The following is a 47,638-nucleotide window of genomic DNA, read 5'->3' on the forward strand; positions in this document are numbered from 1 at the left end:
AAGCTGAAGCACTTCCGGCGCATCGCCACCCGATACGACAAGCTTGCCAGGAACTTTCTTGCTGCCATCGCACTGGCGGCGTCACGCCTCTGGCTCAGGCATTATGAGTCCACTACCTAGGACCGGCGCGCGAGGAGCTCGCTTGAACCGCCCGGGCAAAAGCCCGTGCGGGAAGCGCGGCCCGGGGTTGGCGGATCGAAGGCCCAACGGGTCTCCGCCAGAACGCCGCGGTGGAGCGCCGCGCGGCGAGCGCGCTTTGCGTCACGGCGCGCGCCGCATCCTCGTGATGCGGACACGGATGGTGCGCCCCGCGGCGCTCCACCCCCCTCACCTTCGCGTGGGGGGCCTCCTGCCGCATCCCGGCCACACGGGCGCCGGGCAACGCGCCCCTGCGCGCTTTTCCCGCTCATCATCAAGGAGGCTTCAGTGACCAAGACCGGACCGAGCAAGACCGGACCGAGCAAGACCGGACCGAGCAAGACCGGACCGAGCAAGACCGGGCCGAGCAAGACAGAACGCAGCGCCGCCGGGCGTTATGCCCGGCACGACTGGCAGACACCCGAACAGCACGCCAAAGGGCTCGCGATCCGGAGGCAGCACGACGCCATGAGACTGCATCTGTGCCGTCTGTTCGAGACCTGGCGCAGTTGCGCCGTACCGCAATGCCGCCGCGAAGGCGATTGCACCGGCGACATGCATGCCTGCTTCCTGCGCGTCTGGTCCAACGTCGGGGAAGACGATCGGGCCTGGTTTCGCGCCTTCGTCACGGCGCGCTCCGGTCGTAACGACACGCAAGCCGCAGCAACAGCTGCCGAAGACGCCGTTGCCCGCGACCGGATGTTAAGCCCTCGCGCTGACGCGCCGGCGGCGCATGCGGAGACGCCCGCGCCGCCGCAGCCGGAAACTCAAACGCCCGTGGCCATGCCGCGGATCAGAGCGCTGTGAACGCAACGCCGCCGCGTGACGTCCGGTCACGCGGAATGGGCGCCATGTCCGTTGGCGGCGCGGGCGGCGCCGTCATAGGCCCAGGTCACATAGGCTGCGCCCCAGGTGAAGCCGCCGCCGAATGCGGCGAGGATCAGCCGGTCGCCGGTCTTCAGCTTGCTCTCGTAATCCCACAGGCAAAGCGGGATCGTCGCTGCGGTGGTGTTGCCGTATTTCTGGATCGTCATCATCACGCGATCCATCGGCATGCCCATGCGCTCGGCCGTGGATTCGATGATGCGCCGGTTGGCCTGATGCGGTACCAGCCACTGGATCATGTCGCCGCGCAGGTTGTTGCGGGACATGATCTCGCCGGCGACCTCCGCCATCTTGGCGATCGCGAATTTATAGACCGCGGCGCCTTCCTGATAGACATAATGCTGGCGCTTGGCGACGGTTTCGGCCGACGGCGGCAGACGGCTGCCGCCCGCCTTCTGATGCAGATGGATCATGCCCGATCCGTCGGAACAGATCAGCGTATCGAGGATGCCCTCGCCATTCGGACTCGGCTCGATCAGCACCGCGCCGGCGCCGTCTCCGAACAGCACGCAGGTCGCGCGGTCGGTATAGTCGATGATGGCCGACATCTTGTCGGCGCCGACCACGACCACTTTCTTGCACTGGCCGGTGGCGACAAATTGCGAGGCGATGGTGATGGCGTAGATGAAGCCCGAACAGGCGGCCTGCACGTCGAACGAGCCGACCGGTCCGATCCCGACCATGTCGGCAATCAGATTGGCGGTCGAGGGGAAAACGAAATCGGGCGTGGTGGTCGCGCAAATCAACAGATCGACGTCGGAGGGCTTGGTGCCGGTGCGCGCGAGCAGCCCCTTCACCGCCTCCGCACCCATATGGGAGGTGCCGAGCCCCTCGCCTTTCAGAATCCGCCGTTCCTGGATGCCGGTACGCTCGGTGATCCAGGCATCGGAGGTATCGACCAGCCGAGCCAGTTCGGCATTGCTCAGAACGTAGTCCGGAAGATACCCGCAAACGCCTGTTATCGCTGGTGTTTTTGGGTCGTGACCGTTTTTCATTGAGACTCGCCGATGACGGGGCGATAAAAATGAAGCGGCAAATTAGGCGGGAACGCGGCCGGATACCAGCGTTTATGGCGAGCCCTTCCGTTCAAGATTTGCCACGTTTGGCAACATCTTCCACGATTTCGGCCGCGCGCCGGGCGGGCTGCGCCACGCCGATTTCCATCACCTGGTCCAGCCGGGCAAAGGCTTCGACCTGCTTGCGCCGCGCGGGACTGTCGGTCAGCAGCGGCGTCAGCGCTGCCGCGAGCTTGTCCGGCGTGCAATCGTTCTGGATGAATTCGGGCACGACATTCTCGCCGAGCACGAGGTTGGTCAGGATGACCGACGGCACCCGGATCAGGCGGCGCGCAATCGCGACCTCCCAGGATGCCATCTTGTACGCGGTGACCATCGGAACGCCGGACACCCCGAGTTCGAGGGTCACCGTTCCGGATTTGGCGAGGGCGGCACGCGCCGCCCGAAACGCGGCCCGGCGATCCTCGCGCTTGACCACGATCTTCGGCCGCAAGGGCCAGCGCGCGGTTTCGCGGACCACGAGATCCTGCAGATGCGGCGTGGTCGGGATCACGATGTCGAGCGGCCAGACCGTCCTGGCGATGCGCTCGACCGTGCGGCCGAAGGGTTCGATCAGCCGCCGGATTTCGTTCTTGCGGCTGCCGGGCAGCACCAGGAGAAGCGGCGTGCCTTCGGTGCGCTGCGCCGCCTCCTGCGCATTCGGCCGCAATTCGTCGATCTGCTCGACCAGAGGATGGCCGACATATGTGCATGGCGGGCCTCCGAGTTTCTTGTGGACGTCGGGCTCGAACGGCAGCAGGGCCAGCACATGATCGATATAGCGGCTCATGGCGCGGGCGCGACCCGGCCGCCAGGCCCAGACCGAGGGCGAGACATAATTGACGATCGGAATCGTGCGGTTCTTCTTGCGCACGCGGCGCGCCACGCGATGGGTGAAGTCCGGCGAGTCGATGATCACCAGCACGTCCGGCTTTTCGTCGAGTGCGGCGCGCGCGGTCTGGCGGATGCGCGAAATTAGCTTCGGCAAGGCTTGGGTGATGCCGGCAAGGCCGACAATGGCGAGATCGTCGATGCGAAACAGCGACGGCAGACCTTGCGCCGCCATCTCGTAGCCGCCGACGCCGCGGAATGCGACCTGCGGGCCAAGTCTTGTTTTCAGCGCCTGCATCAGCGCTGCACCAAGACGGTCACCGGATTCTTCGGTCGCGACCAGAAAGACTTTCATGCGGCGCTGCCGGGTTCCGGAAAGCCGGCCACGAAGATTTTGGCCCGGTCGGCTTTCTGGACCACAATCTGCGGTTCGGCAACAATGGTGCCACCCGCAATGACGGCAAGCCCGGCGAGCCCGGCTGCTGCGACGCCGTCGACGGTGCGCGGTCCGATGGACGGCAGGTCGAAGCGGCGGTCCTGGCCGGGCTTCGGCGCTTTGACCAAGACGCCGGTCCCCAACGGAGCGCGGAACCGGTTGTTTTGCCGCAATTCGGCGACGCGCCGGAGCATTTCGTCGGTGCCTTCGGCGGCCTCGACCGCAATGACATGCCGGTTCGCCACCACCACGCCCTGCCCGATATCGAGCGGCCCGATGGTGCGCAGCACATCGAGGCCTTGGGCAATATCGGCGCGATCGGCAGCCGACGGCGCGACCCGGCCAAGCGGCCCCTCCGGCACCAGAATTTCCGGCGCCACCTCGTGCGCGCCGACCAGGCGGAAGCCATGGCCCTCGAGCAGACGCGCCATCCCGGTGAGCAGATGATTGTCGCCGCCGTAGAAATGCCGGATCGCGCCCGGCAGCGCCCGCAGCGTCGCGAGATCGAACTTCAGGAGCTGGCCGAAGCTGGGCCTGAGCACCGTGCCGATGAAAATCACGTCGCGGCAGCCCTCGCGTCGCGCCAGGCGCAGAAACCGGCCGAGCTGGGCGACATGCGCCCAATGATGCGGATAGTTCTTCACCCGTTCGGGGTCGGCCCAGCCGCGCAAGGCGAACAGCACGACCCCCCGTCCGCTGTTTACGAGCGCGTCGGCGACGGTGAACGGAAATGTGCCGCCGCCGCAGATGATGGCGACCGGACCTGCGTCCGCTGGCAGGCCCGGGGCAGTCATGACTCTCCGGCCGGGCTTCTTTCTCCGGACTGGCCGGACTTCCCGGCCTTCATCAGCGGGCGGGAGCCGCCGGCCTTGATGAAGGCGATGACCTTGGCGACCACGGGGTCGTGCGCGAAATTGCGCTCGACCGCTTCGACCCGCTCCTTGAAATGACCGCGCACCAGAAACAGCGCGCGATAGGCCTGACGCAGCCCGTGAATGTCGGCGCGCGAATAGCCACGCCGCCGCATGCCGACAACGTTGAGGCCGTCGAGCTCGCCGCGCTGGCCGATGGCGAAGCCGAACGGGATCACGTCGGCGCCAAGACCGGTCACCCCCGCGATCATCGCGCTTTCGCCGATCCGCACGAACTGATGGGCCGCCGAGTGTCCGCCCATGAACACATAATCCTCGACCACGACATGGCCGCCAAGCACCGCGTTGTTGGCGAGCGTGACGTGACTGCCGACCTTGCAGTCATGTCCGACATGCGAGCCGACCATGAAGGTGCAATGGTTGCCGACTTCGGTAACACCGCCGTCATCTTCGGTGCCGGTATTCATGGTCACGCTTTCGCGGATTTCGCAGTCCGAACCGATCACGAGACGAGTCGGTCCGCCGCGATACTTGACCGATTGCGGCGGTGTGCCGAGCGACGCGAACGGATAGATCACGGTTCGCTCGCCGACAGCCGTATGGCCGGAAAGCGACACATGACTGATCAGCCGGCATTGCTCGCCAACCACGACATTCGGCCCGATCACGCAATAGGGGCCGATCGAAGCGCCCTTTCCGATCACTGCACCGGGCGAGACATGCGCGGTCGGATGGATATTGGCGTCGTGCGTTTCAAGCATTGACGATCATGGCTCCGACTTCGGCTTCCGCCACCAGCGCGCCCTGGACTTTTGCCTCCGCACGGTACCACCACATCATGCGCTTTCTGGCAATTTTCGTGACATGATATTCGATGGTGTCGCCCGGAACGACCTGCTTGCGGAATTTCGCCTTGTCGATGGTGAGGAAGAACACGCTCTTTGTGGCGTTTCCGGCCTCCCCCGAACAAATGCAGAGCACGCCCGCGGTTTGCGCCATACCCTCGATCATCAACACGCCCGGAAAAACCGGGTTGTCCGGAAAGTGCCCCATAAACTGCGGTTCGTTGGCTGTCACGTTCTTGATGCCGATGGCGAACTCGTCGGCGCGCATGCCTGTGACCCGATCCACCATCAGAAACGGATAGCGATGCGGCAACGCTTTCAGAATGCGCGCGATGTCTGCGCTTCCCAGCGTACCCGTTTCCTCGTTCATGAACGTCCGCTCTCGCCTTCTGCTTTGTTCTTCTTGCCGTCGCGGCGCACCAGCCGCTCCAGCGCTGCGATTTCGCGCAGCCATTGCCGCGCTGGCCGCGCGGGGATGCCGCCGAAGCGCCCGCCCGGCGGGATATCGACATTCACCGCACTGAAGCCTGCAATCTGGGAACCTTCACCCACGGTGACATGGTTATTGATGGTCGTGCAACCGCCGATCGCGACGAAGTCCTCCAAGGTCACACTGCCGGCCAGGGCAACATGCGAGACGATGACGCAATGACGGCCGATGCTGACATTGTGACCAATCTGAACGAGGTTGTCGATTTTGGTTCCCTCACCGATCACGGTATCGCGGATTGCGCCGCGATCGATCGCCGTTCCTGCGCCGATTTCGACGTCGTTCTGAATAATCACACGGCCGACCTGCGGCACCTTCTGATGCCCGCGCGGGCTCATGAGATAACCGAACCCGTCCTGTCCGATGCGGCAGCCCGGATGCAGAATGACGCGATCTCCGATCAGCGTATGCATGATCGAGCAATGCGCTCCGATGCTGCAGTCCCGCCCGATCCGCACCTCTGCGCCGATCACCGCGCCTGCGCCGATGACGCTGCCTGCGCCGATCTCGGCGCGCGGGCCGATCAGGGCGCCGGGCTCCACGGTGACATCGTCCTCAAGCCGAGCCTTGGGATGGATCGAAGCGCCCGGAGTGATGCCGTCCGCCTCAAACAGCGACGAGGGACGCATCGCGTCCGGATAGAGCTTTCGCACGGCCGCGACGAAACCGCGATAGGGTTCCTTGGCGATCAGCAACAGCAGACCGGGAGGCGCGTCGGAGGCGAAGCGCTCGCTGATCAGGCAGGCCCCGGCGTGCGTTGACTTCAGACCTTCGGCATAGGTCAGGTTCTCGAAGAAGGTCAGATCGCGCGGGCCGGCGCGGTCGAGCGGAGCAACGTTGGTAATCCGGCGCTCAGCCAGTGCCGGGTCAGACAAGGTCGCGTCGGCGAGCGCGGCGATCTCTCCCACGGTCATGCCACCGCTTCGTCTGAAGAAGATCGGTTCAGTCATCCGCCGGCTCGTCACATCCTACTGGCGGCGTCCGGACGACCGGAGCTGTGCCGATCAGAACCTCGTCCCGCCGCCGAAGCGGAATTCCTGGACGATGTCGTAACTCTCTTTGGTGAGCGGGATCGCATAGTCGAAGCGCAGCGGTCCGAACGGAGACTCCCACACGATGCCGGCGCCGACAGAGGTCCGAATCAGTTTGGAATCCTCGAACCTCATCACCTCGCCGGAGGCGCTCGTCGGACCTCGGTAGTTCCAGACCGAACCAGCGTCGGCAAAGATCGAACCGCGGATACCGATATCCTTCGGGATGAAGTGCAGCGGAATGAACAGCTCAAGGCTGGCGGCCCAGAAATTGGCGCCCCCGATGGCGTCCTGCGTCGTCCAGGGCGTCACGTCGCGCGGACCGAAGCCGTTCTGCCGGAAGCCGCGCACCAGATTGGGGCCGCCCTGGAACAGGTCGTTGAAGCGCAAATCGTTACCGTTCCACGGCGTGACATTGCCGGCCTGCACACGAAGCAGCGCGACATAGTCCGGGAACACTTCATGGTAGAATCGCGCATCGCCCGAGGAACGCAAGAAGTTCACGTCGCCGCCGAGCCCGGCCAGTTCCTGCTTGAGCTCGGCCCGAATACCGCCCGTCGGGTTACGATTGTTGTCCAGCGTGTTGTAGATCAGGCTGTAACCCGCCATGGAGGTGAGCTGCGCGCCCTGATTGAAGCTCAGGCGTACCGGCAGCGACGGGACGACGGAGACGTCGCCGCACCCGGCTGGCTTGTTGCTCGGATCCCACGGCACGGTTGCGAAACAGGACGAATATCCGTCCTGGAGTTTGACCTCCTGCGAGAACAACGAATAGCGCAATTGCAGCGCCAGATCCTCGCGCAGCTCAAAGCCGAGCCGCACGGCGCCGCCGATCGTTTTGGTGTCGTAGGAGGTGTATTGCTGCTTGTCGGTTTCCTTGGCAAAGAAATCGAGGCCAAGGGCCATCCGATAGTCAAGGAAGTACGGCTCCATGAACGACAATTCGAAGCCGCGCGCACGCTGACCGTACTGGAGCGCGGCGCGCACCGCCTGACCGCGGCCGAGCAGGTTCCGTTCGCCGATCGACACTTCGCCGAGCCAGCCGTCCTGGGTCGAATAGCCGCCCGAGATCGAGAATTCGCCGGTCGACTGTTCTTCGACCTCGACATTGAGGACGACGCGATCTGGTGAAGTGCCAGGCTCGTTGGTGATCTTCACCGACTTGAAGTAGTTCAGATTCTTCAGGCGGCGCTCGGCGCGCTCGACCAGGGCGCGATTGTAGGCATCGCCTTCCGCCAGATCGAATTCGCGCCGGATCACCCAATCGCGCGTGCGGGTATTGCCGCGAATCTGGATGCGCTCGATATAGGCGCGCGGCCCTTCCTCGACCGTAAAGACCACGTTGATCAGCCGGTTTTCGAAGTCGCGATCGCCGCGCGGGCGGACCACGGCGAATGGATAGCCGCGGCGCGCGACGTCGATCGAAATCGCCTCGACCGATTTTTCGACCGCTTCGGCGTTATAGACGTTGCCCGAACGGGCCGTCAGCTTGTCCCTGACCGAAGCGGCATCGACCGCGCGGACATTCGACTGAATGTCCACCGCTCCGAATTTGTATTGATCGCCCTCCTCGATCGTGAAGGTAACGATGAACGCCGCCTGCTGCGGGTCGTACTCGCTCACCGCCGAAACGATGCGAACATCGGCAAAGCCGTGCTTCAGGTAAAAGCGGCGCAACAGGTCACGGTCCGCCTCGATCCGGTCCGGATCGTAGACATCGCTCGACTTCAAGAAGCTGAGAAGATTGGATTCGGTGGTCCGGATGACATCCTTGAGCCGGAAATCCGAATAATACCGGTTGCCGACGAAACGGATGGACTTGACCGCGGTCTTGCGGCCTTCGTTGATCTCGAAGACGAGATCGACCCGATTGTTCGGAAGCTCGATGACCTTCGGCACGACCCGGACGTCGTAGCGCCCATTGCGGCGATATTGCTCGATGATCCGCTGCGTATCCGACTGCACGATCGGACGCGACAGCGTTCCGCGTACCTTCGACTGGATTTCGGCCAGCAACTGTTCGTCCTTGGCCTTGACGTTGCCTTCAAAGGCGATGCGGTTGATGACCGGGTTCTCGACCACGGTCACGATCAACCGTCCGCCGGCCTGGCGGATGCGGATATCCTGAAACAGTCCGGTGGCGTAGAGGCCCTTTAGGCCTTCGTCGATGCTGGCGGCGTTCAGGCCGCCTTTGAAGTAGGACCGGATCGTGTCGGCCTCGACCCGCCGATTCCCTTCCACCACGATACTGCCTGCGGATTGGGCAAAAGCGGAACCCGCCGGCACCGCGATGACGGTGACGCCAAAAACCATTCCTGCAAGAAGAAAGGCAGCCAGCCTAACCCCCCGCGACACTCGGGTACCGATTCCCATTCCCACGCGCTTTAATCCCACCCCTTTGACGGCCAGAATCGTAAACAAGTGTCTAACACTGCTTCTGTTTTACAGCCTCAAGCCATCGGCGCAAACGAAACCGTCCCGATCCACCACGAACCTTCCGTACGTTGCCTCATCGCCACACGATTTCCCCATCAAGCGGTGTCAGGATGAGGCAAGGTGAATGATGTCGTTAAACGTTGCAAAAATCATCAACATTAGCACCAGTGCCAATCCGATCCGGAACCCCATTTCCTGGGCCCGTTCCGACAGCGGTTTGCCCCGGATCGCCTCGATCGCGTAGAACAAAAGGTGACCGCCATCAAGCAGCGGAACCGGAAACAGATTGAGGAGACCAATCGAGACCGACAGGATCGCCGAGAGGTTCATCAGTGCCACGAAGCCGACGGTCGCCACCTGACCCGAAACCTGCGCGATCCGGATCGGGCCCCCGAGCTGGTCGGCGGCCTCGCGACCGGAGACGACGCCGCCCAGGTACGACAGCGTGCGCTCGATGACGAACCAGGTCTCGCCGACGCCCATCCCCAGCGCCGGAAGGACCGAGACCGTCTCAAGCTGCGCATCGTTGGGCGCCATCGAGCGGCTGATCCCGAGGACTCCCACCCGGTGAGTATTGCCGAAATTGTCCTTGATCTCGCGCAGCGTCGGCGTTGCCTTCAGCTCCAGGCGGGTGCCGCCGCGGTCGACCGTGACCGAAAGTTCCTGGCCGGCATTGGTCGAGACCACCCGCTGCATCTCGGCGAAGGTCTGGATCGGGCGGCCGTTGATGGCCACAACCACATCGCCCGGCTGAAAACCGGCGGCGGCGGCGGCACTGTCGGGCTGGATGCCATCGACCCGCGCCGAGGTCGAGGGTTTGCCATAAAATACGAAAATCGACGCGAAAATCAGGATCGCCAGCAGAAAGTTGGCGAATGGGCCGGCGGCGACGATTGCTGCGCGTTTGCCGACGCTCTGGTGGTGAAAGCTCTGGCGGCGCTCCGCCGCGGTCATGGTGGCGATGCCGGCGTGATTGGGCGTGCTGGCTGCGTCCTCGTCGCCGAAGAACTTGACATAGCCGCCAAGCGGGATCGCCGAAATCTTCCAGCGCGTGCCGTGGCGATCGTTAAACCCGAGGATTTCCGGGCCGAAGCCCACGGAAAACACCAGAACCCGCACCCCGCACCAGCGGGCGACCAGGAAATGCCCAAGCTCGTGGAAAAACACCACGATGGTCAGCACGAACAGAAACGGCAGCAGCGCACCGGTAACGCCGCCGCCCCAAAGGCTGAAATTCTCGAACAACCCCATGGATTCTCTCTATCCCGATAATGTCGGCAATTTAGTGAAGCCGGACGGTTACGGAGTCCTTCAGCGTGCTCGCCAGCGTGCGGGCCTCCCGATCGACGGCCAGAGCCTCCTCCACGCTCTCCGGTTCGCCAACCAGTCCCTGACGCGCAGCAGCTTCGAGCGTTGCGTCCACGAGCGCCGGAATGGCGGCAAAACCGAGGCGGCCGTCCAGAAACTCGGCAACTGCGATCTCATTGGCCGCATTGAGAACGGTCGGCGCGGCTCCGCCCTCCTCCAGCGCGCTGCGGGCAAGGCCCAGGGCGGGAAACCGCGCCAGATCCGGCGCCTCGAAGGTCAGGCTTGCCATTTCCTCCAGGCGCAATGGACGCGCGGGCGCCTCCATACGGTCGGGCCAGGCAAGGCAATGCGATATCGGGATACGCATATCGGGCGCACCGAGCTGGGCGATGAAAGAGCCGTCCTTGAACTCGACGATGCCGTGGACGATCGATTGCGGGTGGACGAATACGTCGATATCCCGCGCCGGCATCTGGAACAGATGATGTGCCTCAATCAGTTCCAGACCCTTATTCATCAGGGTTGCGGAATCGATCGTGACCTTCGCGCCCATGGACCAGTTCGGATGTTTGAGCGCCTGTTCGGGGGTCGCGTTGCGCACCGCGTCCGCGTTCCAGGTCCGGAACGGACCGCCCGACGCAGTGAGGATCAGGCGGCGCACGTCCTCCCGACGTCCCGCGGCCATCGCCTGAAAGAGCGCATTATGTTCCGAATCGACCGGCAGGATGGTGGCGGACCGTGCCGCCGCGCGCCGCATGAATAATCCACCTGCGCAAACCAGGCATTCCTTGTTGGCGACCGCCACTGTCGCACCACGCTCGATGGCGGCCATTGTTGGCGCCAGGCCCGCGGCGCCACTGATCGAGGCAACCACCATGTCGGCCGGCCGCGATGCCGCCTCGATCACCGCGTCGGCTCCCGCCGCCGGTGTGATCTGCGATCCACCTAGCGCATCCTTAAGAGCTGCGTAGGATGCGGGATCGGCAACCGCCGCAAACCGCGCTCCGAGCGAGATTGCGGCCTTGGCCAGCGCCTCTGCATTGCGTTGCGCCGCCAGCGCCTCGACCCTGTAGCGGTCGCGCTGGCGCATCAACAGATCGAAGGTGCTCGCGCCGATCGAACCTGTGGCACCCAGGACGCTGACGCTGCGCTGCGCTGCGCCGGACTGCGCGACGGGAGAAAGCACTGCCATCAAAGCCTACCAGATCAGAAGCCCGGCGGCTGGGTTGTCCAGGCCGCCGCGGGCTACACCGATGATTGCGGCTGCCGCAACCGCGAAAATGAAACCGTCGAGCCGATCCATGACCCCGCCGTGACCGGGGATCAAGGCGCTTGCGTCTTTCACTTCGAAACTGCGCTTCAGTCCGGATTCGAAGAGATCGCCGAGCTGGGAGAAAACGGATAGAACCGCAGCGACCACGCCGATCATGACCGGATTACCGATCGAAAACAGCCCGGCAATTCCGATCGCCGCGGCAATTGCAAGCAGGAGTCCTGCCACGGCGCCAGACCACGTTTTTTTCGGACTGACCGACGGCGCAAGCTTAGGCCCGCCAATCGCCCGGCCGGCGAAAAACGCGGCGACATCCGTGCTCCAGACGATCGCAAAAAGAAATACGATCGCGGCGAATCCATACGCGACATCACTGCGCAGGATAAGCGCGGCGAGCAGCAAAGACGAGGCATAGATCACGCCGATGGCAGCCGGTGCCGCACGCTTACCGGCCGTCACGATGCCCGCAAGCACGCCCAGCGCGACGATCATGAGTGCGATCGAGAGTTGCCCGGTTTCGAACAGAATGCCTTGCAGCATCAGCGCGCACACACCGGTTGCAAGCACCACATTGCGTCCGGAGGGCTCGACAAGACCGATCCATTCCCACCACACGGCAATGGCGGCAATGCCCCAGAACACCGTGAACGGCCAGCCACCGATCCACGCCGCCGCGATCGCCAATGGTGCGAGCACCGCCGCTGATGCGACCCGCAGCCAAAGATTGCGCGACGACGGCGTGGACGTCGTATCGGTCAGCGGTATCGATTGCTTGCCGCCATTCATCGTTACGTCCCGGCGGCAGCCAATCCGCCAAAACGGCGCTCGCGGCGCGCATATTCGGAGATCGCCTGCTCCAGTGTGGTGCGGTCGAAGTCGGGCCAGAAGGTTGGCATGAATACGAGTTCGCTATAGGCCGATTGCCACAGCAAAAAATTCGACAACCTCTGCTCGCCGCTGGTTCGGATGATGAGGTCGGGATCGGGCAGATCGGGCGCGTCCATGAATTCGGACAGCTTATCGGCCGAAATATCGGCGGGCGACAGGCCCCGGGAGACGACCGCCTCGGCGATACGCTGCGCCGCCCTCGCGATTTCCTGCCGCGCGCCGTAATTGAAAGCCACAACAAGAGTCATGCCGCTGTTGTTGCGGGTCAGCTCTTCCGCCTCTTCGAGCAACCCTCGCACGTCGTCCGAGAGCGTTTCCCGATCACCAATCACGCGCACCCTGACATTGTTGCGGTTGAGCTCGGACAAGTCCTTGCGGATAAACAGACGCAGCAATCCGAGAAGATCGCGGATCTCCGATTGCGGCCGCGACCAGTTTTCCGAGCTGAATGCGAAGATCGTCAGAATGCCGATGCCGATTTCACCCGCTGCGCGGACCGTACGGCGCAGCGCTTCGACCCCGCGCCGATGCCCTTCCCCACGCGGCAGTCCGCGGGCTGCAGCCCAGCGCCCGTTGCCATCCATGATGATGGCAACGTGGCGGGGCACCTCAAAACCCGAAGTGCCGTCGAATGAAACTTTTGCCATCGACATGGTTTTCAAGTCCGCAAAATCCCGCGGTTGCGTCAGACCGTGAGGATTTCCTTTTCCTTGTTGGCAAGCATCTGATCGATGTCGTGAATGGCCTGGTCGGTAGCCTTCTGGATGTCGTTGGCGTGCCGCTCCTGTTCGTCCTTCGATATCTGATGATCTTTTTCGAGCTTCTTGACGACGTCGATGCCGTCGCGCCGCACATGGCGTACCGCCACGCGTGCCGCCTCGGCATATTTATGCGCAACCTTCACAAGTTCCTTGCGGCGTTCTTCGTTTAACTCCGGTATGCGCAGGCGGATGACCTGCCCTTCGGTCTGCGGGTTAAGCCCGAGATTGGCCGCCGTAATCGCCTTCTCGACGGCATGGACCATGGTCTTGTCCCAGACCTGCACGCTGAGCAAGCGCGGCTCGGGAACGCTGACCGTGGCAAGCTGAGACAACGGCATGTGGGTGCCGTAAGCGTCGACCTGGACCGGCTCCAGCAGGCTTGCATTGGCGCGTCCGGTGCGCAGGCCGGACAGTTCTTGCTTGAGCACGCCGATGGCGCCCTGCATCCGGCGCTTCAAGTCGTTAAGGTCGTGGGTTGTCGCTGCCATCTTGATCTGATCTCTCGCCACGCTCGGTGTTGGACGGCGGACCGGCTGACCGGCGCCGGAAGGCTGTTCCGCGGGGCCGAATCTGCTCCGGCCTAGCCGGCAACGATGGTCGCGCGTCCCTGCCCGCGCAAGACGGCTTCGATCGCTCCCGGCTCGCGGATCGAAAAAACAATGATAGGCATAGCATTTTCGCGGGCAAGCGCGAACGCGGTGCTATCCATGATCTTCAGATTTCGCTCGAGGGCCTCGCCCGGGCTCAGCCGGTCGTATCGCCTGGCGGATTTGTCCCGCTTAGGGTCGGCATCATAGACGCCGTCGACATTCGTGGCCTTCAGGACGGCCTCACAGTCGAGTTCGGCCGCTCGCAGCACCGCCGTTGTATCGGTTGTAAAATAAGGGTTTCCGGTGCCGCCTGCGAGCACCACAACCCGGCCTTCATTCAGCAGTTCGATGGCCCGGCGGCGTGAAAAGTGATCGCACACGGTTGGCATTGGCACCGCCGACAGGGTCGCGGCGGCGGCACCGTGGCGCTCGATCGCTGCCTCCAGCACCAGGCTGTTCATGACCGTGGCGAGCATGCCCATGGTGTCGCCGGTCGGGCGCGACACCCCGCGATTGGAGACCTCCACGCCGCGGAAGATATTGCCGCCGCCAACCACAAGCGCGATCGCAACACCCAGCCGGCGGCAGGCGGCAATATCGGCGGCGATTGCCTCGACGATGGCCTGATCGACGCCGAAACCGGCCGGACCCGCGAGGGCTTCGCCTGACAGCTTGACGACCACACGTTCATAGACCGGTTGGGCCATGATGCGATCGTCCTTGCGTGGCCGGGCTCAGCTCTTACCGGCGGCAGCGGCGACCTCGGCAGCGAAGTCGCTCTCCTGCTTCTCGATTCCCTCGCCGATCTTGTATCGGACGAAGCCGGTGACCTTGATCGGACCGCCGACCTTGGCTTCGGCGTCCTTCAGCGCCTGCGCAACGCTCTTCTTGTCGTCATGGACATAGGGTTGATCGAGCAGGCAGACTTCCTTGTAATAGCTCTTGAGCCCGGACTCGACGATCTTGGCGATCACGTTGTCGGGCTTGCCCGACGCCTTGGCCTTGTCGGCAAGCACGCCCTTCTCGCGTTCGATCACCTCGGCCGCAAGACCGGACGAATCCACCGCGAGCGGTGCAGCAGCAGCGATATGCATCGCGACCAGGCGCCCGAGGGCGGCAAGCTCCTCGACGTTGCCCGGGGATTCGAGCGCGACCAATACGCCGATCTTGCCCAAGCCCTCGGAAATCGAGTTGTGCATATAGGTGCCGACGACGCCCTGACCGACCGATAGAGAGGCTGCGCGGCGCAGCGTCATGTTTTCGCCGATGGTGGCGACAGCCGAGGCGATCGCCTCCTGCACGGTCTTGTTACCGGCCTTGGCCGCGCGCACAGCCTCTGCATCGCCGCCGGTGGACAGCGCAACATCGGCAATCAGCTTGACGAGGCCCTGGAAGTGATCGTTGCGGGCGACGAAATCAGTCTCCGCGTTGACCTCAACGACCGCGCCCTTTCCGGGCGCGGTGCTGATGCCGATCAGCCCCTCCGCAGCGACGCGGTCGGCTTTCTTCGCAGCTTTCGACAAACCCTTCTTGCGCAGCCAATCGACGGCCGCCTCCAGGTCGCCCTTGGTTTCGGTCAGCGCGGCCTTGCAATCCATCATGCCCGCGCCGGTCTGTTCGCGCAGGTCCTTTACGAGCGCCGCCGTGATTTCTGCCATGTCCTCGATCCAGCGTTAGGTCCTGTTGCGGCGCGGCCAAACAGAAGGCCGCGCCCGTTTTGCGTTACTCCGCCTCGGCGGTGAATTCCTTGGCCTTTGCAACCCACTGGTCGGCACGGCCCGGAAGCTTCACCTCTTCGCCCAGGCGGTGCGCCTGTTCGTGAGTGAGCGGAGCGAGCTGCCAATAGTGGAAGATACCGAGATCGTTGAGCTGCTTCTCGATCGAACCGGACACGCCGGGCAGCTTCTTGAGATCGTCGGCGACGCCGCGCGGTCCGGGCAAAGGCTCGAAGCCCATTTCGTTGCCGGCTGGAAGGTCTTCCATAACCGGCTCTGCGGCCGCACCGATATCGATACCGCGCTCGCCCTGGGAGCGGCTGATTCCATCAATCGCCGCCCGTGCGACGAGATCGCAATAGAGCGAAATCGCACGGCTGGCATCGTCGTTGCCGGGGACGGCATAGGTGATGCCGTTCGGATCGCAATTGGTATCGACGATCGCTGCGACCGGAATATTGAGCCGCTGCGCTTCCTTGATCGCGATGTCTTCCTTGTTGGTATCGATCACGAACAGCATGTCGGGCAGACCGCCCATGTCCTTGATGCCGCCGAGCGAACGATCGAGCTTGTCGCGCTCGCGCTGCAGATCGAGGCGTTCTTTCTTCGTGTAGCCTTGGGCCTCGTTCGAGGCGAGCATTTCCTCAAGCTTGCGCAGGCGCTGGATCGATCCGGAAATCGTCTTCCAGTTGGTGAGCGTGCCGCCAAGCCAGCGCGAATTGACATAATACTGCGCGCACTTCTTCGCGGCCTCGGCGATGCCATCCTGCGCCTGGCGCTTGGTGCCGACAAACAGGATACGGCCGCCCTTCGCGACGGTGTCGGACACCGCCTGCAGCGCCTGATGCAGCATCGGCACGGTCTGGGCGAGATCGATGATGTGGATATTGTTGCGGACGCCGAAGATATAATTTCCCATCTTCGGGTTCCAGCGGTGGGCCTGATGGCCGAAGTGAACGCCAGCTTCCAAAAGCTGACGCATGCTGAAATCGGGCAGCGCCATAAGTCTTCTCCGGTTTGTCCGCTGCGGATGATGTGAACAGCCGGCCACCTGGCCCGACCGCCACCGGAAGGCCCGGCCCAATCCCCTTGAAGGGATGGCAAAGCCCAGCTCCGCGTGTGAGATGGGCGGCCATATAGCGGCCCGCTCCCGAAAAGGCAAGGAAAAGGGCGCAGCCGGCACCGCTCGCGGGGCCCGCGATAGACTGGGAGCCCCTACCCGGCCTCGACCGACACCACGCCCGGGACCGCCTTGATGGCACCCGCAATCTGCGGCGAGACCTTGTACCGGCCAGGCAGCTTCACCTCGACCTCGCCGCCATCCGACAGCATCAGAACGAAATGCACCTCGCCGTCGCCCTTTGGTTCGAGCCGGTTGGTGATGAGGTCGAGGGGAGCCGGGTCGCGCAGGAAAATCTGCAAGCTCTTCTGGACCTTCTCAGCGGCCTGGTCGAGGCGCTCGACGGTCTGGATGCGGGCGCGCACGTCCTCGCCCTGGGCCTCCGCAGTCAGGAACAGAAGCACTGCATTTCCGGGTTCGAGAAGATCGCGGTACTGGTGCAACCCTTCCTGGAACAGCACCGCCTCATATTGCCCGCTCGGATCGGACAGGCCGATGATGCCCATCTTGCTGCCTGTCTTGGTGCGCCGTTCCGTGCGCGAGACCACGGTCGCGGCGGTGCGGCCGGCGCTCGCTCCGGCGCGGACCGACTTGGTAAACTCCATCCAGTTCATAACCTGCATGCGTTTCAGCGCCTTGGCGTAATCGTCGAGCGGATGGCCGGTGAGGAAGAAGCCGATCGCCTCGTATTCCCGCTGCAGGCGTTCCGCGGGCACCCAGGGATCGGCGTTCGGCAAACGCAGCGGTTCGCGATGCGCAGGGCCGCCAAACAACTCGTTCTGGCCGGACTCGGCGGCATCGTGGCAGCGTTGCGCTTCCGCCAGCATGGCTTCGACAGAGGCATGCACGCGCGCGCGATTTGAATCGAGCCCGTCAAACGCTCCGGCCGCGGCGAGGCTTTCCAGCACACGCTTGTTGATCGCCTTCGGGTTGATGCGCGAGGCGAAGTCGCTCAGGTCGCGGAACGGGCGATTACCGCGCGCGGCCACGATCTGATCGACCGCCTGGCCGCCGACGCCCTTCACTGCCGCGAGAGAATAGAAGATCGTGTTGCCTTCGACCTCGAAGGCGCGCCCCGAGCGGTTGATGGAAGGAGGCTCGAGCTTGATTCCGAGCCGCTCGGCTTCGTTGCGGAATTCGGCGAGCTTGTCGGTATTGCCCATGTCGAGCGTCATCGAGGCCGCCAGAAACTCGACCGGATAATTCGCCTTCATATAGGCGGTCTGGTAGGCGACCAGCGCATAGGCCGCCGCGTGGCTCTTGTTGAAGCCATACTCGGCGAAGCGCTCCAGCAGATCGAAGATCGCATCGGCCTGCGATTTCTGCACGCCGCGTTCGACCGCGCCTTTCACGAATCCCTCGCGCTGCGCCTGCATCTCGCTGCGGATCTTCTTGCCCATCGCGCGGCGCAGCAGATCGGCCTGTCCGAGCGAATAGCCGGCGAGCAGCTGCGCGGCCTGCATCACCTGTTCCTGATAGACGATGACGCCGAAGGTCTCCTTCAGCACCTCCTCGAGCTTCGGATGGATATAGTCCGGCTCTTCCTCGCCATGCTTGCGCGCGCAATAGGTCGGGATATTCGCCATCGGCCCCGGCCGGTAGAGCGCGACCAGCGCAATAATATCCTCGAACCGGTCCGGCTTCATGTCGAGCAGCGCGCGGCGCATGCCCGCACTTTCCAGCTGGAAGATGCCGACGGCTTCCGCCCTTCCCAGCAATTTATACGTGTTCTGATCATCAAGCGGGATCGCCGACAGATCGATGTCAATGCTCCGCCGTTTGAGAAGATCAACCGCTGTCTTGAGCACGGTCAGCGTCTTCAGCCCGAGAAAATCGAACTTCACCAGGCCCGCCGGCTCGACCCATTTCATGTTGAACTGGGTGACCGGCATGTCCGACTTCGGATCGCGATAGAGCGGCACCAGCTCGGCCAGCGGGCGGTCGCCGATCACGATGCCGGCGGCATGGGTCGAGGCGTGGCGCGTCAGTCCTTCGAGCTTTCGCGCGATATCGAAGGCGCGGCGCACGGTCGGATTGGCGTCGCGTTCAGCCTGCAGCTTCGGCTCGTCCTCGATGGCGCGCGAAAGCGTCACCGGATTCGCAGGGTTCTGCGGCACGAGCTTACAGAGCTTGTCGACCTGGCCGTACGGCATTTCCAGCACGCGGCCGACGTCGCGCAGCACGCCCCGTGCCTGAAGCGTTCCGAAGGTGATGATCTGGGCGACCTGGTCGCGGCCATAGCGCTCCTGCACGTAGCGGATCACCTCGTCGCGGCGGTCCTGACAGAAATCGATATCGAAATCCGGCATCGACACACGTTCCGGATTGAGAAATCGCTCAAACAGAAGTCCGAACCGGATCGGATCCAGATCGGTGATGGTGAGCGCGTAGGCGACCAGCGAGCCTGCCCCCGAACCCCGGCCGGGCCCGACAGGAATGTCGTGCTGCTTCGCCCACTGGATAAAGTCCGCAACGATCAGGAAATAGCCCGGATATTTCATGCGCTCGATGACATCGAGCTCGAAGGCGAGCCGTGCATCGTATTCCTCGCGCTTCACATTGGGAGCGAGGCCATGCGCGGCGATGCGGCGCTCCAGCCCGTCCTGCGCGCGCTTGCGCAGCTCTGCGCCCTCATCGGCCTCGCCCGAGGTGAATCGCGGCAGGATCGGCTTCGACGTTTTCGGGCGATAGGCGCAGCGCTGCGCGATCTCCACCGTGTTGGCGATCGCTTCGGGCAAGTCCGAAAACAGCGCCGCCATCTCCTTGCGGCTCTTGAAATAATGCTGCGGCGTGAGCTGGCGCCGGTCGGTCTCGGCGAGCAGCCGCCCTTCCGCGATGCAGATCAGCGCGTCGTGCGACTCGTAATCGTCGGGGGTTGCAAAAAACGGCTCGTTGGTCGCGACCAGCGGCAAAGACTGCGCATAGGCAATGTCGATGAGATGCGTCTCGGTGGCACGCTCTTCCGGCAAATCGTGACGCTGCAGCTCGACATAGAGACGGTCGCCGAACAGGCCGCGCAACACGCGCGCGCGTGCCTGAGCAAGGTCGAGTTGGCCTGCACGGATGGCCTGGTCCAGTGCGCCGGTCGGACCGCCGGTGAGCGCAACAAGGCCGTCCGCGGCCTCTTCGAGCCATGCGATCGGGAGATGCGGCGGTTCGTTGGAAGGTGACTCGAGAAACGCACGCGACGACAGCTTCATCAGGCGGCGATAGCCGTCTTCGCGCGCGGCCAGCAGCACGACGCGAGGGAGCGTCCTGTTATGCGCCGGATTGCGCGGATCGCGCGGCTGGTCGGCAAAGTCCACCGAAAAGCAACAGCCGACGATCGGCTGGATCCCCGACGACGCGAGCTTCTCGGAAAATTCCAGCGCACCGAACATGTTGTCGGTATCTGTCAAGGCCAGAGCCGGCTGCCGATCAGCCTTGGCGAGTTCGGCAAGCTTGCCGATCTTCAGCGCGCCCTCGAGCAGGGAATAGGAAGAGTGCACATGCAGGTGCACGAAGGGTGCATCCGACACCGGAAACCTCGCGAATCTGACCGGACGGCGCCGATGGTGGGGATGCCTGCCAGCCAAGTCCACTGCCAATCCCGTCGCGCACCCCTGCGCGCCCGTTTTCCCCAGGGCGGCACCGTGGTTGGCGAACACCGCACCGGACCGCAACGCCATCGCCCGAGACGCCGGCCGGAACGGGAAGCAGCGGGGCCCACATCAACGCAAACGCAACCTCAACGATGCGAACCCTGCCGAAACCGCGTCCTTTTCTCCCGCGGACGCAACCTACGCACCACGCAACCGAACGCCACGCTTAGGTTTCAAATTCCGCCGAGCACCTGAGCCCAGATCGCAATCATTCCGAGAAACAGCGACAATGAGGCCAGTGCGGCGGCCTCCTCCACAACGGCGCGAAACATGACGGCTCCCCTGCCTCAATCACCACCCATCAAGAACGGATAGAGAACGTAGTTCTCTTTTTGTTCCATGTCAAGCGGGACTCAAACAGGCACGCGGTTCATGCCGATGCGCTTGTGAAACGTTTGCGGCAAGGAGCCGGCACCGCTTCCCTCACTCCAGCTCGACCACAACTCCGTCGCGGATCGTCACCCGGCGGTCCATGCGGCGCGCCAGATCGAGATTGTGGGTCGCAATGATCGCCGCAAGACCGGATGCGCTGACGAGTTGACGGAGCGTGTCAAACACATGGTCGGCGGTGTGCGGATCGAGATTTCCGGTGGGTTCGTCGGCGAGGAGAATGCGCGGCGCGTTGGCGACCGCCCGCGCGATTGCGACGCGCTGCTGTTCGCCGCCGGACAATTCGGCCGGCCGGTGATCTAGCCGCGCCTTCAATCCGAGATAGGCAAGCAATTCGCTCGCCCGCTTGCGCGCCTCCACCCGCGACAAGCCACGGATCATCTGTGGCAGCATCACATTCTCTACCGCCGAGAATTCCGGCAGCAGGTGATGGGCCTGATAGACGAAGCCCATCTCGACGCGGCGGATCTGGGTCCGCTCCGCGTCCGATAGTCCCGCCGTCGGCCTGCCGTCGACATAGACCTCGCCGCCGTCCGGATGCTCAAGCAGCCCTGCGATGTGCAGAAGCGTCGACTTGCCCGCTCCCGACGGCGCGATCAGTGCGATCGACTGGCCGAGCCAGCAGCCAAGCTCGGCGCCGCGCAGGATCGTCAGTTCGGTCTCGCCCTGGTGATAACGGCGCTGCACGCCGTTGAGATAGAGCACCGGCGCGGCCGACCTCGCATCCGCAGTTTGCTGATCCGCCATGACATGTTCATTCATAGCGCAACGCCTCGACCGGATCGAGCCGCGCCGCCCGCCACGAGGGATAAAGCGTCGCCGCAAGCGACATGGCAAGCGCAATCACGATGACCGCCGTCGTCTCCCCGGCATCGATCTCCGCCGGCAGACGTGACAGGAAATAGAGCTCTGGTGCAAAGACTTCACGCGCGGTCAGCCAGGAGACGAACTGACGCAGCGATTCGATATTGGTGCAGACGATCACGCCAACGAGGAAGCCAAGCGTAGTCCCCACCACCCCGATCGACGCGCCGGTGATGAGAAACACCCGCATGATTGCGCCCTGCGTCGCGCCCATGGTTCGAAGGATGGCGATGTCGCGGCCTTTGTCCTTCACCAGCATGAACAGGCCGGAGATGATGTTGAGCACGGCAACCAGCACGATCAGCGACAGGATCAGCGCCATCACATTGCGCTCGACCTGCAGCGCATTGAAGAAGGTCGCATTGCGTTGCGTCCAGTCGGTGATGAAAATCGGACGATCGGCGGCCTTGGTGAGCAGCGCGCGGTATTCGCGGTAGCGGTCAGGGGAGTCGGTATAAATCTCGATGGCGGTCACATCGCCCGCGCGGTTGAAATAGGCCTGCGATTCTGCAAGCGGCATGTAGACGAAATTGGAATCGTATTCCGACATGCCGATTTCGTAGACGGCGGCGATCTTGTAGGTCTTGATGCGCGGCGTCGTGCCCATCGGCGTCACCGCGCCGCGCGGCGCAACAAGTGTGGCACTGTCGCCGGCGCGGACCGACAGTGCATCGGCCAGTCGGCGCCCGATAATGATCCCCTGACCTTCGTCGAAGCCTTCGAGCGTGCCCTGTTTCAGATTCGTTGAGATTGATGCTTGCTTATCGATATCGGCGGCGCGCATGCCGCGTACGCCGACGCCGGTGGAATGGAAGGGGGAGGAAATCAGCGCCTGCCCGTCAACCATGGGCGCGGCGAGCCGGACCCCCGGCACGCCGCTCAATCGCTCGGCCAGTTCGCGCCAGTCGGTGAGCGGCGATTCAAGGGGCTGCACCAAGAGATGCCCGTTCATTCCGAGTATCTTGTCGAGCAGTTCCTTGCGGAAGCCATTCATCACCGCCATGACGATGATCAGCGTCGCCACACCGAGCATGATGCCGAGAAACGAGATGGCGGCGATAACCGAGATGAATCCTTCCTTGCGCCGCGCCCGCAGATAGCGCAGCGACAACATCCACTCGAAGGGTGCAAAGGGCCGCGTGGCGACAGGTTCGCTCATCTAAACTCCCGAATCTGGCAATTTCATCAGATTCTGGCCAATTCAAGCCACCACCGATTACCGATTATCCGGCCGCACACACAATTTCCTTCGCTGCGGCGCGATCCGTCGCAGACCGCTGCCAGAAACATCAGCCGAGCCTGTTCAGAACCTCGTCCGGGCTCAGCATTTCGCGGCTCCCATCGGCCCGGCGCTTCACCTCGATCTGGCCCGCCGCAAGGCCCTTCGGCCCGACCACGACCTGCCAGGGAATTCCGACCAGGTCCGTGCTGGCAAATTTGGAACCGGGCCGCTCATCGAGATCATGATACAGCGTGTCCACACCGCGCGCCTGCAGTCCGGAATAGAGTTTTTCGCACGCTGCATCGGTGGCCGCATCGCCCTGCTTCAGATTGAGGATGGCAACCCGGAACGGTGCAACGCTCTCCGGCCAGATGATACCCGCGTCGTCATGAGAGGCCTCGATAATGGCGGCGACGAGCCGTGAGGGCCCGATCCCGTAAGAGCCCATATGGACCGGACGCTCGCTGCCGTCCGGACCGGCCACCACCGCCTTCATCGGCTCGGAATATTTCGTGCCAAAATAGAAAATGTGCCCGACCTCGATGCCGCGGGCCGACACCCGCGCGGCTTCGGGCAACGCCGCGAAGGCCGACTGATCGTGCATTTCGGAGGTCGCGGCATACAGCGAGGTCCAGCGTTCGACCGTGGATTGCAGACCCGCGACATCGTCAAAATCCACATCCTCGCCGGGCACCGCGAAATCCAGATAATCGCGGTGGCAGAACACCTCGCTCTCGCCGGTTGAAGCGAGAATGATGAATTCGTGGCTCAGATTGCCGCCGATCGGGCCGGTCTCGGCCACCATCGGGATGGCCTTCAGCCCCATCCGGGCGAAGGTGCGCAGGTACGCGACAAACATCTTGTTGTAGGAATGCCGGGCGCCAGCCTGGTCGAGATCGAAGGAATAGGCGTCCTTCATGAGGAATTCCCGCCCCCGCATCAGGCCGAAGCGTGGCCGCACCTCATCGCGGAACTTCCACTGGATGTGATAGAGGTTCAAAGGCAGGTCGCGATACGACCGCACATAGGCGCGGAAGATGTCGGTGATCATCTCCTCGTTGGTTGGACCGTAGAGTATCTCGCGCTCGTGCCGGTCCTTGATGCGCAGCATCTCCTTGCCGTAAGCGTCATATCGGCCGCTCTCCCGCCAAAGCTCCGCGGACTGGATGGTCGGCATCAGCAGTTCGATCGCGCCGGAGCGGTTCTGCTCCTCGCGGACGATCCGGCAGATTTTGTCGAGCACGCGCAGCCCCAGCGGCAGAAAGGCATAAATGCCCGCGGCTTCCTGTCGCATCATGCCGGCGCGGAGCATCAGCCGATGCGATACAATCTCGGCCTCTTTTGGCGTTTCGCGCAGGATCGGCAGGAAATACCGCGACAGTCGCATTGGGTTCTTTCGGGAATCGGCTGGTTTGAGGGCCGGAGAAGAGCCACAGAAACCGGATTGCGCCTGAAAAGACAAGGCGGGCTCATGGCGTGGGCCGGATATTGATGTTCTTCGAAAGTCTTGCCGCGCGTCACAAAAATGCTATAGCTGACCGTCTTCGCGTTGGGCGGTGGCTGCCCAACCGGTCCAAGTCTTGGGAGGATCGCGAGCGCAAAATGCGCCGCTGACGCTTCACAATCACCGATAAAATGTACGCCGGAAGCGTTTTGCATTGATTTTGAGCAGGGCCTGGTCCCTGCTCTTTTTCGTATCAGATTGGCCGCTTTATGCGAATGATCGTCCAGTTTCTGTCAATTCTGAGCCCTGCACGCGACGTTCTCGCTTCCGCCTTAATCGGCCGGCGCAGATCAGGAAATGGATGGCGGACGTGGCAGACCGGGAATGTCATCGAGCCCGATCAGCCGGTATGAATAAACCACATAGAGACCCGCGAATACGATCGCCGAAACAATGGTGGTCCACATAAGCTTCTGAACGATGCGCGGAAAAACGGGAGCCCCGGGATCGGTCCCCGGTGTGGTCTCGGCCTCGTGCTGAGAGCGCACCCCAAATGGCAGAACCGCGAACAGCGTGATCCACCAGATCAGGAAATAGATCGCGATGCCGGTGGTCCAGGTCATGGACGATGCCTCGCGCCTGTCCGTCCTGAGGCGTCCGGAAATCGTTCGGACATCGCGCTAGGCCTGCTCAAGCTCGACCAGGGTGCCGCAGAAATCCTTCGGATGCAGAAACAGCACCGGCTTGCCATGGGCGCCGATCTTCGGCTCCCCATCGCCGAGAACGCGGGCGCCCTGGGCCTTGAGGGTGTCGCGGGCAGCGATAATATCGTCCACCTCATAGCAAATATGGTGGATGCCCCCGTCCGGATTTCGGTCGAGGAACTTGGCAATCGGCGAATCCGCTCCGAGCGGTTCGAGCAGCTCGACCTTGGTATTCGGCAGCGTGATGAACACGGTGGTGACGCCGTGGGCGTGCTGCGGAACCGGCTCCGAAACCTCCGCACCCAGCGTCGTGCGATAAATCTCCGACGCCTTCGCGATATCGCGAACGGCAATCGCTACATGGTTCAGTCGTCCGATCATCGAAGCACTATACCGTGAGAATGTGGACGTGACAGATCGGCTTTTTGCCCCATTGCTGGGCGATCGCACCGCGTACGCCGCGCCGCACCGCCTCCGCCACGCTGTCGGGATCGCGCCGCCGCGGCTTCGGCAGGCTCTCGAAGGTATCGTGCACCGCATCGAGCGCGATGTCGGCCAGTGGCAAGCCGTCCTTGCCGTGTTCGGGGACGCCCAGCAATTCGATCTCCGGATCGGCCGCAAGGACACCCTTCTCCGTCAACGCCAGCGCCACCGTGACCATGCCCACAAAGCTTAAGCGGCGGCGATCCGCGATCGTGCGGCTGTCGGCAGCGACCAGCACCGTGCCGTCCTTGTAGACCCGGCCATGCGGTATTTCATCGACAATCGAGGGCGTGCCTGGCGCGAGTTGCACCATGTCGCCGTTGCGGCAGGACACCACATTCGGAATGCCAAGCCGGCGGCCAATAGCAGCGTGTTCAGAGAGGTGCAGGGCCTCGCCATGGACCGGGATCAGGATGTTCGGCCTGACCCAGCGCAGCAAATCCTCGACCTCTCCGATGCGGGGATGTCCCGACACATGCACCAGATGGGTGCGGTCGGTGATGACCTCGATCCCCTGATCGATCAGGCCGTTCAGGACCGCGGAGACCTCCTTTTCGTTGCCCGGAATCGTGCGCGACGAAAAGATCACCCGGTCGCCGCGACCGAAGGTGATTTCGGGATGGTCGTCGCGGGCAATGCGGGCGAGCGCCGCCCGCGGCTCGCCCTGGCTGCCGGTGCACAGTGCCACGACCTTGTCCGGTGGCAGATAGCCGTAGACGTCCGGCCCGCGAAAATCCGCAACGCCGTGCAGATAGCCGGTCTCGCGCGCGACCTGAACCACACGCTCCATCGCCCGCCCGACCACGACGACCTCACGGCCAGCAGCGTGCGCTGCCTCCGCCACCGAGCGGATGCGGGCGACATTGGAGGCGAAGGTGGTCACTGCAACGCGCGCCGGCGCCGCGGCAATCAGCTCCGCCAGCGTCCTTGCGACATCGGCTTCCGACGGCGAGCGCCCGTCGCGCACGGCATTGGTGGAGTCGCCGACCACCGCGAGCACTCCCTCTGCGCCTACCTGCCGCAACTTGTCGTGATCGGTCGGCAATCCAACTATCGGCGTCTGGTCGAGCTTCCAGTCCCCGGTATGCAGCACCGTGCCGAGCGGCGTTCGCAGAACCAGCGCATTCGACTCCGGGATCGAATGCGACATCGAAATCAGCTCGATATCGAAAGGACCGACCTGGAAGCGGCCGCCAAGCGGCACCACCCTCACCTCGATCTCCGGTGCGCCAGGCTCCCCGGCACGCTTGGCTTCGATCAAGGCCGCAGTGAAGGGCGTCGCGTAAACCGGCACGCGCAAGTGCGGCCAGAGATCGAACAGCGCGCCGAAATGGTCCTCATGGGCGTGCGTAAGCACGATACCGGCGATATTTCGCCGCTCCCCGGCGAGATAGCGGATATCGGGAACGATCAGGTCGACGCCCGGGAGGTGTTCTTCGGACGCGAAGGATACGCCGCAATCCACGATCAGCCATTGTCTGCGGCGTTCGTCGCCGAGTCCGTAGATCGACAAATTCATGCCGATCTCGCCGACGCCGCCGAGTGGCGCGAAAACCAGTTGATCCGCAGCTGCCATCAGGAGGCACCTCCGCCGCGTGTGACATCGCCGAAATAGACGTCACCGGCTGTGAAGACGCGGATCATGCCGTCCGTCTTGCGCAGGATCAGCCTGCCCTCCTCGTCCAGCGTCTCGAAAATGCCGCTTTCCATCCGTTCTCCCGTTCGTACAGAGATCGCTTGCCCGATTCCCCGGGCCTGTGCGAGCCAGGCTTCGCGGATGGCATCAAATCCGAGTCCCTCGTTCCAGAGCGCGGCATACGAAAGCCATGCGTCGGTGAGCCGGGAGAAGGCCTCTTCGGGGGTCACGACGTGGCCCAGTGCCGCAAGCGACTGCGCCGGATACGGCATGCCACTCGGGGCCTCCGCCAGATTGACGCCAAAGCCGACCGCGACCGCAAGATCGTCCGCGTGCGCCTCCGATTCCAACAAGAGTCCGGCCACTTTGCCCCCATCCGCCAGCACGTCGTTCGGCCATTTCAATGAGAAATGTACCTTCGGCGACGTCAGCTCTCTGCAGGTTTGGGAGACGGCGAGGCTCGCTACGAATCCGAGCGTTGCGGCGACGGCGGGCGTCACCGGCAAGGCCAATAGCAGGCTCGCCATCAGGTTGCCCTTTGCCGACATCCATTGCCGTCCCCGCCGGCCGCGCCCGGCCGTCTGTTCGCGCGCCACAATCCAAAGCGGGCCCCGCTCCCCGGACCTCGCCTGGCGCAAGGCCTCACTGTTCGTGGAATCCAGGCTATCGTGGACGATGAGACCGTGTCCCGCTTGCGCCGCTTTTGGACCGAGCGCAAAGGCCATCCGTCAGAACAGCGACTTTGCGGCGGCACCTGCAACTTCGAGCAACGGCCCCGGCCAGACGAAAAACAGGAAATTGAAAAGGCCGGCGACGCCGAGCACGGCGACCTGCTCGCCCGGCATCGGCTCGAAGCTCTTGTGCGGCTCGTCGAAATACATGGTTTTGACGATGGCGAGATAATAATAGGCGCCGACTACGCTGGTCAGCACGCCGATCACCGCAAGCACGTAAAGCCCGGCATTGATGGCGGCGATGAACACATAGAATTTCGCAAAGAAACCGGCGAGCGGCGGAATACCGGCAAGCGAAAACATCAGCATCGCCAGCATGAAAGCCATCACCGGCGAGGTGCGCGAGAGCCCGGCCAGATCGGAGATATTCTCCACCATGCCGCCCGGCCGCTTCATGGACAAGACGCAGGCAAAGGTGCCGAGCGTCATTGCAACATAGATCGCGATGTAGATCAGAACGCCCTGTACCCCCTCCTGCGTTCCGGCCGCAAGGCCGACCAGTGCGAAGCCCATATGACCGATCGAGGAATACGCTAGCAGCCGCTTGATATTGGTCTGGCCGATCGCGGCAAACGAGCCGAGCGCCATCGAGGCGATCGCGACGAACACCACGATCTGCTGCCACTGCAACGTCACAGTCGGGAACGCGGTCATAGTGGCGCGCACGAACACCGCCATGGCTGCAACTTTCGGTGCGGCAGCAAAGAACGCCGTGACGGGAGTCGGTGCGCCCTCATAAACGTCCGGTGTCCACATATGGAACGGCACCGCCGAGACCTTGAAGCAAAGCCCGGCCAGAAGGAAAACGAGACCGAAGGTGAGCGCCAGCCCACCCTGCGGCGCAGCCTGCGCAATACCCGCAAACGATATCTGGCCGGTCGCGCCGTAGATCAGCGAAGCGCCATAGAGCAGCATGCCGGACGACAGCGCGCCGAGGACGAAATATTTCAGCCCGGCCTCGGTCGATTTCGCGGAGTCGCGATCGATCGCGGCGATCACATAGAGCGACAGACTCATCAATTCGAGGCCGAGATAAAGCGCGATCAGGTCGGTCGCCGAAATCAGCATGCCCATGCCGGTTGCCGACAGCAGCATCAGGATCGGATACTCGAACTTGTGCATACCGGCGCGCCGGACGAAATCGAACGACATCAGGATCGCAACCGCGGTGCCGCCCAAGGCGAGGATCTTCACGAAGCGGGCGAAGTCGTCGACCACGAAGCTGCCGCCGAAGGTCGATAGTCGGCCGGCCGGAAGCAGCGCAACCACGATGGCCGCGACGACAAGAAGCGCGATCGAAGCAACATTGACCGCGAAATTGGTGCGCTCTCCGCCAAAGGCACCGACCATCAGCAGCGTCATGGCGCCGACCGCGAGAATGATTTCGGGCAGAGCCGGGAGGAGATCGGGCATCGCGGCGCTCATTTCTTCTCACCCGCAAGGCGCAACTCGGCCTCGGCCTTCTTGGATTTGCCGATCGCAGTCTGGTATTGCGCGACCAGCGCATCGACCGAGGCCGACGACATATTGAGCACCGGCTTCGGCCAGAATCCGAACAGGAGCGTCAAGATGACGAGCGGCGCGAACAAGCCGATCTCGCGATAATTCATGTCCTCAATGCCGCGCAGTTTGGGTTTTTCCAGCTTGCCGAAGATCATCTTGCGGTACAGCCATAGTGCATAGCACGCCGACAGAATCACCCCGAGGGTTGCGAGCGTCGCCACCGCGACATTGACCTTGAAGGTGCCGATCAGCGTGAGGAATTCGCCGACAAAGCCGGAGGTGCCGGGTAAACCCACATTGGCCATGGTGAACAGCATGAAGACGGCGGCATAAACCGGCATGCGTTCGACGAGGCCGCCATAGGCCGCAATCTCGCGGGTATGAATGCGGTCATAGACCACGCCGACGCACAGGAACAGCGCGCCCGACACGATACCGTGCGAGATCATCTGGAAAATGCCGCCGCCGATGCCTTGCGCATTCGCAGCAAAGATGCCCATGGTCACAAAGCCCATGTGAGCGACCGACGAATAGGCGATCAGCTTCTTCACGTCCTCCTGCATCAGCGCGACCAGGGACGTGTAGATGATGGCAACGACCGACAATGCAAAAATCAGTGGTGTGAAGTCGGCAGAGGCCAGCGGAAACATCGGCAGCGAGAAGCGCAGGAAGCCATAGCCGCCCATCTTCAGCAGGATGGCTGCAAGCACGACCGAGCCCGCGGTCGGCGCCTCGACATGCGCATCCGGCAGCCAGGTATGGACCGGCCACATCGGCATTTTCACCGCGAACGACGCGAAGAAGGCGAGCCAGGCCCAGGTCTGCAATTGCCGCGGGAATTCGTGCTTGAGCAGCACGGTGATGTCGGTCGTGCCGGCGCTCCAGTACATCGCCATGATGGCGAGCAGCATCAGCACCGAACCGAGCAGCGTGTAGAGGAAAAACTTGAAGCTCGCATAGACACGGCGGGGTCCGCCCCAGATTCCGATGATCAGGAACATCGGGATCAGCCCAGCCTCGAAGAACAGGTAGAACAGCACGAGGTCGAGGGCCGCGAAGGTACCGACCATCATCGTCTCGAGGACGAGGAAGGCGATCATGTATTCCTTGACGCGGTTCTGCACCGATTCCCAGCTCGCTATGATGCAGATCGGCATGATTGCCGTGGTCAGGATCACGAGCGGCAGCGAAATGCCGTCGACGCCCATGTGGTAGGATGCATAACCGCCGAGCCAGCGCGCCTTCTCCACGAACTGGAATTCGGCGGTGGCCGCGTTGAAATGCCACACCAGAACCAGCGACACCGCAAAGGTGACGAGCGTGGTCCAGAGCGCGACCCAGCGCGCATTGCGCTTGACGGACTCGGTGTCCCCGCGCAGCGCCATGATGAACAGCGCGCCGACCAGCGGCAGGAAGGTGGTAACGGAAAGGACGGGCCAGGTGGTCATGTCAGCGGATCCCCGCGAACATGAACCAGGTGATCAGGACCGCGGCCCCGATCAGCATGGCGAATGCGTAGTGATAGAGATAGCCGGTTTGCAGCCGCACCACATTGCGCGTAACGTCGAGCACCCGCGCCGATACGCCGTCCGGACCGAAGCCGTCGATCAGCCAGCCATCGCCGCGCTTCCACAGCGTGTAGCCGAGCCACTTGGCGGGCCGTACGAAGATGAAGTCGTAGAGCTCGTCGAAATACCACTTGTTGAGCAGGAAACGGTACAGGAGCTGGTGGTCGCGCGCGAGCCGCGCCGGGATCGACGGATCGCGCAGATAGAACTGCACGGCGATGGCGAGACCCAGCACCATCATCACGAAGGGCGACGCCTTCACCCAGAACGGCACATGGTGGATGGCGTCGATGATTTCCGCCTTCTGGGAGAGCGACTGGCGGAAAAAGTCCTGCACATGGTGCCCGGCGAAATATTCGTAAAACGGATACCCGGCAAGGATCGAGCCGGCGGCCAGCACATAGAGCGGGATCAGCATGACCAGCGGACTTTCATGCGCTGCATCGTAATGATGACGGTCATGCGGCGCGCCGAAGAAGGTCTTGAAGATCAACCGCCAGGAATAAAATGAGGTCAGCAGCGCGGCGAAGACGGTACAGACGAAGGCATAGGGCGCGAACGGATTATTGCCGACGAACGCCGCCTCGATGATTGCGTCCTTGGAGAAATAGCCGGCCGTGAGGGGGAAGCCGGTGAGCGCCAGCGTGCCGATCACCATCAGCCAGAAGGTCTGCGGGATCTTCTTGCGTAGCCCACCCATGTTGCGGATGTCCTGCTCGTGATGCATCGCATGAATCACCGAGCCCGCGCCGAGGAACAGAAGCGCTTTGAAGAAGGCATGGGTGAACAGATGGTACATCCCGACGGAATACGCACCGACGCCCATCGCGACGAACATGTAGCCGAGTTGCGAACAGGTCGAATAGGCGATGATGCGCTTGATGTCGTTCTGAACCAGACCGACGGTGGCCGCGAAAATCGCGGTGGTGGCGCCGATCAGGGTGACGATCATCAGCGCCACCGGCGCCAGCTCGAACAGCGGTGACAGGCGCGCCACCATGAAGACGCCGGCCGTCACCATGGTCGCAGCGTGGATCAGCGCGGAGACCGGGGTCGGCCCCTCCATGGCGTCGGGGAGCCAGGTATGGAGCAGGAATTGCGCGGACTTGCCCATCGCCCCCATGAACAGGAACAGGCAGATCAGCGTCAGCGCATCGGCCTGCCAGCCGAAGAAATCGATGGTCTTGCCGGTCAGCGCGGGCGCCTGCGCAAATACGGTGTCGAAGTCGATCGCGTTCGTCATCATGAACAGCGCGAAAATGCCGAGCGCGAAACCGAAATCGCCCACGCGGTTGACGACGAAGGCCTTGATCGCGGCCGCGTTCGCCTCCGGCTTTTGATACCAGAATCCGATCAGGAGATAGCTGGCCAGCCCTACGCCCTCCCAGCCGAAAAACAGCTGGGCGAGATTGTCGGCGGTCACAAGCGCAAGCATCGCGAAGGTGAACAGAGAGAGATAGGCGAAGAACCGCGGCCGGTGCGGATCCTCGTGCATGTAGCCGATGGAATACAGATGCACGAGCGCGGAAACGGTCGTGACCACGACCAGCATCACCGCGGTCAGGGCGTCGACGCGCAGCGCCCACTCGACCTTGAGGTCGCCCGACTGCATCCAGGTGAACAGCACCACCCGCTCGTCGACATGACCGAAGCCGACGCGCACAAAGGCAATCCAGGACAGGATCGCAGCGACAAAGAGGAACAGCGTGGTGATCAGTTCGGCCGGCCGTGCACCGATGAGACGGCCGAACAGGCCGGCGATCAAGGCGCCGATCAGGGGGAGAAAGACGATCGCCTGATACATTTCTTAATATCCCACGCGCATGACCCGGACCGAGCCCCGGCGTCCACTTTTCGGGATCATGCGTTCAGCCCTTCATCAGGTTGACGTCTTCGACCGCGATGGAGCCGCGGTTGCGGAAATACACAACGAGGATCGCGAGCCCGATGGCCGCCTCGGCGGCGGCCACCGTAAGAATGAGCAACGCGAAAATCTGCCCCGCAATGTCGCCCATGAAGCTCGAAAACGCGACGAAGTTGATATTGACCGACAGCAGGATCAGCTCGATCGACATCAGGATGATGATGATGTTCTTGCGGTTAAGAAAAATACCGAAAATCCCGAGCGTGAACAGGATCGCGGCGACTGACAGGTAATGACCGAGCCCGATAGTCATGCTTTCTCTCCAAGCATGATCTCGTCCGAAAACCGCTTCCTACTTTTCGAGATCATGCTTCGAGCCCCTGTCCCGGCCGGACCTTGCGGATCTCGATCGCGGTCGCGGGCGTGCGCGCAACCTGATCCGAAATGTTCTGGCGCTTGACCCCTTCCTTGTGGCGCAGCGTCAGCACGATCGCGCCGATCATGGCTACCAGCAGCACAAGCCCGGCAGCCTGGAAGAAGTAAATGTACTTCGTATAAAGGACGAGACCGATCGCTTCCGTATTGGTGACCGAGGCAGGGATCGGCGCGGATACAACCCGCGGTGCCGCGCCGCCGATGGCCCAGGCCCCGACCACCAGCAGGATTTCGACCAGGAGGACGATCCCGATCAGCCCGCCCACAGGAAGATATTGCAGGAATCCCTCACGCAGTTCGGCGAAGTCGACGTCGAGCATCATCACGACGAACAGGAACAGCACGGCAACCGCGCCGACATAGACCACGACCAGGATCATCGCGAGAAACTCGGCGCCAAGCAGGAGGAACAATCCCGCCGCATTGACGAAAGCGAGGATCAGGAACAGCACCGAATGCACCGGGTTGCGCGAGGCAATCACCATCAGCGCGGAAGCGACGCAGGTCGCGGCGAAAAGATAAAAGAACAGAGCGGCGATCATGGTGTATTACCGGTAAGGCGCATCGAGCTTGATGTTCTGCGCGATTTCCCGCTCCCAGCGATCGCCGTTCGCGAGCAGCCGTTCTTTGTCGTAATAGAGTTCCTCGCGGGTCTCGGTCGCGAATTCGAAGTTTGGCCCTTCGACGATGGCATCGACGGGACAGGCCTCCTGGCAAAGGCCGCAATAGATGCACTTCACCATGTCGATGTCATAGCGCGTTGTGCGACGGGTGCCATCGTTCCTGCGCGGACCGGCCTCGATGGTGATCGCCTGCGCCGGGCAGATCGCCTCGCACAGCTTGCAGGCGATACAGCGCTCCTCGCCGTTCGGATAGCGGCGCAGCGCATGTTCGCCGCGGAAGCGCGGCGAGATCGGGCCCTTCTCGAAGGGATAATTCAGCGTCGGCTTCGGCTTGAAGAAATAACGCATGCCGAGAAAGAACGCTTGCACGAACTCCGTGAGGAATATCGAACGCGCCGCTTGATCGAGCCGCATGGTGTCCTATCCTCTGCCTCTCGGCCGCTGCGGGAGCGGCGTCATGCGAACAGCCACGTTCCCAGCCAGTAGCCGATCGCAGCAAAAATCGTCCCTTCGATTGCGACGACGATCCATCGCAGCAAGAAAATCTTGCGCTCCAGCACCGCCCGCTCCGAAGCCGTCTCCGACCGATCGAGCGCGCGCAGCCGTTCCGCCACCGTCCTCACAACCACCAGCGCGCTGGCGACGCCGAAGGCCGCTCCGACCGCTGCGCCAATGATAGCCGATGCCGATAGGCTCATGATTGCGCTCTGTGATCGTCATCTCGGGGCCAGTCCGAAAAACTGCAGAACGCCTGCAACGATCACGACCATCGCCAGCGAGATCGGCAGAAATACCTTCCAGCCGAGCCGCATGAGCTGGTCGTAGCGGTAGCGCGGCACGATCGCCTTGGCCATCGCGAACAGAAAAAACATGAACAGGCACTTGAGGGTGAACCAGACCACCCCCGGTACCCAGGTGAAGGGCGCGACATTCGCCGGCGGCAGCCAGCCGCCTAGAAAGAGGATGGTGGCCATCGCGCACATGGTGGCGATGGCGACATATTCGCCGAGCATGAACATCATATACGGCGTCGATCCGTATTCGACCATGAAGCCGGCGACCAGCTCGGACTCCGCTTCGACAAGATCGAAGGGCGGTCGGTTGGTTTCGGCCAGCGCCGAGACGAAAAAGATCACGAACATCGGCAACAACGGCAGCCAGAACCAGCCGAGCAGCCCGTACTTTCCGTCCTGCGCGTTCACAATGTCGGTCAGGTTCAGCGAACCGACGCAGAGCAGAACCGTAATGATCACGAAGCCGATGGAGACTTCGTAGGACACCATCTGCGCCGCCGAACGGAGCGAGGCGAGGAACGGATATTTCGAGTTCGAGGCCCAGCCGCCCATGATGATGCCATAGACGCTCAGCGAGGAGATCGCGAAAATATAAAGAATGCCGACATTGATATCAGCAATCACCCAGCCGGCATTCACCGGGATCACCGCCCAGGCCGCAAGCGCCAGCACGCAGGTGACGAGCGGCGCCAAAAGGAACAGGCCCTTGTTGGCGCCTGCCGGAATCACCGGCTCTTTCAGAACGAATTTCAGCAGGTCGGCAAAGGATTGGAAGAGCCCATATGGGCCGACAACGTTCGGCCCGCGTCGGATCTGCACCGCGGCCCAGATCTTGCGGTCGGCGTACAGCACATAGGCGATGGCGACGAGCAGGATCACCAATAAGAGCACGCTTTGTGCGACGATGATGATCAGTGGCCAGAGATAGGTCCAGAAGAATTCGGCCATGCGCCCTACTCCGCCGCCGTCATGGCGCGGCGCTCGGCCAGCGCCGAGCATTCGGCCATCACTGCACTCGCTCGCGCGATCGGGTTGGTCAGATAGAAATCGTCGATCACCGAACTGAACGGGGTCTTGTCCGGCGCCCCCGAGAGTTGGGCGAGCCTGCGCAGGTCGGCGCTATCGCCCGGGGTGACGGTTCCGATGCGTTGCAAATGCGGGTGCGCTGCAAAGATTGCGTGCCGCAATTGCGTGAGCGAGTCATAGGGCAGGCGCACTCCGAGATGATCCGACAGCGCGCGCATGATCGCCCAATCCTCGCGCGCGTCGCCCGGGGGAAACGCGGCCCGCGCCGCCATCTGCACGCGGCCTTCGGTATTGACATAGAGACCCGATTTCTCCGGATAGGCTGCGCCCGGCAGGATCACGTCAGCGCGATGCGCGCCGGCATCGCCGTGCGAGCCGATATAGACGACAAACGGCCCGCGATCGACGTCGATTTCGTCGGCGCCGAGAGCGAACAATACGTCGACGTCGCCGGAGGCCATTTGCAAGGCCGTCTTGCCGCCCTCGCCCGGCACGAAGCCGATATCGAGCGCGCCGACACGCGATGCCGCGTAATGCAGAACCGAATAGCCGTTCCAGACGTCGGAGACGGCACCAATCTCGACCGCGACGCGCGCGGCGAGCGCCGCCACCCGGCCGCCGTCCGCACGGGCAAAGACCGAAGCGCCGACCAGCACCAATGGCCGCTCGGCCTTATACAGAATATCGGCATAATCGCCCTTGCCTTGCGCAAGCTCGGCAAGCGACTCCGGTCCTGCTCCGAGATAGTGGTAGGGATAGGTCAGATCGACCCGCTCCCCGATCAGTGCGACAGGGAAATGGCCCATGCGCCAGCGCTTGCGGATACGCGCGTTGAGCACCACCGCTTCCTTGCGCGGATTGGAACCTACGATCAGCAATGCGTCGGCCTGCTCGATGCCTGGAATCGTCGCGTTGAACAGATAGGCCGCACGCCCCCAGCGCGGATCGATCATCGAGCCGCGTTGGCGTGCGTCGATGTTCTTCGTTCCGACCCGCGCCATCAGATCCTTCAGCGCGAACATCTCCTCGATCGCGCAGAGATCGCCGGCGATCGCGCCGATCCGGTCGGGCCGCACCGCCTTGACCTTGGCCCCGACTACGGCGAATGCCTCGCTCCAAGTCGCAGGCCGCAGCCGACCTTGCTCGCGGATATAGGGCTGGTCGAGCCGCTGCGCCCGCAATCCGTCGACGACGTGCCGAGTCTTGTCGGAAATCCATTCCTCGTTCACGTCCTCGTTGATCCGCGGCAGAATGCGCATGACCTCGCGGCCCCGCGTATCGATCCGGATCGCCGAGCCAACTGCATCCATCACGTCGATCGATTCGGTCTTGTTCAACTCCCAGGGCCGCGCCGTGAACGCATACGGTTTCGACGTCAGCGCCCCGACCGGACACAGATCGACCACGTTGCTCTGCAGCTCGGAGGTCATCGCCTGTTCGAGATAGGTGGTGATTTCCATGTCCTCGCCGCGGCCGATCGCGCCGAGCTCCGGAACGCCGGCAACTTCGGTGGTGAATCGCACGCACCGGGTGCAGTGGATGCAGCGATTCATCGAGGTCTTCACCAAAACCCCAATATATTTGTCCTCGACCGCGCGCTTGTTCTCCCAGTAGCGCGAACTGTCGACGCCATAGGCCATGGCCTGGTCCTGCAGATCGCATTCGCCGCCCTGATCGCAGATCGGACAGTCGAGTGGATGGTTGATCAGCAGGAATTCCATCACGCCTTCGCGCGCCTTTTTCACCAGGGGCGTGCGGGTATTGACGACCGGCGGCTCGCCGTTCGGACCGGGCCGGCAGTCGCGCACGGCCCAGGCGCAGGAGGCTACCGGTTTCGGCGAGCCTTTCAGCTCGACGAGGCACATGCGGCAATTGCCGGCGATCGACAGACGCTCGTGGAAGCAGAAGCGCGGAATCTCGGCACCGGCCTCCTCGCAGGCCTGCAGCAACGTATATTCCGGCGGCACATCGATCTCGATGCCGTCGACGACAAGCTTGGTCATCGTGCGAACTCCTTCGGCATCATTTTCCCTATCGCCATGCCCTGCCTCACGCCTTCTTCGGCCGGCAATCCGGTGGCGAAAAATCGTGCCGTTGCATCAGCGCCTTCACGAAGCTGTTGGTTTCGCGCCCGAAGGTCTGGAGGAATTCCGGGTCCTTGGTCAAGGTCTCGCACAGGAACGGCAGATGGTCCTTCACCTCGTATTCGCAGGATCTTCGCCATTCCGGCTCGTTCGGAAAGGCATTCAAGACCTCTTCGCAGGCATAAAGCAGATACGAGACGAACGCCCGGTACTGCTCGAACACGAGCCGGTCCCCTGACTTCAGCTTGGCGTAGTCGGGCGCGCCGAATTGCGGGTTGCGGAAATTGAGGTCGGTGTAGGCCAGATAGACCTGACGCGCGCCGGTCGCCCGGTTGTTCTGGCGCACTTCCTGGAATTGCAGCACGATCGCGCCGAATCCGATCATGGCAACGACCGCCGAGGCGATCTGCGCCCAGTTGCCGAACCGCTGCCACCACTGGCTTTCGGAGGCCATCGCTCATCACTCCGCCGCCACCCTCACCGGATCGGGATGCGGATTGGCCGCATATTGATCGATGCGCTCCTCGATCTCGTGCCGGAAATGCGCGATCAGGCCCTGAATCGGCCAAGCCGCCGCATCGCCGAGCGCGCAGATGGTGTGGCCCTCGACCTGTTTCGTCACATCGAGCAGCTGGTCGATCTCGCGCTTGTGAGCGCGGCCTTCCGCCATGCGGGTCATGACGCGCCACATCCACCCCGTGCCTTCGCGGCAGGGCGTGCACTGGCCGCAGCTCTCGTGCTTGTAGAAGTACGACAGGCGCGCAATCGCGCGGATCAGGTCGGTGGACTTATCCATGACGATGACGGCCGCGGTGCCGAGCCCGGATTTCAGCTTCGCCAGCGAGTCGAAATCCATCGGGCAGTCCATGATCTGCGCCGCCGGCACCATGCGCACCGACGAGCCGCCCGGGATCACCGCCTTCAGATTGTCCCAGCCGCCGCGGATGCCGCCGGCATGCTTCTCGATCAGCTCGCGGAACGGGATGCTCATCGCCTCTTCGACATTGCAGGGACGGTTCACGTGGCCTGAAATGCAAAACAGCTTGGTGCCGACATTGTTGGGCGCACCGAACGAAGCGAACCAGGCCGCGCCCCGCCGCATGATGTCGGGCGCGACCGCGATACTCTCGACATTGTTCACCGTCGTCGGGCAGCCATAGAGCCCGACATTGGCCGGAAATGGCGGCTTTAGCCGCGGCATGCCTTTCTTGCCTTCGAGGCTTTCGAGAAGTGCGGTTTCCTCGCCGCAAATGTAGGCGCCGGCACCGTGATGGACATAGACGTCGAAGTCGTAGCCGTGAATGTTGTTCTTGCCGATCAGCCTGGCCTCATAGGCCTGATCGACCGCAGCCTGCAGCCGTTCCCGTTCGCGGATGAACTCGCCGCGGACATAGATATAGGCCGCGACCGCGCCCATCGCGAAGCCCGCGATCAGGCAGCCCTCGACCAGCAGGTGCGGATCGTGCCGCATGATCTCGCGGTCCTTGCAGGTGCCGGGCTCGGACTCGTCGGCATTGACCACGAGATAGCTCGGCCGGCCGTCCTTGCTCTCCTTCGGCATGAACGACCATTTCATCCCGGTCGGGAAGCCTGCGCCGCCGCGCCCGCGCAGGCCAGACGCCTTGATCTCGTTGATGATGCCGTCGCGGCCGCGTTCGAGAATGGCCTTGGTGCCGTCCCACGCGCCGCGCGCCATCGCGCCCTTGAGGCTCCAGTCGTGCTGGCCGTAGAGATTCTTGAAGATGCGATCCTTGTCAGCCAGCATGGTTCAGTCTTCCAGCTTCTCACCGACATTGCTCGACGGCCGCCAGCCCGTTGCGAGCTTCTTCGCCTGCTCGATCCATTTGTCGCGGACCGCACGGCCCTTGAAGCCCTCGAGCTTCTGATCGACCCAGCGCAAATTCATCTCGGTCCATGACGCGATCTGGTCGTAGTGGAACACACCCATCCGGTGCAGCATCGCCTCAAGCTTCGGTCCGACTCCCCAGATCAGCTTGAGGTCGTCGGCGATGCCGTCGCGCGCCTTCTCAAGCAAGGCCGGCTTGTGTTCGTCGGCTACCGGCGCGTCCTCGGTCAGCGCCTTCTCGGTCGCCTTGACCGAGATGCCCTCCTTCGCCGCGGCCTTCACCAGCGTATCGACACCGGCCGGCGCCTCGCGCTGATTGGCATCGGCGGTCGGCTTTTTCGGTGCGGCATCGGTGAGCGGCGTCTGAGCGGGCGCCGCGCCGGCGCCACCACTGATCGACGGCGATTCCAGCAGCGTGGTCTGGCCGCCTTCGGGCGCGGAAAATTGCCGGTCGATCTGCGGGCCTGGCTTCACCTCTTTTCCGGCGGCAAGATCGTCGAGAATTTTCGCGAACGTCTCCGGCGTCAGGTCTTCATAATAGTCGTAATTGATCTGGGCCATCGGCGCATTCACGCAGGCGCCGAGGCATTCGACCTCGACCCATGACAACGCGCCGTCCGGCGTTACCTCGAACTGATGGCCGATCCGCTTCTCGCAGACATGGATCAGGTCTTCGGCGCCGCGCAGCCGGCATGGCGTCGTGCCGCAGAGCTGCACGTGATAGCGTCCGACCGGCGCAAGGTTGAACATGGTGTAGAAGGTCGCGATCTCCATGACTCGGATCGGCGCCATGTCGAGGAATTCGGCGACGTAGCGGATCGCCGCTTCCGGCACCCAGCCACCGGCCTGCTCCTGCGCTTTCCAAAGCAGCGGAATCACGGCGGAGGCCTGACGGCCGTCGGGGTATTTCAAGAGCTGCCTCTTCGCCCATTCCATATTCTCGGGCGTGAAGGAAAACTCCTTCGGCTGCACTTCTTTCGGCGCGAGACGACGAACGGCCATCAGCGATCGACCTCCCCGAACACGATGTCGAGCGAACCGAGGATGGCCGACACGTCGGCCAGCATGTGGCCCTTGCAGAGAAAGTCCATCGCCTGCAGATGCGCGAATCCGGGCGCACGGATCTTGCACTTGTACGGCTTGTTGGTGCCGTCGGCGATGAGATAGACGCCGAACTCGCCCTTCGGCGCTTCGACCGCGGCATAGACTTCGCCAGCCGGCACGTGAAAGCCTTCGGTGTAGAGCTTGAAGTGATGGATCAGCGCTTCCATCGAGCGCTTCATCTCGCCGCGTTTGGGCGGCACCACCTTCTGGTCATCGGCGGAGACGCGCCCCTTGCCCTCCGGAGCATTCAGCAGGCGGATGCATTGCTTCATGATCCGCACCGACTGACGCATCTCTTCCATGCGGATCAGATAGCGGTCGTAGCAGTCGCCGTTCTTGCCGATCGGAATGTCGAAATCCATTTCGGCATAGCATTCATAGGGCTGGTTTTTACGCAGATCCCAGACCGCGCCCGAGCCGCGCACCATCACGCCGGAGAAACCCCATTTCCAGGCGTCCTCCAACGACACCACGCCGATATCGACGTTGCGCTGCTTGAAGATGCGGTTGCCGGTGAGCAGCGCATCGATGTCGTCCACGGTTTTGAGGAACGGATCGCACCAGGCCTCGATGTCGTCGATCAGCTTCTGTGGCAAGTCCTGATGCACGCCGCCGACGCGGAAATACGCTGCATGCATGCGCGAGCCGGAGGCGCGCTCGTAAAAGACCATGAGCTGCTCGCGCGGCTCGAAGCCCCAGAGCGGCGGGGTCAGCGCGCCGACGTCCATCGCCTGCGTCGTGACGTTGAGCAAATGCGACAGGATGCGGCCGATCTCGCAATAGAGTACGCGAATGAGCTGACCGCGGCGCGGCACTTCAAGACCGAGCAACTTTTCCGCCGCGAGGCAGAAGGCATGCTCCTGGTTCATCGGTGCGACATAGTCGAGCCGGTCGAAATACGGGATCGCCTGCAGATAGGTCTTCTGCTCGATCAGCTTTTCGGTGCCGCGGTGAAGCAGGCCGATATGCGGATCGACGCGCTCGACGATCTCGCCGTCGAGCTCAAGAACCAGGCGTAGCACGCCATGTGCCGCAGGATGCTGCGGGCCAAAGTTGATCGTGAAGTTTCTTTCGCCGCTAGACATGAGTGATCCGTTGCGCCCCGTACTGAGCGCGAATAGCGAATAGCGAATAGCGAATAGGGCGTTCAATCCTTGTCATTTGACTGTCTGCGCTGAATCGATCGGATCAAAGATCGCATCATCCTTCCCAGTTCATCGCAACGCTGAAGTAGCGGAGCGACGTCGTCGGATTTCGCCAAGCCGACCCGTTCGGACAGAAGCAAGTGAGTCTCGACCTCCTTCACCGAACCCTGCGCCATGCGCAAAAATTGAATGAAGCTGCCGCTGTTTTCACGGCCATGTCCTTCCGCGATATTTGCCGCGATGGACACCGCCGACCGACGGATTTGACTTGTCATGCCGTAGACTTCGTCTTTCGAGAAGCGCGACGTGAGACGATAGGTCTGCTCCGCCAGCGTCATCGCTTCCTGCCAGACTTTCAAATCACGGTATGAACTGATCCCGATTTCGCGTACTCCTTCTATTCGCTATTCGCTACTTACTATTCGCTGCTCCGCCCGGCGCGAACTGGGCGAACACCTCGGCACCGGTCATGTTGTGCGTCTTGTTAGCGAAGTCGTAATAGGCCGGCTTTTCGTCGATGAAAATCTGGCTGGTGAAGGCATAGTCCTTCAGATCGTCGAAGGCTTCGGCCGACACGAAATACATGTCCTTGTCGATCAAGCGGTAATAGAGCGGCGTGCCGCACGTCTTGCAGAAGGCGCGCTCGGCCCAGTCGGATGAGCGATAGGCGCCGAGGCTGGATCTGTCTTCGACCTTCAGCGAGGTTCCGCAGTCGCGCACCAGGAACGGTCCCGCGGACCAGCGCCGACACATGCTGCAGTGACACGCGCCGACCTCACGATCGGCAGGAGTGGCGGTGAAGCGGACCGCGCCGCAGAGGCAGCCGCCGGATTGCTGCTGCGCCGATGCCATCACGCAGCCCTCGCCTTCAGCGCCTTCTCGGCGACCCGCGCATTGAATCTGTCGTAATGCACCACGGCGCGCTGGTGCCGGCCTTCGCCGATCACGTCCACGCCGTCATGGCCACGCACGAAGAAGCTCACCGTCTTGCCGTCAACCGCCGTGCATTCGCACTCCACGGTCACGGTCATTCCGGGAGGGGTCGCGGCCAGATGGCTGAAATCGACATGAGTGCCGAGCGACCCCTCGCCGGGCTCAAGATGCTGGGCAAGGAGTTCAGTGCAGCACCATTCGAACAGTCCGACCATATAACCCGTAGCGAACACCCGCGGCATTGCTCGGAACATCGGCGATTCCGGATAGAATTCCGGCACCGTCTGGCGGTCGGTGATGACGAAAGTCAGACTGTGTCTGAGGCCGGGCCTGAGCGTGTCCTTCATCAGGCCCCCTTCCCGCCTTCCGCCTTTTCGTCGCCCGGAAGCCGGTAGTCGGTGCCTTCCCAGGGCGAGAGAAAATCGAAGTTGCGGAATTCCTGATTGAGCCGGACCGCTTCGTAGACCACGCGCTTCTGGGTGTCGTCCCAGCGCACCTCGACAAAGCCGGTGAGCGGAAAATCCTTGCGCAGCGGATGCCCTTCGAAGCCGTAATCGGTCAGCAGGCGGCGCATGTCCGGATGGCCGGTAAACAGCACGCCATAGAGATCGTAGGTCTCGCGCTCGAACCAGTCGGCGCCGGGGAATTCGGAAATGATGGACGGCACCGGCGTTGCTTCGTCGGTCGTCACTTTCACTCGCACGCGCGCATTCTGTTTCGGCGACAAAAAATGATAGACGACATCGAAGCGCCGCTCGCGTTGCGGCCAGTCGACTGCGGTGACATCGATGATGCTCCAGAACTGGCAGTTCGGATCGTCGCGCAGGAAGCGAACGACCTTCACGATGTCGGCGGCGTTGGCGTAAACGTTGAGCTCGCGATGGATGATGTCGAATCCGGTGACTGCACCCGGCAGCCCCGCGCTGATCGTATCCCCGATCGCCTGCAGCTTCTCGCTCATGGCTAGCGCTCAATCGTTCCGACCCGGCGGATCTTCTTTTGAAGAAGCATCACGCCATACAGCAGCGCCTCCGCCGTGGGCGGGCAGCCAGGCACGTAGATATCGACGGGCACGATGCGGTCGCAGCCTCGCACCACCGAATAGGAATAATGGTAATAGCCGCCGCCATTGGCACAGCTTCCCATCGAGATCACGTAACGCGGCTCCGGCATCTGGTCGTAGACCTTGCGGAGCGCGGGCGCCATCTTGTTGGTCAGCGTGCCGGCGACGATCATCACGTCCGACTGACGCGGGCTTGCACGCGGGGCGAATCCGAAGCGCTCGGCGTCATAGCGCGGCATCGACATCTGCATCATTTCGACGGCGCAGCACGCAAGACCGAAGGTCATCCACATCAGCGAGCCGGTACGCGCCCAGGTGATGAGGTCGTCGGCGGTCGTGACCAGGAACCCCTTATCGGCGAGTTCCGCGTTAAGTCCGGTAAAGAACTCATCCTCCGCGCCGACCGGCTTTCCGGTCCGCGGATCGAGAATGCCTTTCGCGGCGGGTGAAACAACGGCGCTCATGTTCGGCTGGTCCGAGGCAAGCGCGCGCGACGTGGCCCGAAACCCGACTGACGCGTTTCCATATCGCGCTTTAATCCCATTCGAGCGCCCCCTTCTTCCACTCGTAGATAAAGCCGATCGTCAGCACGGCAAGGAACACCATCATCGACCAGAATCCGAAGGTGCCCAACTCACCAAACGTCACCGCCCACGGGAACAGAAACGCGACTTCGAGATCGAAAATAATGAAGAGGATCGCAACCAGATAAAAACGAACATCGAACTTCATGCGCGCATCGTCAAACGCGTTGAATCCGCATTCGTATGCAGACAGCTTTTCGGGATCGGGCTGGCGGTACGCGACGATAAACGGCGCAATCAGGAGCGCCAGGCTGAGCCCCAGCGCAACCCCAATGAACACCACGAGCGGCAAGTAGTCCTGTAGCAGGTCGCTCATGCTTCTCCTCACGGGAACAAGCAGCCCGTCGGCAGCCAAAACCCGTCCCTCGGCCTTCCCGCGGCACGACCGCTGGATGACCCCCTCACCCAGCTCGGATTCGTTCCAAGAAGGAAGTTCGGGAGCCTTAGCGCAGCCCATTTGCCCCGGCAAGCGCCCGAAAAGTCTCAATTCTGCAATCTCCCCCGCCAAATCGTGAGAGAGGCCACCGTCCGCGGAGCGCCGAGGTTCGCGGCCGTCTGATCCATTGAAAACTGAGACTGCGGGCCGCCTTGCGCCCCAGCCTGCACCGGTTCCCCAAAGGGGCGCCGCAGGCCGAGGTCTGACGCTCGATGCGCATTTCGACGCCAGGCCGCGCGAGCATCTGGGGGGAGGACTTTTACGACAAAATGTCCCGCTCCAATGCGCGTGGTGCTGTTGCCGTCACATGAGCGGCATTTTCCGTGTTCATTTCCTAATACTGGAGCTTTTTCCGAAGAACGAACTGGCGTTCCGGCGCTGCAAAGACCCGAAACTGCCGTCACACGGGTTTCGTATGTGAATGGAGCCCCGGTGTGGCTCTGCGTGAATTGCGTCAACAGAGCGCTTGCGACAAGATTGTTGAATGCACGTGAAACTCAAAAGGCAGATTCGATTCGGTTTTGCGGCCCTGGTGGCGATCGCCGTTGCCTGGCCTTGGACGACGGCATCTACAGCGGCCCAATCCGCATTCGCGGACGGTGAGTTCCTTTCCGCCCAAGCGAAAAAGAAGGCACCAAAAAAGACGCCAAAAGCAGCACCGGCCACACAATCGGCTCCCGGCCCTCTGCCTCGTACGGCCTTCACGGCGCGCGACCAGGAGGTCGCTGCGATCGCGAACATGCCGGATGCGCGCTTCTGGGCCGATTCAGAACGCGAATATCTGAGGGCCTTGCCGGCAAGCCCGGGCCCCTGGCTGATCCTGTCCACCGGCGGCGAGGATGGCGCCTTCGGCGCAGGACTCCTCAGCGGCTGGTCGAAGGCCGGCACCCGTCCGGAATTCTCCTTGGTTACCGGGGTTAGCACCGGCGCGCTGATTGCGCCCTTCGCCTTTCTGGGAGCGCGTTACGACGAGCAGTTGCGCGACGCCTACACAACCATCAGCGCCATCGATATTTTCGAGGTCGGCGGCAAGGGCGAGAGCTTTCTCGATACCTGGCCGCTCCACGGCCTGATCGAGAAGCGTGTCACGCCTGAGCTGCTGAAAGAGATTGCGGCCGAGCACGCGCGCGGCCGGCGGCTCTTTATTATCACGACAAATCTCGATGCCGGACGGCCTGTGGCTTGGGATATTGGCGCCATTGCAACCTATGCCGACAAAGCCGCTCTCGACCTTATACGCAAGGTCATGATCGCAGCCATCAGCATTCCCGGCGCATTTCCGCCCGTGCTGATCGGTGTCGAGGGCAATGGCCGCAAATTCGAGGAGATGCATGTCGACGGCGGGCTTGCCGACCAGTTTTACATCGCACCCGACTCGATGCTGTTCAGCACCAGCACGACCAAACTTCCGGCAACCGACTTCTACATCATCGCCAACATGAAACTCACACCTGAGTTTCAGCTGACCGAGCGAACCACGCTGAGCATTCTTGGCCGGTCGGTCAGCGCAGCAATCAAGTTCGTCACCCGCAACGCGATTGATCGCGCCTATTCGACCGCAAAGCGCAGTGGAATAGGTTTTCACGTTGCCTATGTCGACCAGGATTTCAGCGCTCCTGCACGCGGCGCTTTCGACCCGGACTATATGAAGGCGCTATACGAGGTCGGATTTGCCAGGGGCGCGGGCCCAAAGCCGTTCTTCACGACTCCGGATGAAGCTTCCACCAAGCCAAGAAAGGTGGCGCAATGACCCAGGCGCCAATGAGAACGACGATGAAAATGGCACGATTGGCGCCCGCCGGCCTTCTTGCAGCCGTCCTTGCACTGGCTGCACCCTCCGATGCCTTTGCCGCAAAGAAAAGACCGAGCCCGGCATCGAGCGCCTTTGACGGATTGTGGAGTGTGCTCATCATTACCGAAAAAGGCACCTGCGATCGCGGCTACCGATATGCTGTGCGCATCAAGGGCGGTCGTGTCGGGCATGCCGATCCTGCCGGCTCGAGCTTTCGGATTTCCGGCAGCGTGGCAGGCAATGGGACCGCCCGGGTCAATGTCGCCCGCGGTGACCAGAGCGCAAGCGGCAGCGGCCGCCTAACGCGCACCTCCGGCTCTGGGCGCTGGCAATCGGCCAAAGGCGAATGTTCCGGCGTCTGGCAGGCCGAACGGCGCGGCAACTAGCATCGCCCCGCAACGGCCTTATCTTTAGCCGGCTGTGACCGCGCCGATCCCCGGCGCGGCACGCGTGCCGGCCGAAACGGATGGCGAACGTTATTTCCAAGATCGTCGAGCAGGCCCGCCTCACCTCACGGGCGCTGCTGGAATATGGTCACGGCCTGTTCGAGCCGACGATCCGACTCGGCGTGACCGGCCTGTCGCGGGCCGGCAAGACGGTTTTCATCACGGCTTTGGTGCATGGCCTCCTGCGCGGCGGCCGCTTTCCGGTGTTCGAGGCAATGGCCTCGGGACGGATCGCACGAGCGCGCCTGTCGCCGCAACCGGACGACACCGTGCCGCGCTTTGCCTACGAAGCGCATCTCAGACAGCTTCTAGAGGAACGGCATTGGCCGGAATCTACCAGGCAGATCAGCGAGCTGCGTCTCATCATCGAATATCAGTCGCAGAATCGCGCGATGCGCGAACTCACCCTCGATATCGTCGACTATCCGGGCGAGTGGCTGCTTGATTTGCCGCTGCTGCGCCAGAGCTATGAGGCCTGGTCGGCCGAAACCATCCGGCTCTCACGCCAGGACGACCGCGTGCATCTCGCGGGCGCCTGGCATTTCGAGATCGCGGCCCTCGACCCGCATGCGCCCGCCGACGAGGCGCTGGCGCAAACCG

46 protein-coding genes and 1 pseudogene are annotated in these 47,638 nt (G+C 62.7%); 5 read left to right on the plus strand and 42 right to left on the minus strand.

Annotated features, from left to right (window positions below; all coding sequences use genetic code 11):
* Both ACK41X_RS05990 and ACK41X_RS05995 read left to right on the plus strand, forming a co-directional pair.
* Nucleotides 1-120 (plus strand): annotated as a pseudogene (locus ACK41X_RS05990) (IS5/IS1182 family transposase); the annotation flags it as partial.
* Between the two features lie 306 nt (nt 121-426).
* Nucleotides 427-945 (plus strand): hypothetical protein, encoded by a 519-nt coding sequence (locus ACK41X_RS05995; RefSeq protein WP_409720270.1) that lies wholly within the window; start codon nt 427-429, stop codon nt 943-945.
* A 26-nt stretch (nt 946-971) separates the two neighbouring features.
* Here ACK41X_RS05995 and ACK41X_RS06000 read toward each other — a convergent pair whose 3' ends face one another.
* The 42 genes from ACK41X_RS06000 to ACK41X_RS06205 all read right to left on the minus strand — a co-directional run bounded on the left by ACK41X_RS06000 (nt 972) and on the right by ACK41X_RS06205 (nt 44,680).
* A complete protein-coding gene (locus tag ACK41X_RS06000; RefSeq protein WP_409720272.1) occupies nt 972-2,018 on the minus strand; it encodes a beta-ketoacyl-ACP synthase III in 1,047 nt (348 codons plus the stop codon).
* A 91-nt stretch (nt 2,019-2,109) separates the two neighbouring features.
* Nucleotides 2,110-3,264 (minus strand): lipid-A-disaccharide synthase, encoded by a 1,155-nt coding sequence (lpxB, locus tag ACK41X_RS06005; RefSeq protein ID WP_409720274.1) that lies wholly within the window; start codon nt 3,262-3,264, stop codon nt 2,110-2,112.
* A complete protein-coding gene (locus ACK41X_RS06010; protein ID WP_409720276.1) occupies nt 3,261-4,139 on the minus strand; it encodes an LpxI family protein in 879 nt (292 codons plus the stop codon). The genes lpxB and ACK41X_RS06010 overlap by 4 nt, the downstream gene beginning before the upstream one ends.
* The gene (lpxA, locus tag ACK41X_RS06015; RefSeq protein ID WP_409720278.1) at nt 4,136-4,978 is read right to left on the minus strand and encodes an acyl-ACP--UDP-N-acetylglucosamine O-acyltransferase; all 843 of its coding nucleotides are present in this window, start codon (nt 4,976-4,978) and stop codon (nt 4,136-4,138) included. Before lpxA ends, ACK41X_RS06010 begins: the two co-directional genes overlap by 4 nt.
* Nucleotides 4,971-5,432 (minus strand): 3-hydroxyacyl-ACP dehydratase FabZ, encoded by a 462-nt coding sequence (gene fabZ, locus ACK41X_RS06020; RefSeq protein WP_409720280.1) that lies wholly within the window; start codon nt 5,430-5,432, stop codon nt 4,971-4,973. Before fabZ ends, lpxA begins: the two co-directional genes overlap by 8 nt.
* A complete protein-coding gene (lpxD, locus tag ACK41X_RS06025) occupies nt 5,429-6,502 on the minus strand; it encodes a UDP-3-O-(3-hydroxymyristoyl)glucosamine N-acyltransferase (RefSeq protein WP_409720282.1) in 1,074 nt (357 codons plus the stop codon). The genes fabZ and lpxD overlap by 4 nt, the downstream gene beginning before the upstream one ends.
* Before the next feature lie 54 nt (nt 6,503-6,556).
* Nucleotides 6,557-8,956: an outer membrane protein assembly factor BamA gene (bamA, locus tag ACK41X_RS06030; protein ID WP_409720284.1), complete on the minus strand. Its 2,400-nt coding sequence runs from the start codon at nt 8,954-8,956 to the stop codon at nt 6,557-6,559.
* Nucleotides 8,957-9,124: 168 nt separating this feature from the next.
* Complete coding sequence (gene rseP / locus ACK41X_RS06035; protein ID WP_409720286.1) at nt 9,125-10,270, minus strand: RIP metalloprotease RseP; 1,146 nt, start codon at nt 10,268-10,270, stop codon at nt 9,125-9,127.
* 31 nt (nt 10,271-10,301) lie between these two features.
* Entirely contained in the window at nt 10,302-11,522 is a 1,221-nt protein-coding gene (dxr, locus tag ACK41X_RS06040; protein ID WP_409720288.1) for a 1-deoxy-D-xylulose-5-phosphate reductoisomerase, read from the minus strand.
* Nucleotides 11,523-11,525: 3 nt separating this feature from the next.
* On the minus strand, nt 11,526-12,386 hold the full coding sequence (locus ACK41X_RS06045) for a phosphatidate cytidylyltransferase (protein WP_409720290.1): 861 nt from the start codon (nt 12,384-12,386) through the stop codon (nt 11,526-11,528).
* Nucleotides 12,387-12,388: 2 nt separating this feature from the next.
* Nucleotides 12,389-13,135 (minus strand): isoprenyl transferase, encoded by a 747-nt coding sequence (locus ACK41X_RS06050; protein ID WP_409720292.1) that lies wholly within the window; start codon nt 13,133-13,135, stop codon nt 12,389-12,391.
* A 38-nt stretch (nt 13,136-13,173) separates the two neighbouring features.
* Nucleotides 13,174-13,737 carry a ribosome recycling factor gene (gene frr, locus ACK41X_RS06055; protein ID WP_409720294.1) on the minus strand — a complete coding sequence of 188 codons (564 nt, stop codon included), beginning with the start codon at nt 13,735-13,737 and terminating at the stop codon, nt 13,174-13,176.
* 92 nt (nt 13,738-13,829) lie between these two features.
* A complete protein-coding gene (gene pyrH, locus ACK41X_RS06060) occupies nt 13,830-14,546 on the minus strand; it encodes a UMP kinase (RefSeq protein WP_409720296.1) in 717 nt (238 codons plus the stop codon).
* Nucleotides 14,547-14,573: 27 nt separating this feature from the next.
* On the minus strand, nt 14,574-15,497 hold the full coding sequence (gene tsf / locus ACK41X_RS06065) for a translation elongation factor Ts (protein WP_409720298.1): 924 nt from the start codon (nt 15,495-15,497) through the stop codon (nt 14,574-14,576).
* A 64-nt stretch (nt 15,498-15,561) separates the two neighbouring features.
* Nucleotides 15,562-16,557 carry a 30S ribosomal protein S2 gene (locus tag ACK41X_RS06070; protein ID WP_409720300.1) on the minus strand — a complete coding sequence of 332 codons (996 nt, stop codon included), beginning with the start codon at nt 16,555-16,557 and terminating at the stop codon, nt 15,562-15,564.
* Nucleotides 16,558-16,769: 212 nt separating this feature from the next.
* Nucleotides 16,770-20,192, minus strand: coding sequence for a DNA polymerase III subunit alpha (gene dnaE, locus ACK41X_RS06075; RefSeq protein WP_409720302.1), 3,423 nt, complete (start codon nt 20,190-20,192; stop codon nt 16,770-16,772).
* A 546-nt stretch (nt 20,193-20,738) separates the two neighbouring features.
* On the minus strand, nt 20,739-21,452 hold the full coding sequence (locus ACK41X_RS06080) for an ABC transporter ATP-binding protein (protein WP_409720304.1): 714 nt from the start codon (nt 21,450-21,452) through the stop codon (nt 20,739-20,741).
* A gap of 7 nt (nt 21,453-21,459) precedes the next feature.
* The gene (locus ACK41X_RS06085) at nt 21,460-22,728 is read right to left on the minus strand and encodes a lipoprotein-releasing ABC transporter permease subunit (RefSeq protein WP_409720305.1); all 1,269 of its coding nucleotides are present in this window, start codon (nt 22,726-22,728) and stop codon (nt 21,460-21,462) included.
* A gap of 130 nt (nt 22,729-22,858) precedes the next feature.
* A complete protein-coding gene (gene proS, locus ACK41X_RS06090; RefSeq protein ID WP_409720307.1) occupies nt 22,859-24,178 on the minus strand; it encodes a proline--tRNA ligase in 1,320 nt (439 codons plus the stop codon).
* 407 nt (nt 24,179-24,585) lie between these two features.
* Nucleotides 24,586-24,858 (minus strand): DUF1467 family protein, encoded by a 273-nt coding sequence (locus ACK41X_RS06095; protein WP_409720309.1) that lies wholly within the window; start codon nt 24,856-24,858, stop codon nt 24,586-24,588.
* A gap of 57 nt (nt 24,859-24,915) precedes the next feature.
* Nucleotides 24,916-25,320 carry a methylmalonyl-CoA epimerase gene (mce, locus tag ACK41X_RS06100; RefSeq protein ID WP_409720311.1) on the minus strand — a complete coding sequence of 135 codons (405 nt, stop codon included), beginning with the start codon at nt 25,318-25,320 and terminating at the stop codon, nt 24,916-24,918.
* A gap of 7 nt (nt 25,321-25,327) precedes the next feature.
* Nucleotides 25,328-26,998, minus strand: a complete 1,671-nt coding sequence (locus ACK41X_RS06105) for a ribonuclease J (RefSeq protein WP_409720313.1) — start codon at nt 26,996-26,998, stop codon at nt 25,328-25,330.
* A complete protein-coding gene (locus ACK41X_RS06110) occupies nt 26,998-27,783 on the minus strand; it encodes a biotin--[acetyl-CoA-carboxylase] ligase (protein ID WP_409720315.1) in 786 nt (261 codons plus the stop codon). The genes ACK41X_RS06105 and ACK41X_RS06110 overlap by 1 nt, the downstream gene beginning before the upstream one ends.
* A 3-nt stretch (nt 27,784-27,786) precedes the next feature.
* Nucleotides 27,787-29,205, minus strand: a complete 1,419-nt coding sequence (nuoN, locus tag ACK41X_RS06115; protein WP_409720317.1) for an NADH-quinone oxidoreductase subunit NuoN — start codon at nt 29,203-29,205, stop codon at nt 27,787-27,789.
* 8 nt (nt 29,206-29,213) lie between these two features.
* Nucleotides 29,214-30,743 carry an NADH-quinone oxidoreductase subunit M gene (locus ACK41X_RS06120; protein WP_409720319.1) on the minus strand — a complete coding sequence of 510 codons (1,530 nt, stop codon included), beginning with the start codon at nt 30,741-30,743 and terminating at the stop codon, nt 29,214-29,216.
* Nucleotide 30,744: 1 nt separating this feature from the next.
* The gene (gene nuoL, locus ACK41X_RS06125) at nt 30,745-32,667 is read right to left on the minus strand and encodes an NADH-quinone oxidoreductase subunit L (RefSeq protein ID WP_409720321.1); all 1,923 of its coding nucleotides are present in this window, start codon (nt 32,665-32,667) and stop codon (nt 30,745-30,747) included.
* A gap of 64 nt (nt 32,668-32,731) precedes the next feature.
* On the minus strand, nt 32,732-33,040 hold the full coding sequence (nuoK, locus tag ACK41X_RS06130) for an NADH-quinone oxidoreductase subunit NuoK (protein ID WP_409720323.1): 309 nt from the start codon (nt 33,038-33,040) through the stop codon (nt 32,732-32,734).
* A 52-nt stretch (nt 33,041-33,092) separates the two neighbouring features.
* Complete coding sequence (locus tag ACK41X_RS06135) at nt 33,093-33,704, minus strand: NADH-quinone oxidoreductase subunit J (RefSeq protein ID WP_409720325.1); 612 nt, start codon at nt 33,702-33,704, stop codon at nt 33,093-33,095.
* A 6-nt stretch (nt 33,705-33,710) separates the two neighbouring features.
* Entirely contained in the window at nt 33,711-34,199 is a 489-nt protein-coding gene (gene nuoI, locus ACK41X_RS06140) for an NADH-quinone oxidoreductase subunit NuoI (RefSeq protein WP_409720327.1), read from the minus strand.
* A gap of 41 nt (nt 34,200-34,240) precedes the next feature.
* Nucleotides 34,241-34,483, minus strand: coding sequence for a hypothetical protein (locus ACK41X_RS06145; RefSeq protein WP_409720329.1), 243 nt, complete (start codon nt 34,481-34,483; stop codon nt 34,241-34,243).
* A gap of 18 nt (nt 34,484-34,501) precedes the next feature.
* Nucleotides 34,502-35,527, minus strand: a complete 1,026-nt coding sequence (nuoH, locus tag ACK41X_RS06150; RefSeq protein ID WP_409720331.1) for an NADH-quinone oxidoreductase subunit NuoH — start codon at nt 35,525-35,527, stop codon at nt 34,502-34,504.
* 5 nt (nt 35,528-35,532) lie between these two features.
* Nucleotides 35,533-37,608, minus strand: a complete 2,076-nt coding sequence (gene nuoG / locus ACK41X_RS06155; RefSeq protein ID WP_409720333.1) for an NADH-quinone oxidoreductase subunit NuoG — start codon at nt 37,606-37,608, stop codon at nt 35,533-35,535.
* Nucleotides 37,609-37,654: 46 nt separating this feature from the next.
* Complete coding sequence (locus tag ACK41X_RS06160) at nt 37,655-38,143, minus strand: hypothetical protein (RefSeq protein ID WP_409720335.1); 489 nt, start codon at nt 38,141-38,143, stop codon at nt 37,655-37,657.
* Between the two features lie 6 nt (nt 38,144-38,149).
* A complete protein-coding gene (gene nuoF, locus ACK41X_RS06165; RefSeq protein WP_409720337.1) occupies nt 38,150-39,454 on the minus strand; it encodes an NADH-quinone oxidoreductase subunit NuoF in 1,305 nt (434 codons plus the stop codon).
* A 3-nt stretch (nt 39,455-39,457) separates the two neighbouring features.
* Entirely contained in the window at nt 39,458-40,537 is a 1,080-nt protein-coding gene (gene nuoE / locus ACK41X_RS06170) for an NADH-quinone oxidoreductase subunit NuoE (RefSeq protein ID WP_409720339.1), read from the minus strand.
* The gene (locus ACK41X_RS06175) at nt 40,537-41,724 is read right to left on the minus strand and encodes an NADH-quinone oxidoreductase subunit D (protein ID WP_409720341.1); all 1,188 of its coding nucleotides are present in this window, start codon (nt 41,722-41,724) and stop codon (nt 40,537-40,539) included. The genes nuoE and ACK41X_RS06175 overlap by 1 nt, the downstream gene beginning before the upstream one ends.
* Nucleotides 41,725-41,786: 62 nt before the next feature.
* On the minus strand, nt 41,787-42,167 hold the full coding sequence (locus ACK41X_RS06180) for a four helix bundle protein (protein ID WP_409720358.1): 381 nt from the start codon (nt 42,165-42,167) through the stop codon (nt 41,787-41,789).
* A gap of 28 nt (nt 42,168-42,195) precedes the next feature.
* On the minus strand, nt 42,196-42,636 hold the full coding sequence (locus ACK41X_RS06185; protein WP_409720343.1) for a GFA family protein: 441 nt from the start codon (nt 42,634-42,636) through the stop codon (nt 42,196-42,198).
* The gene (locus ACK41X_RS06190) at nt 42,636-43,064 is read right to left on the minus strand and encodes a thioesterase family protein (RefSeq protein ID WP_409720345.1); all 429 of its coding nucleotides are present in this window, start codon (nt 43,062-43,064) and stop codon (nt 42,636-42,638) included. The genes ACK41X_RS06185 and ACK41X_RS06190 overlap by 1 nt, the downstream gene beginning before the upstream one ends.
* Nucleotides 43,064-43,678 (minus strand): NADH-quinone oxidoreductase subunit C, encoded by a 615-nt coding sequence (locus ACK41X_RS06195; RefSeq protein ID WP_409720346.1) that lies wholly within the window; start codon nt 43,676-43,678, stop codon nt 43,064-43,066. The genes ACK41X_RS06190 and ACK41X_RS06195 overlap by 1 nt, the downstream gene beginning before the upstream one ends.
* Before the next feature lie 2 nt (nt 43,679-43,680).
* Nucleotides 43,681-44,244, minus strand: a complete 564-nt coding sequence (locus ACK41X_RS06200; RefSeq protein WP_409720348.1) for a NuoB/complex I 20 kDa subunit family protein — start codon at nt 44,242-44,244, stop codon at nt 43,681-43,683.
* 70 nt (nt 44,245-44,314) lie between these two features.
* Nucleotides 44,315-44,680, minus strand: coding sequence for an NADH-quinone oxidoreductase subunit A (locus tag ACK41X_RS06205; RefSeq protein WP_409720350.1), 366 nt, complete (start codon nt 44,678-44,680; stop codon nt 44,315-44,317).
* An 859-nt stretch (nt 44,681-45,539) separates the two neighbouring features.
* Here ACK41X_RS06205 and ACK41X_RS06210 point away from each other — a divergent pair.
* The 3 genes from ACK41X_RS06210 to ACK41X_RS06220 all read left to right on the plus strand — a co-directional run.
* A complete protein-coding gene (locus ACK41X_RS06210) occupies nt 45,540-46,550 on the plus strand; it encodes a patatin-like phospholipase family protein (RefSeq protein ID WP_409720352.1) in 1,011 nt (336 codons plus the stop codon).
* A 23-nt stretch (nt 46,551-46,573) separates the two neighbouring features.
* Nucleotides 46,574-46,978 carry a hypothetical protein gene (locus ACK41X_RS06215; protein ID WP_409720354.1) on the plus strand — a complete coding sequence of 135 codons (405 nt, stop codon included), beginning with the start codon at nt 46,574-46,576 and terminating at the stop codon, nt 46,976-46,978.
* Nucleotides 46,979-47,058: 80 nt separating this feature from the next.
* Nucleotides 47,059-47,638, plus strand: a 580-nt coding sequence (locus tag ACK41X_RS06220; RefSeq protein ID WP_409720356.1) for a YcjX family protein, incomplete at its 3' end; no start/stop codon positions are given.

This window comes from Pseudorhodoplanes sp. (assembly GCF_046289595.1).
GTDB lineage: Bacteria > Pseudomonadota > Alphaproteobacteria > Rhizobiales > Xanthobacteraceae > Pseudorhodoplanes.

Excerpts from the sequence above, each read along its gene's own strand:
- nuoE (WP_409720339.1), bottom strand. The coding sequence starts at position 40,537 with ATGGCCGTTCGTCGTCTCGCGCCGAAAGAAGTGCAGCCGAAGGAGTTT.
- nuoG (WP_409720333.1), bottom strand. The coding sequence starts at position 37,608 with ATGACCAAGCTTGTCGTCGACGGCATCGAGATCGATGTGCCGCCGGAA.
- ACK41X_RS06085 (WP_409720305.1), bottom strand. The coding sequence starts at position 22,728 with ATGAGCGAACCTGTCGCCACGCGGCCCTTTGCACCCTTCGAGTGGATG.
- nuoH (WP_409720331.1), bottom strand. The coding sequence starts at position 35,527 with ATGGCCGAATTCTTCTGGACCTATCTCTGGCCACTGATCATCATCGTC.
- nuoI (WP_409720327.1), bottom strand. The coding sequence starts at position 34,199 with ATGCGGCTCGATCAAGCGGCGCGTTCGATATTCCTCACGGAGTTCGTG.
- ACK41X_RS06110 (WP_409720315.1), bottom strand. The coding sequence starts at position 27,783 with ATGGCCTTTGCGCTCGGTCCAAAAGCGGCGCAAGCGGGACACGGTCTC.
- nuoK (WP_409720323.1), bottom strand. The coding sequence starts at position 33,040 with ATGACTATCGGGCTCGGTCATTACCTGTCAGTCGCCGCGATCCTGTTC.
- ACK41X_RS06205 (WP_409720350.1), bottom strand. The coding sequence starts at position 44,680 with ATGAGCGACCTGCTACAGGACTACTTGCCGCTCGTGGTGTTCATTGGG.
- ACK41X_RS06050 (WP_409720292.1), bottom strand. The coding sequence starts at position 13,135 with ATGGCAAAAGTTTCATTCGACGGCACTTCGGGTTTTGAGGTGCCCCGC.
- ACK41X_RS06070 (WP_409720300.1), bottom strand. The coding sequence starts at position 16,557 with ATGGCGCTGCCCGATTTCAGCATGCGTCAGCTTTTGGAAGCTGGCGTT.
- frr (WP_409720294.1), bottom strand. The coding sequence starts at position 13,737 with ATGGCAGCGACAACCCACGACCTTAACGACTTGAAGCGCCGGATGCAG.
- tsf (WP_409720298.1), bottom strand. The coding sequence starts at position 15,497 with ATGGCAGAAATCACGGCGGCGCTCGTAAAGGACCTGCGCGAACAGACC.
- proS (WP_409720307.1), bottom strand. The coding sequence starts at position 24,178 with ATGCGACTGTCGCGGTATTTCCTGCCGATCCTGCGCGAAACGCCAAAA.
- ACK41X_RS06210 (WP_409720352.1), top strand. The coding sequence starts at position 45,540 with ATGCCGGATGCGCGCTTCTGGGCCGATTCAGAACGCGAATATCTGAGG.
- ACK41X_RS06105 (WP_409720313.1), bottom strand. The coding sequence starts at position 26,998 with ATGGCAGCTGCGGATCAACTGGTTTTCGCGCCACTCGGCGGCGTCGGC.
- ACK41X_RS06095 (WP_409720309.1), bottom strand. The coding sequence starts at position 24,858 with ATGACCTGGACCACCGGCATCGCGATCTATTTCCTGATCTGGTGGATC.
- pyrH (WP_409720296.1), bottom strand. The coding sequence starts at position 14,546 with ATGGCCCAACCGGTCTATGAACGTGTGGTCGTCAAGCTGTCAGGCGAA.
- mce (WP_409720311.1), bottom strand. The coding sequence starts at position 25,320 with ATGATCGGACGACTGAACCATGTAGCGATTGCCGTTCGCGATATCGCG.
- ACK41X_RS06215 (WP_409720354.1), top strand. The coding sequence starts at position 46,574 with ATGAAAATGGCACGATTGGCGCCCGCCGGCCTTCTTGCAGCCGTCCTT.
- bamA (WP_409720284.1), bottom strand. The coding sequence starts at position 8,956 with ATGGGAATCGGTACCCGAGTGTCGCGGGGGGTTAGGCTGGCTGCCTTT.
- ACK41X_RS06160 (WP_409720335.1), bottom strand. The coding sequence starts at position 38,143 with ATGGCCTCCGAAAGCCAGTGGTGGCAGCGGTTCGGCAACTGGGCGCAG.
- ACK41X_RS06195 (WP_409720346.1), bottom strand. The coding sequence starts at position 43,678 with ATGAGCGAGAAGCTGCAGGCGATCGGGGATACGATCAGCGCGGGGCTG.
- ACK41X_RS06190 (WP_409720345.1), bottom strand. The coding sequence starts at position 43,064 with ATGAAGGACACGCTCAGGCCCGGCCTCAGACACAGTCTGACTTTCGTC.
- nuoF (WP_409720337.1), bottom strand. The coding sequence starts at position 39,454 with ATGCTGGCTGACAAGGATCGCATCTTCAAGAATCTCTACGGCCAGCAC.
- ACK41X_RS06045 (WP_409720290.1), bottom strand. The coding sequence starts at position 12,386 with ATGAATGGCGGCAAGCAATCGATACCGCTGACCGATACGACGTCCACG.
- ACK41X_RS06135 (WP_409720325.1), bottom strand. The coding sequence starts at position 33,704 with ATGATCGCCGCTCTGTTCTTTTATCTTTTCGCCGCGACCTGCGTCGCT.
- ACK41X_RS06185 (WP_409720343.1), bottom strand. The coding sequence starts at position 42,636 with ATGGCATCGGCGCAGCAGCAATCCGGCGGCTGCCTCTGCGGCGCGGTC.
- lpxB (WP_409720274.1), bottom strand. The coding sequence starts at position 3,264 with ATGAAAGTCTTTCTGGTCGCGACCGAAGAATCCGGTGACCGTCTTGGT.
- lpxD (WP_409720282.1), bottom strand. The coding sequence starts at position 6,502 with ATGACTGAACCGATCTTCTTCAGACGAAGCGGTGGCATGACCGTGGGA.
- ACK41X_RS06200 (WP_409720348.1), bottom strand. The coding sequence starts at position 44,244 with ATGAGCGCCGTTGTTTCACCCGCCGCGAAAGGCATTCTCGATCCGCGG.
- ACK41X_RS06010 (WP_409720276.1), bottom strand. The coding sequence starts at position 4,139 with ATGACTGCCCCGGGCCTGCCAGCGGACGCAGGTCCGGTCGCCATCATC.
- nuoL (WP_409720321.1), bottom strand. The coding sequence starts at position 32,667 with ATGTATCAGGCGATCGTCTTTCTCCCCCTGATCGGCGCCTTGATCGCC.
- fabZ (WP_409720280.1), bottom strand. The coding sequence starts at position 5,432 with ATGAACGAGGAAACGGGTACGCTGGGAAGCGCAGACATCGCGCGCATT.
- nuoN (WP_409720317.1), bottom strand. The coding sequence starts at position 29,205 with ATGCCCGATCTCCTCCCGGCTCTGCCCGAAATCATTCTCGCGGTCGGC.
- ACK41X_RS06000 (WP_409720272.1), bottom strand. The coding sequence starts at position 2,018 with ATGAAAAACGGTCACGACCCAAAAACACCAGCGATAACAGGCGTTTGC.
- ACK41X_RS06120 (WP_409720319.1), bottom strand. The coding sequence starts at position 30,743 with ATGACCACCTGGCCCGTCCTTTCCGTTACCACCTTCCTGCCGCTGGTC.
- ACK41X_RS06175 (WP_409720341.1), bottom strand. The coding sequence starts at position 41,724 with ATGTCTAGCGGCGAAAGAAACTTCACGATCAACTTTGGCCCGCAGCAT.
- lpxA (WP_409720278.1), bottom strand. The coding sequence starts at position 4,978 with ATGCTTGAAACGCACGACGCCAATATCCATCCGACCGCGCATGTCTCG.
- ACK41X_RS06080 (WP_409720304.1), bottom strand. The coding sequence starts at position 21,452 with ATGGCGGATCAGCAAACTGCGGATGCGAGGTCGGCCGCGCCGGTGCTC.
- rseP (WP_409720286.1), bottom strand. The coding sequence starts at position 10,270 with ATGGGGTTGTTCGAGAATTTCAGCCTTTGGGGCGGCGGCGTTACCGGT.
- ACK41X_RS06145 (WP_409720329.1), bottom strand. The coding sequence starts at position 34,483 with ATGAGCCTATCGGCATCGGCTATCATTGGCGCAGCGGTCGGAGCGGCC.